Below are 55,657 nucleotides of genomic sequence, written 5' to 3' on the forward strand. Positions count from 1 at the left end.
CACGCGCTGATGAAGCCCACCAGTGCGCCATGCGAGTAGCGGGCGTAGCGGACCATACCGCCCGACTCCGGGAACATCGCACCGAGTTCGGCATAGGTGAGCGCGATGGCCAGAATGACCACAGCGCCGATGATCCAGGCGCAAACGGCCGCCGGACCTGCAATTTTCGCCGCCTTCCACGCGCCGAACAGCCAGCCCGAACCGATGATCGACCCGAGGCCGGTGAACATCAGCGCGAACGGGCCGATGTTCCGTTGAATAGAACTTTTCACGTCTTCTCCTGTTTCAAGAGCAGCTCGACACCGCGTTTATCCCGTCTGTTGTGCGGGCGGGTTTTCTGCGGTTGTCGTACCTCCACACGAAAGATTGCGCCTGTAGGCGCAACTCCTGCGCGGCGCGTAGTTTAACCGGTTGCACCACGGAAGGGCGTCAAAAACGTCCTCCTAATACAAAAAAGTCATTTACTTATCAAGCTTTGTAAGGGTTCGTTTCGACCCTGTCGCAAAAAAATACGCACTTTCCCGGGGCCCTAGTTGACCTTCCACGCATTTAGCCGTATAAAGTTCGGGCAGGATTTCAAGCGGCGAGTGTGAATAGGTCTTTCGTAGTTCGCCCATCAACGGTACTCCGGCTGGTCCCATACCCCTTCCTTGATTTTCGTGCACCTCTCGGGCTTCGGCCTTCATTCATTTTTAGGAAAGTAATATGGAAACCGGTACCGTCAAGTGGTTCAATGACGCAAAGGGCTTTGGCTTCATCACTCCGGACGGCGGCGGCGAAGACCTGTTCGCGCACTTCTCGGAAATCAAGGTTGACGGCTTCAAGACGCTGCAAGAGAACCAAAAGGTTCAATTCGAAGTCCGCACGGGCCCGAAGGGCAAGCAAGCTGCCAACATCAAGCCGGTCTAAGCACTGCGCTTATTGGTCTGCTACGGCTTTTAGGATCTGGACGCCGCTTCTGCGCGGTCCTGACTAGCAAGCTTGCCGAAAAACCCCACGCTTCTTCTGGAAGGTGGGGTTTTTTCTTGCCTGACGCTTTAGAGCGGAGTTTAGGCGCCCCGCGCGTTTAGCCGAAAAGGCGCTGTGCGTGAATGCCGAGACCCGTCGCCACGCTGGCAAGACGGTCGCCGAACACGGCATGCGACTGCGGAAATGCCTCGGCCAGCGCCTGCGTCAGGAACAAGAGGCCGGTCGAGCCACCCGTGAAGTAAAGCGCGCTCACCTGCCCCGGCGCGACACCCGCGGCCTGCACCGTTTCACGCGCGGCCTGCACGATGCGCCGCGTCTCCTCGCGCCCCGCCTCGACGAGTTGCGTATCGCCGAACGCCAGACGCAAGTCCGCCTCGACGGCTTCGAGGTCGATCATCGTCTCCCCGCCCGCCGAAACGCCGATCTTCGCCTCCTCGGCGCGCGCCGTGAGCGCGTGCCCCAGACGCTCTTCGACCACCCGCATCAGCCGGTCGTGGTGGCGCGTGTCGGGGTAAAGATGGCGCATTAGCTTCAACTCGGTTGCGCGCTTGGGCGTGTAGATCGTGTTGATGAGGTGCCACGTCGCCAGATCGAAATAGATGCGGTTCGGCACCTCGCGGCCTTCGGGGTCGAGCGACTGGTAGCCCAGTTCGCGCAGGATGGTCGCGAGTTCGACGCGGCGGTCGAAGTCGGTGCCAGCCACGTGCACGCCGTGGTGCGCGAGCACGTCGTCCTTGCGTTCGAGCCGTGACATGCGATTTGGCCCCACACGCACGAGCGAGAAGTCCGATGTACCACCGCCAATGTCGGCGACGAGCACGAGTCCTTCTTGCGCGAGGCGCGACTCGTAGTCGAACGCCGCCGCGATCGGCTCGTACTGGAACTCGATCTCGCGAAAGCCCACCCGGCGCGCCGCGGCTTCGAGCTGGTCCTGGGCGAGCTGATCGGCGCGCGGGTCTTCATCGACGAAGAACACCGGACGGCCCAGCACCGCGCGCGTGATCGGCGTTCCGGAGCAACGCTCGGCGCTGCGCTTCAGGTGCTCCAGAAAGACCGTGATGATCTCGGTATAGGGCATCGCGCTGCCGTCGCCGAGGTCGGTCGTGCTTTCGGCGAGCGGCGAGCCGAGGATGCTCTTCATCGAGCGCATCAGCCGGCCGTCGAAGCCGTCGATATAGGACGCGAGCGCCGCACGGCCGAATTCGCGCGTGTGCTCGTCGACGTTGAAGAACACCGCCGTGGGCAACGTGGTGTGTGCGCCTTCCACCGGCGCGAGGCGCATCGCGCCGTCGGCCGCTGCCGGGAGCGCCACCGCCGAATTGGAGGTTCCGAAGTCAATCGCGCAGAAGCTGGTCATGGCAAGAGCGCGCCGCAGCGAATGCGCGCGCAAGAGAGGAAAGGTCGGGGGGATCGGCTTTGTAGCACGAAAGCGCCGCGCGGGGCAACCGCAGGCCCACGATGCGACCCCGCAAGAGAAAAACGCGCGGGCCATGCCGCGCGTTTTCGCTAAAGCTCGCTACCCCTCATGGGCGCGGGACTTCTCCCGACTCAGCCCTTGAACGGCTGCTTCCAGGCGTTCGCGTAGGCGATCTCGCCCATCGCCGAGCGCGTGCGCTCCGCCTTTTCACGGTCGCGCAGCACGGGCTCCAGCTTCTCGGCTTCGCCATAGTGGCCGAGCGAGATGATCGAGAGCGGCTCCACGTCGTTCGGCAACGCGAATTCCGTGCGGAACGCCTGCACGTCGAAACCGCTCATCTGGTGCGCCGCGAGGCCCAGCGCATGCGCCTGGAGCACCAGCGACATGGCCGCGGCGCCCGCATCGTATTGCGCCGTGCGATTCACCTCGCCCTTTGCGTTGAGCGTTTGTGCGGTCACCGCGATCAGCACCGACGCCGGTGCGTTCCACTGCTGGTTGAACGGCACGAGCGTCGCGAACGCGCGCTTGAACGCGATTTCGTCGGTGCTGCGGTCGAACACGATAAAGCGCCACGGCTGCAGGTTGTAGCCTGAGGGCGCCCAGCGCGCCGCCTCGATCACCGCGTGCAGCGCCTCGCGGCTCACCGGCTCGCTCGAATAGGCGCGCGGGCTCCAGCGGCCGGCGATGAGTTCGTGAATGGGCACGGCTGTCGGTGCGGGTTTGTGCTTCGTCATGCCTTGTGTGTCCTTGGGTGGCGGGCGGCTTGCCCGGGGGTCACTAGAATAACCGCAGCGTGTGAAATACGCTCAAACGCAACGGGCGACGCTCTTGCGTCGCCCGTCGGGGTGCGCCGAAGTGCGAACCGGCGCCGTGAAGTCGCGGTAGACGAGCGCGTCGTCAGGCCGTTTGCACGCCCACGGCGCGCGGCCCGCGGTTGATGCGCAGCACGAGGAACGATGCCACGAGGCACAGGCCACCCGAAATCATCGATGCCACCGTATAAGTGCCGAGGCTCGAGCGCAGCAAGCCCGCGCCGAACGCCGCGAATGCCGCGCCGAGCTGATGGCCCGCCACGACCCAGCCGAATACGATCGGCGCGCGCTCCTTGCCGAAGACATCGGTGGCGAGCCGCACGGTCGGCGGCACCGTCGCGATCCAGTCGAGGCCGTAGAACACCGCGAAAATCGGCAGCCCGAAGAAGTCGATGCCGAACGCGTGCGGCAAATAGATCAGCGAAAGTCCGCGCAGCCCGTAGTACCAGAACAGCAGCAAGCGGCTGTTGAAGCGGTCCGAGAGCCAGCCCGAGAGCGTCGTGCCGAACAGGTCGAAAATGCCCATCGTCGCGAGCAGCGAGGCGCCCTGCACTTCGGTCATGCCGTAGTCGCCGCACATGGCGATGAGGTGCGTGCCCACATAGCCGTTCGTGCTCGCGCCGCAAATGAAAAAGCTGAAGAAGAGCAGCCAGAAGTCGCGCGTACGGCTCGCCATGAAGAGCGCGTCGAACGCGATCTTCAGCGGATTTTGATGAGGCGCCGGCGGCGCGACGGGGGTGCTCTCGTCCTCGCCGAACGGACGCAGATTCACGCTCGCGGGCCGCTCGGGCAGCAGGAACAGCACGAGCGGCAGCACCGCGGCAGCGGCCACCGCGACCACGAGCACCACCGACTGCCAGCCGTGCTTCTCCACGATTGCCGCAAGCAGCGGCAGGAACACGAGCTGGCCCGTGGCCGAACTCGCGGTGAGGACGCCCATGGCAAGCCCGCGATGCGAGTGGAACCAGCGCGTGACGACGGTGGCCGAGAGCGAGAGCGCCGCGACGCCGGTGGCACCGCCCACCATCACGCCCCAGATCAGGATCATCTGCCACGGATGCGTCATCAGCGCGGAAAGCGCCACGCCCGCCGCCATGGTGCCGAGCGCCGCGAGCAGCGTGGGCCGCACGCCGAAGCGCTGCATGGCCGCCGCCGCAAACGGGCCCATGAGGCCATAGAGCGCGATGTTCACTGAGATGGCGAGCGAGATCGTCGCCCGGCTCCAGCCGAACTGATGTTCGAGCGGCACCATCATCACGCTGGGCGTCGCCCGCGTGCCGGCCGCCGCCAGCAGCACCAGAAACACCACCGCCACGACGAGCCATCCGTAGTGGAAACGCCCGACTATTCGCCTCGCTGCCCAGTTCATTGGTGCTCCTGTCACGCCGCGCCGGGTTCGACACGCCGATGTTTTCGTTGGTATGACCGCTCGCCGCGACGACTCCACCCTCGCTCGATTGTTACCGATCGGTCACAAGTGTGTTGCAATAGTAGTTACCGCTCGGTAACATGTCAAGCAATCACCCTGATCGCGAGATGCCCTCATGAAACACGAAGGCCACGACGAAACCGCTACCGCCGCTGCCCGCACGCGCCGCCCCCGCGCGCAGACGGCTGGCGCGCGCGCACACGAGCACTTGCTGCGCGCCGCCGACGAGCTGTTCTACCGCGAGGGCGTGCGCGCGGTCGGCGTCGAGGCCGTGGTCGAGCGCGCTGGCGTCAACAAGATGAGCCTGTACCGCCAGTTTTCGTCGAAGGACGATCTCGTCGTCGCCTACCTGCAGCGCTGCGATGTGCGCTTTTTCGAGCGCTTCGACGAAAGTCTCGCGAAGCATCCCGGTGAACCGGCGAAGCAACTGGTGCAGTATTTCGAGGACCTCGCGCGCCGCGCCTCAGTGCCGGACTATCGCGGCTGTCCGTTCGTCAACGTCGCGACCGAATTTCCCGACGCCACGCACCCCGCACGGCGCAGCGTCGACAACAACAAGACGCGGCTCATGGCGCGGCTCACCGCGCTCGCGCAGGAAGCGGGAGCCAGAGACCCGGTCGGGCTCGCCGAGGAACTCGCGCTGCTCGTCGAAGGCGTCTATGCCGCAAGCCAGACTTACGGCCCCGGGTGCGGCGCGATTCTCGCGGCGCCGCGCATGGCAAAGCTGTTGATCGAGGCGGCATGTCCCGGGCGCTAGCCGCCCGTAAAATGACACGATGAACCAAACCGCTGCTCTGTCCCCCGACCACGCCGCCATTCTCGAAGCAACCCGCCACTGGCTCACGCGCGCCGTGATTGGCCTGAACCTCTGCCCGTTCGCGAAAAGCGTGCACGTGAAGAACCAGATTCGCTACGTGATCAGCGAGGCGACCAGTCTGGAAGGTGTCCTCACCGATCTCGAACGCGAATTGCAAACGCTGGCTCAGGCAGATGCCGCTCAGATCGACACGACGCTCCTGATCCTTCCCCACGCGCTGGCCGACTTCGCCGATTTCAATGACGTGATCTGGTTTGCCGAGCGCCTCGTGCAGCAGTTGCGGCTGGAAGGCACGCTCCAGGCTGCGAGCTTTCACCCGGATTTCCAGTTCGAGGGCACCGAGCCCGACGACATCGAGAACTACACGAACCGCGCACCGTATCCGATCCTGCATCTGCTGCGCGAAGCGAGCATCGAGCGCGCAGTCGAGGCATTCCCCGACGCCGCCGACATCTACGAACGCAACCAGGAAACGCTGCGCAAGCTCGGCTTCGATGGTTGGCAAGACTGGATGAGCAAGCGCGACTAACGTCGCGCTGCCCACAAGTTCAGCTTTCGGTTGCCGCTTCGGAGGCGGCCTCGCCCTCGTCGGCGAAAAAGCGCTCGCGCAGGTCCGCCAGCCCGAAAGTTTCGAGAATCTCGTTGAGCCGCTCCGCCGCACGGCGTCGCGGCAAATCCTTGTACTGGGCGATGATGAGTTCGTTTTTCATCGAGTGTTCCCAGCCCACCAGTTCCGTCACGCTCACCTGATAGCCGTGCGCCTCGAGTTGCAGACAGCGCAGCACGTTGGTGATCTGGCTCCCGAATTCGCGCGTATGCAGCGGGTGGCGCCAGATCTCCGCGAGCGCCTGGCCGAGCGACTTGCCCTTGTTGCGGCGCAGCACGCCCGCCACCTCGGCCTGGCAGCACGGCACGACCACGATGTAGCGCGCGTGTTTCTTGAGTGCGAAGCGCAAGGCATCGTCGGTGGCGGTATCGCAGGCATGCAGCGCAGTCACGATATCGACCGTTGGCGGCAGTTGCGGCGAGGTGATCGAATCGGCTACCGAAAGGTTCAGGAACGACATCCCGCCAAAGCCCAGCCGTTTGGCCAGTTCCTGTGAGTGCTGCACAAGCTCGTCGCGCGTCTCGATGCCATAAATGTGTGACCTGTCGCGCTGATCCTTGAAGAACAGGTCGTAGAGAATAAAGCCCAGATAGGACTTGCCCGCACCGTGATCGACGAGGGTCACGTCGCGGCCATCCTGCTTGAGGTCCTTGAGCAGCGGCTCGATGAACTGGAACAGGTGATAGACCTGCTTCAGCTTGCGGCGGCTGTCCTGGTTCATCTTGCCGTCGCGCGTCAGGATGTGGAGCTCCTTGAGGAGTTCGACGGACTGGTTCGGACGGACTTCGTAAGTCTTGCTGGACATCGGCGTGGTCAGGTGAAAGGCGTGGTATGTCGCGAAACGTGCGACAGGCGACAGAAGGGCTGCCGTGTTTCTGTCATTTTACGAAAAAAGCTAGTCTAAGCTGCCGAACCCATAAGAGCGGCCAGTGTCGTAATAGCGTCCAGGCACGCTGACCCACGTGCGGACAGGAGGGAGGGGTTGAATAGAAGAGACACGAGGATTTTCGTCCCCGATGCCCAAAAAAGGACCAAAACGTAGCGCGACCGGGCGGCAACGAATCGACAGGCGCGCATTGGGAGGTCGCACCGGGAGTGCCGGTTGCGATGAATCAGGCTGGCGCAGTCCTCGCTGCGCGAAGAGCGCACGACGCTGTACGGCCTTGCATGGGGCATGCAATGAATACGATTCCTGACGGAAACGCAGAGCAAAAATTCCAGGAACTGCTTACGAAACTCGTCACGGTTCCCGACTGGACGGAAAAGCAGCAACTGGAGCTGGAAATGGCGCGCGACATCTCGGTGGAGATGCTGCGGGTCGCGGAAAGCATGCGCGACGGCCCTTCGGATCTCGAGACCTGCCTGATTTTGCTGAAGTACGCGAAGGTGCTCGATTTCGTGATGTCGGCGCTGGCGTCGCGCCGCGATATCAAGCCACAAACGCTGCGCGTGATTTTCAAGCTGGCAGGCCTCAAGGTCGACGAGGCCTATCCGGGGTGAAGCCGATGTGAACCCGACGCATATCCGGTGCGGCAGCTACGCCGCCGACGCCGATGCTCGACACCCACGCGGGCCGTTAGCGGCCCGGCTCCTTCTTTATTGCCAACGCTTTTGCCCGCCGCCGGCTCACTGCGCGCGCACCTTGAGGCGCCACAGCGATGTCAGTTCGGCCGCGCGCGCACGATAGAGCGGATCGCCGGGATCCGAAGCTTTCGGGTGTCGCGGGCGAATGTCCTCCCGGCCCGCCACTTCGAGTCCCGCCTGCACGATCATCTCGACGAGCGATTCGCGCGTGCGCAGACCGAGATGCTCCGCGAAGTCGGACAGAATCAACCACCCCTCGCCACCCGGCTCGAGATGATCCTTGAGGCCGCCGAGAAAGCCGCGCAGCATGCGGCTCTCAGGATCGAAAACGGCGTACTCGATGGGCGACGCGGGGCGCGCCGGCACCCACGGTGGGTTGCAGACAATGAGCGGCGCGCGCCCCGGCGGGAACAGATCCGCCTCGACGACCTCGACCTGCGCGGCGTAGCCGAGGCGGGCAAGGTTCTCGTTCGCGCAGGCGAGCGCGCGGGCGTCCTGATCGGTAGCGACCACGCGCTTCACGCCGCGCGAGGCGAGCACGGCGGCGAGCACGCCCGTGCCCGTGCCGATGTCGAAGGCCTTTTCGAGCGACGGCAGCGCCGTGCGCGCGACGAGATCGACGTATTCGCCGCGCACCGGTGAGAACACGCCGTAGTACGGATGGATGCGCGCGCCGTTCAGCGCCGCGATCTCGACGCCCTTCTTGCGCCATTCGTGCGCGCCGACCAGGCCAAGAATTTCCCGCAGCGACACCGCAGAAGCTTCGCCATCGGCCGCGCCCCATGCCTCTTCGCACGCGAGCCGGACGTCGGGTGAGCGGCGCAGGTTGATGCCGTAATCGCCTTCGAGCGGGATCAGCACCATGCCGAGCGTACGGGCGCGCTGCGCCTGCGCCTGGCGATGCAGATGAAACGCTTCGAGCGGAGAAGCGGGCGCCTTGGGCTGGGCGGAATTGCGCGGCTTGCGCTCGGCACGGCGCGCCATGGCCTGCAACAGTTGACGCGCGTTCTGATAGTCGCCGCGCCACAGCAGCGCGGTGCCTTCGCAGGCAAGGCGGTACGCGGTGTCCGCGGTCGTGCGATCGTCGGCGATGACCACGCGTTTGGGCGCCGGCACGCCAGCCTCGGAGCGCCATCGCACGGTGCGCGGGCCATCGGTGTCGGGCCAGGTGAGAGTGGGATGTTCGGTCATAGGTCGGATATTCGATGCGGCGGGCCAGTTCGTCGATTCGTACCCGGCCCGCGGGTTGGCGCCGCGGGGCGCCTCGAGCGGCGCCATCATATAGCAGAGCGATGCCGTGCGTTCCGCCGCATCGCCTTTGCAACGATGATCGCTCAGACGGGCGGGCGCGTCGACACGGCCAAACGGCGTAGGACGAAACGCGCGCGGGCGGAAGTAAAATGTGCGCCGACCGCCCCCCGCCAGGCCATGCTCATCCGAACGAAACCATGCCAGAAACCACCCAGCAGACACGCCGCGCGCACAAACCGCGTACGCGCCGCGCTAGCGCCGGAGGGGGGCTCGACGAAGGCTTTTATGCCGAACTGTTGCATATCGTAGGGTTGCGGGAGAGCGTTTCCGGCGTAAGGCGTACCGTCGCACGACTCGCGCCGCACGAGCGCTTGCGCGGCGCACTGATCGAACTCGCGCTGTCGCGCCTCGCCGCCCGCGAGGGCGAGAGCAAGAGCGAGTGGCCGGAGGCCGACCACTTCGAGCTCGCGCTGCGGCTTAGCATCGCATGGATCAGCCGCCTCGTTTTTCTCAAGGTGCTCGAAACGCGTCTGCTGACGCTCCATGGCGGCGATTCGACCTACGCGTTTCTGAATGCCCAGAACATCGGCTCGTTCAGCGATTTCGACGCGCTGTGTGACGCCGTACTAGGCGCCGGTGATGACACGCCACCGGCTCGCTTCGCTCACCTTCCCCGCTTCGACGGTTCGCTTTTCCGGCCGCAAGACCTGGACCGAAGCCTGCTCGGCATGAGCGCGCTCGACGATCGCGCCACGCTGCCGCCCTTCAGGGCGACCCTTCTCCCCCATGCGAGCGGCGAGCGGCACACGCTTGCGTATCTGCTCGATTTTCTCGCCGCGTTCGACTTCTCCGCCGGTTTGGTCGCGCGAGCGCCAACCGTGGCGAACAGGCGTTGCCTCGGCGCCTCCGCGCTCGGGCTCGTCTTAGAAAAGCTCAACGGTTACCGCGACGGCGCCTGGTACACGCCGGGCAGCGTCGCGATGCAGCTTGCCCGTCCCGCCATCACGCATGCGGCGATCAATCGCTTGAATCGCGCCAAGGGGTGGCGCTGCACGAATGTCGATCAGCTATCCGAATTGATCGGCGAATCGATCGAAACCCGCGACGAAGCTCGCGCGATTCTGGACTCGCTGCGCATCTGCGATCCCGCCGTGGGCTCAGGGCATCTGCTCGTTTCAGCGCTCAACGAGTTGCTGGCGCTGAAAGTGCGCCTCGGCTTGCTGAGTGCGCGCGACCGCGAAGCGCTCAGCGCTTGCCGCATCGACGTCACCGCGGACCGGCTTTGCGTCACGCACGCGAATGGCGAACCGCTCAGCCGCGAGCGCGATGGCACGACCATCTGCATGATCGAAGCCGCGCTCTTTCGCGTAAAGCGAGACATCGTCGAGCATTCGCTTTTCGGTGTGGATATCCATGCGGATTCGGTCGGCATGGCGCGCCTGCGGCTGTGGATCGAACTGCTCGAACACGCGGATTTCACCGTTTCGCTGCCGAACCTCGAGACCAACCTCAAAGCAGGCAACGCGACGCTCAGCCGTTTTGACTTCCATACGCCCCTGCGCGACTACGCTGAGCTAGTGGCGAACTATCGCGCGAGCGCGGCAAGATTGCGGGCGACAGCCACACCCGCCACACGGCGCGCCGAAATCGCTCGCTTCGCACAACTGCGCGACGCGTTGCTCAACGCCCTCGCGAACAACCAGGCCGAAACGCCACCCGAAGACGCCACGGCGTTCGAATGGCGCATCGAATTCGCCGACCTCCTCACCGACGAAGGCGACTTCGAGCGCTTCGACGCCGTCATCGCGAACCCGCCCTATATCGACTCCGAACGCATGATCAACCAGGGCCAGCGCGCGCTGCGCGAGCGGCTGGCGCGGCGCTGGCCGAGCGCGCGGGGCAACTGGGACCTCTACATCGTGTTCATGGAGCTGGGCCTCGCGCTCCTGAGGCCCGGCGGCGCGATGGCGTATCTCACGCCCGACAAGTGGCTCTCGAAGCCCTTCGGCGATGCCTTGCGCGCCCGGCATCTGGGCAAGATCGAACGCATCGTCAGGCTCGGGCGCGACGTGTTCGAGCAGGCGCGTGTGGATTCGATCGTCACGCTCTTTCGCGAGTCCGGCACGCCCGCCATCGCAACCGCGCGCATCGACGGCGAGACGCTCACCGAGCTTGCGCAAACCGACAAGCGCACGCTCGAGACGCCATGGCCGCTCGACGCGTTGCTCTCGCCGCACGCCGCGTTCGTGCAGCGGTTCGCCCGTGCCCACGCGACACTCGGTTCGCTGCTGCCCTGCGAAAACGCTTGCGCGACGTCGGACGCCTACCGGCTCGCACCGCTCGTCGATATGGCCGAAGGCCGCTTCCAGCCGGACCATCACTACCGCGTGGTGAACACCGGTACGCTCGGGCGCTACGTCTCGCGCTGGGGCAGCAAGCCGATGACCTATCTCGGGCGACGCTACGAGGCACCCGTGGTCGAGCGCGAGCGCTTTGCGTCGACGTTCGCGAACGGCTACGGCGCGAAAGCACGGGCAAAAAAGGTGATCGTGAAAGGCCTCACACGGCTCGACGCGACACTCGATCTCGCAGGCGACACGATCCCTGGCAAGACCACGCTGATCCTGCGCTCCAACGACGAGCCTCTGCTGAAGTTCGCGGCGGCGTTGCTCAATTGCCCGCTCTCGGTGTTCCTGATCCGCGCGAAGTACGGCGCGTCGAGCTACAACGGCGGCGTGGCGTTCACGACCGCGATGATCGACGCCCTGCCCGTGCCGGGCGGCGCTCCGGTGCGCAGCGAGGTCGCCGACTGCGTGACCCGTTTACTGTGCGCCCAGCAGTCCGGATGCGACGCCGCTGAAGTGGACAACATCGCGCGCGAGATCGATCGACGCCTCTACGCGGCATTTGGCTTGTCGCCACAGGAGATCGACCTCGTGGAAGGACGTGCCGGCTCGATGGCGCGCGAGGCAAGCTGAGCGCGCAGCGCGGCGACGGCGTCCCGGCGAGTCGGCTAGTCTTGCTCATCCTCGCGCAGAGCAGACATCATGGAACGGCTTCGATTCTTTAGTGCTTCCGACGAGAGCAGCGTGCTGACGCTATCGATCGCCACGACGTTGGTGATCGCCCTCATCGGCATTCTGTTCGGCCTGATCTCCGGCTCGTTTTCGATTGTGTTCGACGGCGTTTATTCGCTCGTCGACGCGAGCATGAGCGCGCTCGCACTCGCCGTTGTACGCCTGATCACCTCCTACGCGGTCAACGTCGACCTGCCGCGCAAATGGCGCGAGCGCTTCACCATGGGCTTCTGGCATCTCGAACCCATGGTGCTCGGGCTCAACAGCACGCTGCTCGTAGGCGTGGCCGTCTACGCGCTGATCAACGGCGTCACCAACCTGCTCTCCGGCGGCCACGAGCTGCACTTCGGTCCTGCCCTTGTCTACGCCGTGCTCACCGTCAGTGCCTGCGTGGCGATGGCGGTGTTCGAATCGCGCGCGAACCGCCGGATCCACTCGGATTTCGTGCGCCTCGACATCAAGTCGTGGATCATGTCCGCGGGCATCACGGCAGCGCTGCTCGTGGCCTTCAGCGTCGGCTATGCGATTCAGGGAACGGCGTGGGAGCCCCTCACGCCCTACGTCGACCCAGCGGCGCTCGTGGTGGTGTGCGTCGTGATCATTCCGATTCCGCTCGCGGAAATCCGCCAGGCCCTGTTGGACGTGTTGCTCGTGGCGCCCGCGGATCTCAAGCAGCATGTCGATGCCGTTGCGAAGCGCTTTGTCGAGCGCTACGCCTTTGAGTATTACCGCGCCTATGTCGCGAAAGTGGGCCGCTCCCGCGAGATCGAGCTGTATTTCGTCGTGCCGCCCGACATGCCGCCGAAACGCATCGCCGAATGGGACGCGATCCGCGACGAAATTGGCCGGGCCATCGGCGGGGACGAGTCGCACCGCTGGCTCACGATCATGTTCACGAGCGATCCGCAATGGGCGGAGTGAGGAATCTGGCGCGCGCGCAGAAAGCACAAAGGGTTACGTGAAGTTCACGTAACCCTTTGTCTTGAATGTGGTGCCGGCTGCAGGACTCGAACCCGCCACCTGATGATTACAAATCAACTGCTCTACCAGATGAGCTAAGCCGGCGTAGCCCGCTATTCTACTTCATTTCACGATCTTGAGGTGGCCCTTGCCGCCCTTGTTGCCGCCTTCGTCGTCTTTGTCGGCGGCGCGCGTCGCAACCGGCGCGAGCGGCGCAGCGGGTTCCTCGGCAGGCTCGTCGCGCACTGCGTGCGCCTCGTGCGCTTCGGCTTCTTCGTGGTCCTCCGAGGACAGCACATCGTCGGCATCGCCGGGCGGCGACTCGACCGGGAACGCCATGCCCTGACCGTTCTCGCGCGCGTAGATCGCGAGCACGTTCGACACCGGCACCTCGATCTTGTGCGACTTGCCCGAGAAGCGCGCGTGGAACTCGATCGTCTCGTTGCCCATCTGCAACTGGCTCGTCGCCTCGAAGCTGATGTTCAGCACGATCTCACCGTCACGCACGAACTGGCGCGGCACGCGCGTGCGGTTGTCGACCCGCACCGCGATATGCGGCGTGAAGCCGTTGTCGGTGCACCACTCGTACAGCGCGCGCAGCAAATACGGCTTGGTGGAAATCTCTTGCATCAACAATCCTTTCGCGAGGCGGCATCCACACCCACGCTGTGCACGCCGCCTCTGTTACCTGCAACCACCAGGATACTGCTTAACGGCGCATAACCTTTTCAGACGGCGTCAGCGCTTCGATGTACGCAGGACGGCTGAAAATGCGCTCGGCATACTTCATGAGCGGCGCGGCATTCTTCGACAGCTCGATGCCGTAGTGGTCGAGGCGCCACAGCAGCGGCGCGATTGCGACGTCGAGCATCGAGAACTCTTCGCCCAGCATGTACTTGTTCTTCAGGAAGATCGGCGCGAGCTGCGTGAGGCGGTCGCGGATCGCGAGGCGCGCCTTCTCGTGGTTCTTCTCGGCGGCCTTGCCCTTCTCGTTTTCGAGCGTGCTCACGTGCACGAACAGTTCCTTCTCGAAGTTGAGCAGGAACAGACGCGCGCGGGCGCGCTGGACCGGGTCGGCCGGCATCAGCTGCGGATGCGGGAAGCGCTCGTCGATGTACTCGTTGATGATGTTCGACTCGTACAGAATCAGGTCGCGCTCGACCAGAATCGGCACCTGACCGTACGGATTCATCACGGCGATGTCTTCCGGTTTGTTGAACAGGTCGACGTCGCGGATTTCGAAGTCCATGCCCTTTTCGAACAACACCAGCCGGCAGCGCTGGGAGAACGGGCAGGTAGTGCCTGAGTACAGAACCATCATGATTTACATTTCCTCAATAAACCCAAAAGGCCAGCGGGCGAAAAAACCGTCTGACGGTCCCTGAACCGTCAGACGGCTTCTCGTCGCACCGGCCCCACGTCGGTCAGGACGTGCCTATTTGATATCTTTCCAGTACGCGGCGTTCAATCGCCACGCGAAAAAGCTCAAGACGCCGAGGAACAGGAGCACCCACACGCCAAGCTGCCTGCGGGTTTTCTGCTCGGGTTCGGCCATCCAGCCGAGGTAGGCCACCAGGTCGGCCACGTCGGCATCATAATCCACCGGCGATAGCGTTCCAGGCGTGACCTGCTGGAACCCGGCAAAGCGACGGACTTTTTCCCCGGTTTCCTCATCCGTCGTGTCCTCGAACTTCGCCGTGCGGATGCCCTGCAACTGCCACAGCACGTGCGGCATGCTCACGTTTTCGAACACCAGATTGTTCCAGCCGGTCGGCCGCGTGTCGTCGCGGTAGAAGCTGCGCAGGTACGTGTACAGCCAGTCGCGCCCTTTCGCCCGCGCTTCCACGGAGAGGTCCGGCGGCGCCACGCCGAACCACGACTTCGCGTCGTCCGGACGCATCGCGATGGACATCGTGTTGCCGACCTTGTCGGTCGTAAACAACAGATTATCTTCGATTTGCTTCTGCGGAATGCCGAGAACCTGCAATCGGCTGTAGCGCATCAAGTTCGCACTATGGCAATTCAGACAATAGTTTACAAACAATTTGGCGCCGTGTTGCAGCGAAGCAAGATTTTCGCCGTTATCGGGAGCGCGGTCGAGCGGAATGTTTTCCTGCGCTACGACAGATCCGACCCCAAAGGCACATGAGAGCGCCAGCGCGGCCAAGCCGGCCCGGACGCCGGCAGCCCGTATGCTCACCTTCGCGAGCGTCGAAAAAAGAGAACGTTTCGTCATATCTTCCTCGCTCGTCAATTAATGGGGCTTGAACCGCACGCGTTCGGGCGGCTGCTTGAAAGTGCCAAGCGGCGTCCAGAACGGCATGCCGAGGAAGAAAGCGAAATAGACGAGCGCGCAGATCTGGGCGATCAGCGTGGCCGCCGGCGATGGCGGCTTCGTGCCGAGGAATGCGAGCGTCAGGAACGCCAGCACGAAGATGCCGAGAAATACCTTGTGAAAGAACGGCCGGTAGCGGATCGACTTCACTGGCGAGCGGTCGAGCCATGGCAGGAAGAAGAGCGAGATCACCGCCGTGCCCATCACCACCACGCCCCAGAACTTCGACTCAGTGAAGTACATGGCGAGGATCACGAGCACCGCCAGCACCGGTAGCCCGGCGCGCCATTTGCCGCGGGCGCGCACGAGCGCGAGCAGCCCCAGCAGCGCGATCACGATCATCAGCACGATCTTGAACGGGTCGGTCGTGGCGCGCAGCATCGCGTAGAACGCCGTGAAGTACCAGACCGGCGCGATTTCGGGCGGCGTTTGCAGCGGGTTGGCCGGCACGAAGTTGTTCGACTCCAGGAAGTAGCCGCCCATCTCCGGCGCGAAGAACACGATCGCCGCGAAGATCATCAGGAAGATGCACACGCCCATGAAGTCGTGCACCGAGTAGTACGGATGGAACGGGATACCGTCGAGCGGCACGCCGTTCGCGTCCTTCTTCGCCTTGATCTCGATGCCGTCCGGGTTGTTCGAGCCCACTTCGTGCAGCGCGATGATGTGACAGATCACGAGCCCGACCAGCACCAGCGGAATGGCGATCACGTGGAACGCGAAGAAGCGGTTCAGCGTGACGTCCGACACCACGTAGTCGCCGCGAATCCACAGCGAGAGGTCCGGGCCGATGAAGGGAATCGCGGAGAACAGGTTCACGATCACCTGCGCGCCCCAGAACGACATCTGGCCCCATGGCAGCAGGTAACCGAAGAACGCCTCGGCCATCAGGCACAGGAAGATCGCGCAGCCGAAGATCCACACGAGCTCGCGTGGCTTGCGGTACGAGCCGTACAGCAGCCCGCGGAACATGTGCAGATACACGACCACGAAGAACATCGAAGCGCCCGTGGAGTGCATGTAGCGAATCAGCCAGCCCCACGGCACCTCGCGCATGATGTACTCGACCGACGCGAACGCGAGCGTCGCATCGGGCTTGTAGTTCATGGTGAGGAAAATGCCGGTGATGATCTGGTTGACCAGCACGAGCAGCGCGAGCGAACCGAAGAAGTACCAGAAGTTGAAGTTCTTCGGCGCGTAGTACTCGGAAGCGTGAGCGCGCCAGCTCGCGGTCATCGGAAAGCGCTTGTCGATCCAGCCTTGCAGGCCGGCCGTCTCCACCACATCCTTTTCGGTTCCCGTCGCCATCACGCTTCTCCTTTTTCGTCCTTGCCGATCACGATCTGCGTCGGGGACGCGAACATGTAGCGGGGAATGTCGAGGTTTTGCGGCGCCGGCTTGTTCTTGAATACGCGGCCGGAGAGATCGTAGGTGGAGCCGTGGCACGGGCACAGGAAGCCGCCTGGCCAGCTGTCGGGCAGGTTCGGCTGCGGGCCTTCCTGAAAGCGCGGCGTCGGCGTGCAGCCCAGATGGGTGCAGACGGCCACGGCCACGAGAATGTTCTGATGCTCGGCGCGCGAACGGAATTCGTTCATGCAGTACTCGGGCATCGGCATCGAGAACGGATGTTCGGAGTTCGGGTCGGCCAGCTCGGGATCGGCCTTCTTGACGTCGGCCATCATGCGATCCGTGCGGTTCAGGATCCACACGGGCTTGCCGCGCCAGGCCACGGTCATCATGGAGCCGGGCTGCAGATTCGTGATATCGGCTTCGACGGGCGCGCCGGCGGCGCGGGCTTTTTCGGATGGTGCAAAGGAACCTACGAAAGGTACGACAGTGGCCACGCCTCCAATGCCACCTGCTACGGACGTCGCAATCAGCCAGGTTCGGCGGCTGCCATCGACGCGGTCATTCTCTTTGTCTCGCATCACATCGCCCCACTTCTGAGTTGGATTTTTCCGTCACGCCAGCTTACCCGCGGTGCTGCCGAACGCTAGTTTGCTCGAATGGAGTTGGCATTTACAAGGGGCGTTCTCGAAAAAGCCTCGGAAGTCCTTGATATCTCGGGGTTTTCCCGCAGAAAAGAGGGCCACTTTCTTTTCAGCTTGTAAATGCCTTATGAATAAAACGATGCTGCGCCACGGCAATTTGCGCCGAATGCGCAATCAAACGGGATTGTCGATATCGATGAAAAGATGCTCGATGTCGAAGGCTTCCGAGAGGTGCGCGCCCACTGCCTGCACACCGAACCGCTCGGTTGCGTGGTGGCCCGCGGCGAGGAACGCCACGCCGCTTTCCGCCGAGGTGTGCGTGATCGGCTCGGAGATTTCGCCGGTGAGGAAGACGTCGGCGCCGGCGTCGATCGCCGCGTCGAAGAGACTTTGCGCCGCGCCCGTGCACCAGGCCACGCGGCGCAGTTGCCAGTCGGGGTCGCCGAGCACGAGCGGCGAGCGGCCGAGCGTCTGCTCGACCTCGGCGGTAAAGTGCGCGAGCGTGATCGGCATGGGCAGCGTGGCCATCCAGCCAAGATCCTGGTCGCCGAAGCGTTGTTCGCCGATCCAGCCGAATCGGGCGCCCAACTGCGCGTTATTGCCCAGTTCGGGATGGCAGTCCAGCGGCAGATGGTAGGCGAACAGGTTGATATCGTTCGCGAGCAGCGTCTTCAAACGCCGGTACTTGCGGCCCGTAATTTGCGGCGCTTCGTTCTTCCAGAAGTAACCGTGGTGCACGAGCACGGCATCGGCGCCCCACTCGAGCGCCGCTTCGAGGAAGGCGAGCGAAGCGGTCACGCCCGTGGCGATCTTCTGTACGCGCCGCCGCCCTTCGACCTGCAAGCCATTGGGGCAGTAGTCCTTGAACCGCGCGGATTCCAGAAGATTGTTCAGATACAATTCCAGTTCGATCCGATCCATATAATCCTCTAATCTTCAGATGCTTAGACGCTTTTGGCTGTTCTTCGCCCAGGCGGTGACGGTCCTGCTGGCGTTGATGTTCATCATCGCCACGCTCAAACCGCAGTGGCTGCAGCACCAGGGGCAGTTCGGCAAGCAGCTTGCCGAACCGATCGTCGCACTGCGGGAAGTGGCGCCAGGTATTGGTGGAGGCGCCGCCCAGGGCTCCTATGCGGACGCCGCCCAGAAGGCCATGCCCGCGGTCGTCAACGTGTTCTCGAGCAAGGATGGGTCGCTGCCGCCCGATCCCCGCCAGAACGACCCGCTATTTCGCTACTTCTTCGGCGAACGCAACAAAAACCAGAAGCAGCAGGAGCAGCCTGCCGCCAACCTCGGTTCGGGCGTCATTGTCAGTCCGGACGGTTACATTCTAACGAACCAGCACGTAATCGACGGCGCGGACCAGATCGAAATCGCGCTTTCCGACGGCCGCACCACCAACGCCAAAGTGATCGGCATCGACCCGGAAACCGATCTCGCGGTGCTCAAGATCAATCTGCCAAACCTGCCCACCATCACGCTCGGCCGCATGGACCAGACGCGCGTGGGCGACGTCGTGCTCGCCATCGGCAACCCGTTCGGCGTGGGCCAGACGGTCACGATGGGCATCATCAGCGCGCTGGGCCGCAATCACCTCGGCATCAACACGTTCGAAAACTTCATTCAGACGGACGCGCCGATCAATCCGGGCAACTCGGGCGGCGCGCTCGTCGACGTGAACGGCAACCTGCTCGGCATCAACACGGCCATCTACTCGCGCTCGGGCGGCTCGCTCGGCATCGGCTTCGCGATTCCCGTTTCCACGGCGCGCAGCGTGCTGGAGAGCATCATCACCTCGGGTTCGGTCACGCGCGGCTGGATCGGCGTGGAGCCACAGGACGTGACGCCTGAGATTGCCGACTCTTTCGGGCTCAAGGAGAAGTCGGGCGCGATCGTCGCAGGCGTGCTGCAGGGCGGCCCCGCCGACAAGGCCGGCATCAAGCCGGGCGACGTCCTGACCTCGGTGAACGGTGAGGCCATCACCGACACCACGCGCCTCCTGAACGTCATCGCGCAGATCAAGCCGGGCTCGGACGCGAAGATCCACCTCGTGCGCAAGAACAAGGACATGGATCTCGACGTTCTGATCGGCAAGCGCCCGCCGCCGCCGAAGCAGCCGGCCCAGGAAGACGGCGAAGGCGACGACGGAGGTTGATGTCACACCGCAGGTGGGGCGTCGCGCCCTGCCCGCAAGCAGAAAACGAAAAGGCCGCGAACGTGGGTTCGCGGCCTTTTGCTTTCCTGCGGCTTTTTCTCCGCTAAGCCAGCGGGGCTAGCTCGCCGCCTGACTCTCGTCCGCGGGCTTCTTCTCGCCAGTGCCGACGAAGATACGCGCCGCGATAATGCCCAGCTCGTACAGGATGATGAGTGGCAGCGCGAGAATGAGCTGCGAGAACACGTCCGGCGGCGTTACCACTGCCGCGACGATGAACGCGCCAACGATCACGTAGGGCCGGACCTGCTTGAGCTTCTTCACGGTGACCACGCCCATGCGCACGAGCAACACGACGATGATCGGCACCTCGAAGGTCACACCGAACGCGATGAACATGGTGAGCACGAAGCTCAGGTAATTGTTGATATCGGTCGTCATCTCCGCGCCGAGGGGCGCGTTGTAGTGCGCCATCACGCGGAAGATGGTCGGGAACACCACGAAATACGCGAACGCCATGCCGCACAGGAAGAGCGTGTAGCTACTCGCCACGAGCGGCACGACGAGCTTCTTTTCGTGCTGGTATAGGCCGGGGGCGACGAACGCCCAGATCTGGTAGAGCACGACCGGCAGTGCGATCACGAAGGCCACGAGCATCGTGACCTTCATGGGCACGAAGAACGAGCCGGTCACGTCGGTGACGATCATCTTGCCGTCGCGCGGCAGGTTCTGCATGAGCGGACGCGCAAGCAGCCGGAATATGTCGGGCGCCCAGTAGACGAGCCCGACGAACACGACGATCACGGCAACGCCTGCGCGAATGATGCGGTCGCGCAGTTCGACGAGATGGGAAATGAAGGTCTCTTCGGAGCCTTCTTCCAGTTTTTGCTGGGGGTCGCTCACACCGGCCCTCGGTTGGAAATGGTCGTGCGCAAAGGCGGATCCGCGTCAGAAGAACCGCGTGGGCCGGCGCAGGCTCGCCGGGGTATGCTGCGCCACGCGCGCAGCGCCCGATTGCACCCGCGTGCGGCGCAGCGTGGCGCGTTTGTACCAGGCCGGCGCGGCGCTTTGCTTCACACGCCAGTTCTTGCGCTTCGCACCGCTCGCGCCTGCGTTGCCGGAGCGCCATCCTGATTGCGTGGCGACGCCGTCCAACACGTTGGCGGCGCCTTCCACGCTGGCAGGATCCGCGCCGCCTGCGATGCTCGGCGACACCGACGTGCCCGCGTTCCACGCGTCGTTCAACTCGCTTTCATGCTTGCGCAGATTGTCCTGAACGTTCTTCTCGACGTTCTGCGCCGCCGCCTCGAACTCGGTCTTCATGCGGCGCAACTCGTCGAGTTCGATCTCGCGCGTGACTTCCGCCTTGACGTCGTTGATATAGCGCTGCGCGCGCCCGAACAGCGCGCCGGCCGTGCGTGCGACCCGCGGCAGCCGCTCCGGCCCGAGAACGACCAGCGCGACCACGCCGATCAGCGCCATCTTGGTTAAACCGAGATCGAGCATGAATGGAGTTTTCCGTCAGCCTTGGCTGCCTTAATGGAAACAAGCGGGAAACAAGCGAGAAACAAGCGGAAAAACCAGTGGCGGCAAAAAATCAGCCGCCACACGTTTTAGCGGTAGTCGTTCGAGCGCTGCGTCTTGTCCTTGGCTTCGACGTCGACCGCACCGCCGTCGGCCGGGAGTTCGCGCTTTTGCGCGTCCGCACCGGCGCCTTCGTTCTCGCGCATGCCTTCCTTGAAACCCTTCACCGCACCGCCCAGATCGCTACCGATATTGCGCAGTTTCTTGGTGCCGAAGACGAGCGCAACGATCAACAAGACGATCAGCCAGTGCCAAATGCTCAACGAACCCATGATTGACTCTCTCCTTAACCCCGCCGCCGCGCGAACTGCGCAACGCGATAAATTGTGCCTGTTCGATGTTGCATGGACGTGGCGTGCGACCCTTTAGCGCGACGCTTCAGTGAGACCCACGCCATCCGTCATTTATACCGACTTTCAGCGCCGCCGGCACTCAGCCCATGCGGTGCCACGGACGCGGCCCAGCGAGCAAATGCGCGTGCAGATGGTAGACCTCCTGCCCGCCGCCCGGCCCCGTATTCACCACCGTCCGAAACCCGGTTTCGCCGCCCGTGTACGAGACGCCCAATTCCCTTGCGAGCCGCGCGACCAATACAAACATTCTACCAAGCAGCGGTGCGTCGTTTTCACCGCAATCGGCGAGGGTGGAAATATGCTGGCGCGGAATCACGAGGACGTGTGTCTCGGCTGCAGGCCGGATGTCGCGGAAGGCGACGAACTCGTCGTCCTCGTACACCCGTGTGCTGGGAATATGGCCGTCGGCAATCTTGCAGAAGAGACAGGTGCTGCGGTCGTGACTCATGGTGCTCCTGGTGAGCAAAGCCGCACGCGCCCCCGGAGCCTTCAGAACCAGGCGCGCGGGTTGTGCAGCGGCTTGTTGTCGTACAAGTACAGCCAGCCTTTGATGATACGGTACAACGTCCAGATTGCGACAGCCCACAAAATTGGAATGCCGACCAGCACGAAGATGAGCACGCCGCCGATCAGATGGCCGGCCAGACCGAGCCAGAACGTGCGGATTTGCCACGTGAAGTGCTGCTCATAGGGCGTGCCGAGCGCTTCGTCGCGTTTGAGGTAATTCAGGATGATCGCCACCAGCACCGAAATGCCGCCGGTCAGCCAGTACACCGCATAGAGCGCGTACAGCACATGCGTGAAAGTACGCAGGCTGCGCAAACGGTCCGCGTCAACGCCGTTGCGGTACGAAGGGGGCGGATAGTCGCCGGACGTGGACATGTTGTTCATCTCCTGTCGATCCGGACTTAGGGCTTTAGCCCTTACTCCGGTTCCATGCAAAGCCATCGTTCTGTTAGTGGGTGCGCTGCACGGCAACCTTCACTCGCCGCTCTCTTCGCGCTCGCGGCTCTTGCGCAGCGCCTTTTCCTCGAGACCCGAAAGGCCTTCGCGACGTTCCAGTTCCGCGAGCACGTCGGCGGGACTCAGATCAAAGTGCGAGAGCGTAACGAGGCAGTGGAACCACAGGTCGGCCATCTCGCCGACCAGCGCCTTCGGTGCGCCGCCCTGACGCACGTCTTTCGCGGCCAGCACGACTTCGGTCGCCTCTTCGCCGACCTTCTTGAGCACCGCGTCGTCGCCCTTGTGAAACAGGCGCGCGACGTAGGAGGCGTCCGGATCGCCGCCCTTGCGGCTGTCGATCACCGCCGCGAGGCGCAGCAGGGTGTCGTTGGTGTTCAGTTGCGTCATTTGTAGATGTGTTCGGGGTCTTTCAGCACCGGGTCGACGGCGACCCAGCGGCCTTCGTCGACGGTGCCTTCGAATTGCTGGAAAAAGCACGAGTGGCGGCCCGTGTGGCACGCAATGCCCGAGACCTGCTCGATCTTGAGCAGGACGACGTCTTCGTCGCAGTCGAGGCGGATGTCGCTCACGTGCTGCACGTGGCCCGACTCCTCGCCCTTGAACCACAGGCGCTGGCGCGAGCGCGAGAAGTACACCGCACGGCGCAGCTCGACCGTCTTGGCGAGCGCTTCGCGGTTCATCCACGCGAACATCAGGACGTCGCCCGTGGCGGCTTCCTGCGCGATCACGGGCACGAGGCCGTTGGCGTCCCAGTTGACCTTGTCGAGCCAGTTGGCATTGGCAAGGTCGTTATCGGATTTGCCGGTTTGAGTGTTGCTCATCGCGTTACATCCTCACCGAAATGCCCTGGTCGGCCATGAAGCGCTTCGCCTCGCCCACCGTGTGCTCGCCATAGTGGAAGATGCTCGCCGCCAGCACGGCGTCGGCATGGCCCTTGACGATGCCGTCCGCGAGATCCTGCAGGCCGCCCACGCCGCCCGAGGCGATCACGGGAATCGGCACCGCGTCGGACACCGCGCACGTGAGCGCGAGGTCGAAGCCGCTCTTCGTGCCGTCGCGGTCCATGCTCGTGAGCAGGATTTCGCCCGCGCCCAGCTCGGCCATCTTGCGCGCCCATTCCACGGCGTCGATGCCCGTGGCCTTGCGCCCGCCGTGCGTAAACACTTCCCAGCGCGCGGGTTCGCCCGGCGCCGATGTCCGCTTCGCGTCGATGGCGACGACGATGCATTGCGAGCCGTATTTGTCGGCGGAATCGCGCACGAGCTGCGGATTGGCGACCGCCGACGAGTTCATGCTGACCTTGTCGGCACCGGCGTTGAGCAGGCGCCGCACGTCCGCCACGGCGCGCACGCCGCCGCCCACGGTGAGCGGAATAAAGACCTGCGAAGCCACCGCCTCGATGATCGGCAGGATCAGGTCGCGCTGGTCGGAGGTCGCGGTGATGTCGAGGAACGTGAGTTCGTCGGCGCCCTGGTCGTCGTAGCGGCGTGCGATTTCGACGGGGTCGCCCGCGTCGCGCAGTTCGACGAAATTGACGCCCTTGACGACGCGCCCGGCGGTCACGTCGAGGCAGGGGATAATGCGTTTGGGTAGAGCCATGATCTTGCCGAAGTTGCCAGTCGGTGTGTGTGCGGCGAGCACCTTTCGCGAGAAGGCTGCCGGGCCCGGTTCGGGCGTGGCGCGCAGCCCATTGTCGCGCGCTTTGCGCCTTGCCTTGCGCCTCGAGGCGAAATTATCCCGCGCGAGCGCCAGTCCCCATGGAGATGGCGGCGCAGCGCCAAAAACAAAAGGCCTCCAGTGACGGAGGCCGGCATACGACGCTTTACGCGTCGTCCGATTCGCGCAGGCTGTCTGCGCGCGTTTGCGCGGCGTTGAAATCGAGGTCGCCCGAGTAGATCGCGCGGCCGCAGATCACGCCTTCCACGCCTTCGTCCTCGACCTCGCACAGTGCGTCGATATCGGCGAGGTTGGAAAGACCGCCGCTCGCGATGATCGGAATCTTCACCGCGCGCGCGAGGCGCACCGTCGCTTCGATGTTGATGCCCTGAAGCATGCCGTCCCGGCCGATGTCGGTGTAGATGATCGACTCGGCGCCGTAGTCCTCGAACTTGCGCGCGAGGTCCACGACTTCGTGGCCCGTGAGCTTGCTCCAGCCGTCCGTCGCAACTTTGCCGTCTTTCGCGTCGAGGCCGACGATGATATGGCCCCCGAATGCGGTGCATGCTTCCTGGAGGAAGCCCGGATTCTTCACGGCGGCGGTGCCGATGATCACATACGACAGGCCGTCGTCGAGATAACGCTCGATGGTGTCGAGGTCGCGGATGCCGCCGCCAAGCTGCACGGGGATCTCGTCGCCGACTGCGCGGATGATCTCGCGAATCGCGTCTTCGTTCTTCGGCTTGCCGGCGAACGCGCCGTTGAGGTCGACCAGGTGCAGGCGCCGCGCGCCGCGCTCGACCCAGTGTCGGGCCATAGCCGCCGGTTCCTCGGAGAAAATCGTCGCCTGGTCCATATCGCCTTGTTTGAGGCGCACGCAGTGACCGTCTTTGAGATCGATGGCCGGAATCAGCAGCATAGCTTCGGGTGTGTCTGGGAATGAGGTTGAAGTCTGCAGCGCCGGCGGAAAAAAGGCCCGATCCGACGCCGTTTCGCTAGTTTAGTACAACTCTTTCGGCGGCCTTGCCCACGCAAATCGAATGCCGCTGCGCTCGTGCGCAAAGGCGGCTGCGAGCGTCAGCGCCGCAGGAAATCAGGGGTTCCAGTGGACGAAGTTGCGATAGACGCGCAAGCCTGCAGCGGCGCTCTTTTCCGGGTGGAATTGGGTGGCGAAGATGTTATCCCGCGCCACTGCCGAGGTAAAGGCCGCGCCGTACGGCGTTTCGCCCACGGTGTGCGCCGCATCCGCCGGAACCACATAGTAGCTGTGCACGAAGTAGAAGAAGCTTTCGTCGGGCACACCGTCCCACAGGGCGTGCGCGCGCGCCTGGCGCACGCGGTTCCAGCCCATTTGCGGGACCTTGAAGCGCGAGCCGTCATCCTGCAACTGGCCTTGCAGATCGAAGCGCACGACCTTGCCGGGCAGCAGGCCCAAGCCCTTCGTGTCGCCTTCCGCGCTCCAGTCGAACAGCATTTGCTCGCCCACGCACACGCCCATGAGCGGCTTCGTGCGCGAGGCTTCGAGCACGGCATCCTGCAGGCCCGACTCGGCGAGGCTGCGCATGCAGTCGGGCATCGCGCCCTGCCCCGGCAGCACCACGCGGTCGGCAGCACGGATCGCCTCGGGACGCTCGACGATGGCCACGTCGGCTTCCGGCGCGGCCTGCCTCAGCGCCTGGGCCACCGAACGCAGGTTGCCCATTCCATAATCAACAATCGCAATTGAAGTTTTCATCTCGAATCCGGCCTGCTCAAAAGGCCTTGCCCCTGGCTGTGTGGGCGCATGTGCGCCGCGATGTGCCCTGATCTGCCTTCGAAGCCGTCAATGTACGCCAGTCGGCGCGTGCAAGCCCATAAGCCGAACGGCTAATGTGGCGCGCATGCCGCATGTGGGCGACGGCCCCGGCGCGCCGGGGCCGAAGTCCTGCTCAGGCACGCCCCGGCACAGTGCGCGCAGCGCGGCCCGCCTCCCGGTCGGTGAAAGGCGTCGCTTAGAGGCTGCCCTTCGTCGACGGAATCTTGCCCGCCTGACGTTCGTCCAGTTCGGCGGCCTGGCGCAGCGCGCGGCCGAATGCCTTGAACACGGTTTCCATCTGATGGTGCGCGTTGAGGCCGCGCAGATTGTCGATGTGCAGCGTCACGCCGGCGTGGTTCACGAAGCCGCGGAAGAACTCGATCGACAGGTCGACGTCGAACGTGCCGATGCGCGCGCGCGTGAACGGCACGTGGAATTCGAGGCCCGGACGGCCCGAGAAGTCGATCACGACGCGCGAGAGCGCTTCGTCGAGCGGCACATAGGCGTGGCCGTAACGGCGAATGCCCTTCTTGTCGCCAATGGCCTGCGCCACCGCCTGGCCGAGCGTGATGCCGACGTCTTCCACCGTATGGTGGTCGTCGATATGCGTGTCGCCATGCGCCTCGATGTCCAGATCGATCAGACCGTGTCGTGCGATCTGGTCGAGCATGTGGTCGAGAAACGGCACGCCGGTCGCGAGCTTTTGCTCGCCGGTGCCGTCCAGATTGAGTTTCACGCGGATTTGCGTTTCGCTGGTGTTGCGAACGACTTGCGCGACGCGCATGGCAATTTCCTTCAAACAGCCCGTAACAGGAGAGTGGGAGAACGAAGCTTCGACTTAACGGAGCACGAGCTTCAGGGCAGCGAGCAATTGCGCGTTTTCGTCGGGGGTGCCAACGGTCAGGCGCACACAGTTCGCAAGCAATGGGTGCATTTTACCCACGTTTTTGATCAGAATCCGGGCAGACAGCAGCGTGTCAAAAACCGCCGCCGCGTCGGGCACGCGCACGAGCAGGAAATTGCCCGCGCTTTCGAACACCTGGGCGCCCGGCAGCTTCGCCACTTCGCCGGCCAGCGTCGCACGTTGCGCGCGCAGCTGCGCGGCCTGCGCATCGAGCACATCGATATGGTCGAGCAGCAGATCCGCCGCCGCCTGCGTGAGCACGTTCACGTTGTAGGGCGGGCGCACCTTGTCGAATTCGTTGAGCCACGACGCACGCCCGGCCAGATAGCCGAGGCGGATGCCCGCGAGCCCGAGCTTCGACATCGTGCGCATCACGACGACGTTGTCGAACTCGCCCGCGCGCGGCATCCAGCTTTGCATCGCGAACGGCTGGTAAGCCTCGTCGATCACCACGAGGCTCTTCGCCTCTTCAGCCGCCGCGATCACGCGCTCGATGTCGGCGTCGTCGAACAGCGTGCCCGTGGGGTTGTTCGGGTATGCCAGCCAGATCACGGCGGGCGTGTGCTGAGCGATCGCCGCGAGCGTCGCTTCGAGGTCGAGCGTGAAGTCGCTCTTGAGCGGCACACCGACGAACTCCAGCTGCGCAAACTTCGCCGACATCGCGTACATGACGAAGCCCGGCACCGGCGCGAGCACCTTCGCGCCCGGCTTCGCGCACGCCATGGTGATCATGCTGATGATCTCGTCCGAGCCGTTGCCGAGCAGCACGTCGCAGTCGGCCGGCACGCGCATCGTCTGCTTGAGCTTCGCGATCAGCGCCTCGGGGCGCGGCGCGGGATAGCGGTTGAGCGCGACCGCCGCGAGGCGTTCGCCCAATTGCGCGGCAAGGTCGGCGGGCAGGGCAAACGGGTTCTCCATGGCGTCGAGCTTCACGAAACCGGAAGCGTCGGGCACGGGGTAACTCGTCATCGCGAGCACGTCGCGACGGATGATGTCTTGTGGTGTCGTCATGTCGAAAGGCGGCTCGCGAAAAGCGGGGCCGCCGGCACGGGCAGCTCGGCGAGCCGGCTGCCCTGGTTATCGTCGTGGTCTCTGCTGCGTGCGGGTCAAACTGAAGGTCTAACTGCTGCGCCCCGCGCACTCGCGGGGCTTGCCGCCGCACAGCGTCTCCATGCTGCGCGACGGCTCACTCAACCGGTCTCTGCGAGTCGCGAGGCGTGCCTTATACCTGCTTCATGCGGAATTCGGCGCTGCGCGCGTGGGCTTGCAGGCCTTCGCCGTAGGCCAGCTCGGCTGCGATCTCGCCGAGCGTTTGCGCGCCTTCCGCGCTCACCTCGATGAGGCTCGAGCGCTTGATGAAATCATAGACGCCAAGCGGCGACGAGAAACGTGCGGTACGAGACGTAGGAAGCACGTGATTCGGCCCCGCGCAGTAGTCGCCGAGGCTTTCGCTCGTGTAGCGGCCAAGGAAGATCGCGCCCGCGTGGCGGATTTCGGCGCCCCACTTCTGCGGCTCCAGCGCCGAGATTTCGAGGTGCTCCGGCGCGATCTCGTTGGCGATGGCGCAGGCCTCGGCCATGTCGCGCACCTTCACGAGCGCGCCGCGGTTCGTGAGGGACGTGGCGATGACTTCGGCGCGCGGCATCGCGGGCAGCAACTCGTCGATGGCGTCTTCCACGCGCTTGATGAAGCCCGGGTCCGGGCACAGCAAGATGGACTGCGCGAGCTCGTCGTGCTCGGCCTGCGAGAACAGGTCCATGGCCACCCAGCGCGGATCGGTCGTGCCGTCGCAGATCACGAGGATTTCCGAGGGGCCCGCGATCATGTCGATGCCGACCGTGCCGAACACGCGGCGTTTGGCCGAAGCGACATAGGCATTGCCCGGTCCGCAAATCTTGTCGACGGCCGGGATCGTATTCGTGCCGTACGCGAGCGCCGCCACGGCCTGCGCACCGCCGATCGTGAACACGCGATCGACGCCGCCGAGCAGCGCCGCCGCCAGCACGAGCGGGTTCTTCACGCCATCGGGCGTGGGCACGACCATGATGATTTCGCGCACACCCGCGACCCGCGCGGGAATGGCGTTCATCAGCACGGACGACGGGTACGCGGCCTTGCCGCCGGGCACATAGAGGCCCACGCGGTCGAGCGGTGTGACCTTTTGGCCGAGCACCGTGCCGTCGGATTCAGTGTATTGCCAGCTATGCGAGCCGCACTCGATGCGCTGCTTCTCGTGGTAGCCGCGCACGCGGGCCGCCGCCGCTTCGAGCGCCGCGCGCTGCTTGGGCTCGAGGCTTTCCAGCGCCGCTTCGAGTTCGCTGAACGGCAGTTCGAGCGCCGCGACGCTCGGGGCGGCAAGGCGATCGAAGCGGTTCGTGTAGTCGAGCACGGCGGCGTCGCCGCGCGCCTTCACGTCGGCGAGAATCTGCGCGACGGAGCGCTCGATGGCCTCGTCCTCGCTCGCCTCGAAGGCGAGCACCGCGTGCAGCGCCTTCTTGAAGCCTTCGGCGCTGGAATCGAGTTTGCGCATCGTGATAGCCATGCTGGTATCCATCCGTTACGTTGTGCGCGCGGCGCCTTTTGAGACGCACTGCGCGCGAGGCGGCGCGTGATTGCGCCTGCCCTTCGCTTCTACTCTGTCAGCTCGCCTGCGCGCCGCGGGACGCGCGTTCGAACGCGTCGATGATGGGCCGCAGCGCGGCGCGCTTGAGCTTGAGCGCTGCCTGATTCACAACGAGGCGCGACGAGATCTCCATGATCTCCTCGACCTCGACCAGATTGTTCGCACGCAGCGTGCCGCCCGTGCTGACGAGGTCGACGATCGCGTCGGCGAGGCCGACGAGCGGTGCGAGCTCCATCGAGCCGTACAGCTTGATGAGGTCGACGTGCACGCCCTTGGCTGCGAAGTGCTGGCGCGCGGCTTCCGTGTACTTGGTCGCCACGCGCAGGCGCGCGCCCTGGCGCACCGCATTCGCGTAATCAAAGCCGCCCTTCACGGCCACCGAAAGACGGCAGCGCGCGATGTCGAGATCGATCGGCTGATACAGGCCGCCGCCGCCGTGCTCGATAAGCACGTCCTTGCCCGCCACGCCGAAGTCGGCCGCGCCGTACTCCACGTAGGTGGGCACGTCGGTCGCGCGCACGATGATCACGCGCAGGTTCGGGTCGGTGGTCGGCAGGATGAGCTTGCGCGAGGTTTCCGGGTCTTCGGTCACATGCACGCCAGCCGCGGCGAGCAGCGGCATCGTCTCCTCGAAGATGCGGCCCTTCGAGAGCGCGAGCGTGAGCGGCGCGCTGGCCGCGGCCGCCGGCGTGGGCCTGGACTCGACCGTGCTCATTGCGCGCTCCCCTTGATCCGCTTCACGTTCGCGCCGATCTTCGTGAGCTTCTCTTCCATGCGGTCGTAGCCGCGGTCGAGGTGATAGATGCGATCGATCAGCGTTTCGCCGTCCGCGCACAGGCCCGCGATCACGAGGCTCGCCGAGGCGCGCAGGTCGGTTGCCATCACCTTCGCGCCCGAGAGCTTCTCGACACCGGCGACGAGCGCCGTCTTGCCGTCGATCGTGATGTGCGCGCCCAGGCGATTCAGTTCCTGCACGTGCATGAAGCGGTTTTCGAAGATGTTTTCGACCACTTGCGAGGTGCCGTCCGCGATCGTGTTGAGCGCCATGAACTGCGCCTGCATGTCGGTCGGGAACGCCGGGTATTCGGAGGTGCGCACGTTCACGGCGCGCGCGCGCTCGTGCATGCGCACGCGCATCCAGTCGTCGCCCTCTTCGATCGTCACGCCCGCTTCGCGCAGTTTGTCGGTGACGGCGTCGAGGATGTGCGGACGCACGTGGCGCAGCGTGACGTCGCCGCCCGCGGCCGCGACTGCGCACAGGAACGTGCCCGCTTCGATACGGTCCGGAATGACGGTGTGGTGCGCGCCGTGGAGCTTGTCCACGCCCTGGATCACGAGGCGGTCGGTGCCGATGCCTTCGATCTTCGCGCCCATCGCCACGAGCAGGTGCGCGAGGTCGCCCACTTCGGGCTCGCGCGCGGCGTTCTCGATCACCGTCTCGCCCTCGGCGAGCACGGCGGCCATCAGCAGGTTTTCCGTGCCGGTGACCGTGATCATGTCGGTGACGATGCGCGCGCCTTTCAGGCGCTTCGCGCGCGCCTCGATGAAGCCGTGCTCGATGTTGATCTCGGCGCCCATCGCCTGCAGGCCCTTGATGTGCTGATCCACGGGGCGCGCGCCGATCGCGCAGCCGCCCGGCAGCGACACCTTCGCCTCGCCAAAGCGCGCGACGAGCGGCCCGAGCACGAGGATCGACGCGCGCATGGTCTTCACGAGCTCATACGGCGCGACGAGATTGTTCACCTTCGAGGCGTCGAGCTGCACGCGCGCGCCGTGCTGCTCGGTACGCACGCCCATCTGGCCAAGCAGCTTGAGCGTGGTGCGCACGTCCTGGAGGTCGGGCACGTTGTCGAGATGAACGGGTTCCGCGCTCAGAAGGCCTGCGCAGAGAATGGGCAGCGCCGCATTCTTTGCACCGGAAACAGCCACTTCCCCTGCGAGCTTCTGCCCGCCGACGATGACGAGTTTATCCATGCCTGAGGTTTCCTGATCGGTGCGGCCGGCTTGCGGGGTCGCTTGATGTTGAGCTGCGCCGCTCGCGGCGGCGTCTTTGTCCTGGGTAATTCGCACTGAGATTCCAGATTATGCGTTCTGCCATTCGGCGGGCGTGAGCGTCTTCATGCTGAGCGCGTGGATTTCCTCGCGCATGCGGTCGCCGAGCGCCGCGTAGACGAGCTGATGGCGCTGGATCAAGCGCTTGCCGTCGAATGCTGAGGAGACGATGGTCGCGAAGAAGTGCTGGCCATCGCCTTCGACTTCGAGGTGCTCGCACGCGAGCCCTGCCGAGATGTACTGCTTGATCTGTTCCGGAGTCGGCAACATGAGTATGGCTCCTGCTTAGTGACGCAGCTTGTACCCGCTCGCGAGCAAACGCATGGCGAGCGTGGCCAGCGCCACGAAAAACACGAAAACGATCGACAGGCTCACGAGCGGGTTGATGTCGGACAGGCCGAAGAACCCGAAGCGGAAACCATCGATCATGTAGAAGAACGGATTGAGCCGCGACACTTCGCGCCACAGGGGCGGCAGCGTATGCGTCGAATAAAACACGCCCGAAAGGAACGTGAGCGGCATGATGAGAAAGTTCTGAAACGCCGCGAGCTGGTCGAACTTCTCCGCCCAGATCCCGGCGATCAGGCCGAGCGTACCGAGGATCGCCGAGCCGAGCACCGCGAAAGCGAGGATGTAGAACGGCGCGGCGAAGCTCATCGGAATGAACCAGATCGTCACGACGAACACGCCCGCGCCAACGGCGAGGCCGCGCACGATCGAGGCGAGCACATAGGCACCAAACATCTCCCATGCAGCGAGCGGCGGCAAGAGCACGAATACGAGATTGCCAGTGATCTTCGACTGGATCAACGACGACGAGCTGTTGGCAAAGGCGTTCTGCAGCACGCTCATCATCACGAGGCCGGGAATCAGGAAGCTCGTGTACTCCACGCCCGGATACACCTCGACGTGGCCGCGCAGCGCATGGCCGAAGATCGTGAGATAGAGCAGCGCGGTAATGACGGGCGCGAGCACGGTCTGGAAAGCGACCTTCCAGAACCGCAGCACTTCCTTGTAGAACAGCGTACGGAAACCGCTCATGCGAGACCCTCGACCACTTCAGGACCGTTCATCACCTGCACGAAGACATCCTCCAGATCGGCCTTGCGCACTTCCACTTCTTCGAGCTTGCAGCCGTTCGCGCGGCACTTGGCCAGAATACGCTCCACGTCATCGTAGCTCGCGAGGCGCAGCAGATGCTGGTGTGCGCTGGCGCCCGCCGGATCGACTTCGAGCGCGCGCAGATCGCTCGGCAGCACGCCTTCCGAGAAGCGCAGGAACAGCTGCGTGCCGGCGAAGCGCTGCAGCAGCGCACTCGTGCGCTCGAGCGCGACCATCTCGCCGCGCCGGAGCATGGCGATGCGGTCGCATAACTGCTCGGCTTCTTCGAGATAGTGCGTGGTGAGCACGATGGTGTGCCCTTCGCGGTTCAGGCGCGCGATGAACTTCCAGAGCGTCTGGCGCAGTTCCACGTCCACGCCGGCGGTGGGTTCGTCGAGCACGATCACGGGCGGCCGGTGCACGAGCGCCTGCGCCACGAGCACGCGGCGCTTCATGCCGCCGGACAGCGCGCGCATGTTCACGTCGGCTTTCTCGGTGAGATCGAGATTGGCCATGACTTCGTCGATCCACGCGTCGTTGTTGCGCAGACCGAAGTAGCCGGACTGGATGCGCAGTGTCTCGCGCACGGTAAAGAACGGATCGAACACCAGTTCCTGCGGCACGACGCCCAGGCTGCGGCGGGCGTTGCGGTAGTCGGCGACGACATCGTGGCCGCGGACGGCGATCGAGCCCTCGTCCGCGCGCGCGAGTCCGGCAAGAATGCTGATGAGCGTCGTCTTGCCCGCGCCGTTCGGGCCGAGCAGCCCGAAGAACTCGCCGTCTTCGACCGTGAAGCTGACGCCCTTGAGCGCCTGAAGCGACTGGTAGCGCTTCTTGACGTTGCGGATTTCTATGGCTGGCATGACTAATACGCCGCCCGTTTGCGAACGGTGCGGCTCAAGAGTGCATCAATGCTGCGGGGAAGACCGGAATTGGGGACGGCTTACGAGGCCGGCTTTGCTGTCTCAGTGCACGCTTATTACATACCAAGCGGTGCTTTTTGCGCCGAGGCAGCGCCCAAAAAACGGTTGATTATAGGCCAAGTCGGAAAGCGCGGCCTGGCCCTGGAGGGGAATGGCGTCGGCCCGGCAGTGCGGCGTTACACCGCTCGAACGCTAGCGTCCGGCCAGGCGACGCGGGTCAATGTCGCTCGTTGAGAAGCGAATCGACGCCGTAGGCGCGCGCGAGAGAGGCGAGCGCGGGGGGCATGTTGAGCACGGCGAGGGAAGCGCCGCGCTCACGCGCGGCACGCTGCCAGGCGATCAGCACGGCGAGAGCCGATGAATCGAACTGGGTGAGCGCCGCGCAGTCCACGGCGGTTGCGCCCGCCGAGATCTGCGCGTACCCGGCCGAAAGCGCTGCTTTTGCGCTCTCGTGGGTCAGGTTGGCGCCGGTAGCGAAACGCTCGCTCACGAGGTCGCCTTGCCCGATGCGAGTTGCTGGTTACGCTGCGTGAGGAACTGGATCAGGCCGTCCACGCCGCCTTGCTGGATCTTTTCCTGGAACTGCTGCTGGTACGCCTGGATGAGCCACGCGCCGAGCACGTTGATGTCATACACGCGCCAGCCTTGCGGCGTCTTGTAGAGGCGATAGTCGAGCTCGATCGGCTGGCCGCCGTTCATGACCGTCGAACGGACCACGACGTCGGTGTCGTCCGGGTTCGCGCGGAACGGCTTGTACTGGATCTGCTGGTCGCGCACCTGGGCGAGCGCGCCCGAGTACGTACGGATGAGCAGCGTCTTGAACTGCTCGATGACCTGTTGCTGCTGCTCCGGCGTGGCCGTGCGCCAGTTGCGGCCCATCGCGAGCTGCGTGGTGCGGCGGAAGTCGGTGTACGGCAGGATCTTTTCGTTCACGAGCAGCGTGATTTTGCTGATGTCGCCGGACTGGATGGTCTTGTCACCCTTGATCTGGCTCATGACCTGCTGCGTGACCGTCTGAACCATTGCGTCGGGATTGCTGGTGTCTACCGTCTGGGCGAACGCACCGCCGGCAAACGAAAGAAACATGGCGAAAAACGGGTACAGAAAGAATTTTTTCATATCGAGTCCTGCTAGTAGGGGGACATCGCCCCGTTGGAGCCAACGATATCACGCGAGATCTATCTCGCTATGTCAAAAACTGCCAGCAAAGTGCGACAAGCGTTTCTGCTTGTTACGTCAGACGTATATGTCAGACGAACGCTCCGGCGAGGCGTCGCGCCACGCCGGAGCGCAGCGCTCAGTGCAGACGCAGCATGCTCGGGAAGCCGATGCGCGCGGGCGGGATCATCTGGTCGCCCGGCACCGTGGTTTCCGACGCGCCCACGGGCGCCGCGGCGCCAGCCGGGCCTTCCAGCGTGGCCGGGGCGGTGGTTGCGCCGTTGGGGTTGGCGGGCACCATGCTGGCCGCAGTCGGCGCGGCCGCAGGCGCAGTGCCCGAAGCAGGGACCGCCGCACCGGCCGCCGCGCCCTCGTCGGTGTCGTCGTACTTCGGCAGCGGCGCGCCATCGCCGTAATCCGGCAGGTTGCTGTCAGACGACGCGCGGCCGTCCGAAAGCAGATAGCGGCGGCGCTGCAGATAGGCGTTGCGGATGAACGAGTACTTGTCGATCGCCGCGCCTTCGAGCAGGTCGCTCGCGCCAAGCAGGTTGGCGCGCGTGCTCACCACGTTCAGGCCGTAAAGGCCCCACGACAGCGCGGCCGGATCCACATAGGTGAGCGGGTTGATGAAGTAGTTGGGCACGAGGCCGACGCCGTCACGCACCGTGCTCGGACCGAACAGCGGCAGCACGAGGTACGGGCCGGGCGGCACGCCATAGTGACCAAGCGTGAGACCGAAGTCCTGGTTGTGCTTGGGCAGCTTCGCGAGCGTCGCGACGTCGAACAGGCCACCGAGGCCGAAGACCGTGTTGATCACGATCCGCATGATGTCCTCGACACCATCGGTGATCTTCAGCTGCAGGAAGTTGTTCGCGGCGTTGTACACGTCGCCGATGTTCGCGAAGAAGTTCGTTACGCTGTCGCGCACGGGCTGCGGCGTCACCTTCACGTAGCCCTGCGCCACCGGCTTGAGCGCGTACGTGTCAACCTTGTCGTTGAACGTGTACACCGTGCGGTTGAACCCTTCCCATGGATCTTCCTTCGACGGCGTCTGCACCGTCGAACAGCCCCCGAGTGCAAGCGCTGCGACGCCAATCGTAATGGCGCGCATGCGTATGGTCGTCATTCTTTTTCTCCTTCTTATTGGGCCGCCGAAGCCGCCGGTGCCGCCGAAGCAGCCGGGGCCGGGGCCGGAGCCGGTACAGGTGCGGCAGCAGGCGCCGCGTCCGTGCTCGCGCCGCTGGACGGCTTCGCGGCGCCCGAATCGGCCGCCTTGCTATAGAGGAACTGGCCGATCAGGTTCTCGAGCACGATGGCCGACTGCGTCATCGAAATGGTGTCGCCGGCCTTGAGCATCTCCGAATCGCCGCCCGGCTCGAGGCCGATGTACTGCTCGCCGAGCAGGCCCGACGTCAGGATCTTCGCCGACGTGTCCTTCGGAAACTGGTACTGCTGGTCGAGGTTGATCGTCACCAGCGCCTGATAGGTGTTGGAGTCGAAGCCGATCGACGCCACCCGGCCCACGGTCACGCCCGCGCTCTTCACCGGCGCGCGCGGCTTGAGGCCGCCAATATTGTCGAACTTGAGCTTCACCGGGTAGGTGGACTGGAACGACAGCGAACTCATGTTGCCGGCCTTCAGCGCAAGAAACAGCAGCGCGATAAAGCCCAGCACCACAAACAGACCGACCCAGAAGTCGAGAGCATTCTTTTTCATCGTCATCCCAATGAGAATCCATTGCGGCGTCGCTCCTGTGCGCGCCGCGCGGCCGGGTCGCTGCCCGGCGTCTTTAGCTGAACATCAGCGCGGTGAGCAGGAAGTCGAGGCCGAGCACCGCGAGCGACGCGTACACGACCGTTTTGGTGGTCGCGCGCGACACGCCCTCGGGCGTGGGCTTCGCCTCATAGCCCTGATAGAGCGCGGTGAACGTCACGGCGAAGCCGAACACGATGCTCTTCACCACGCCGTTGCCCACATCGGTCCAGACGTCCACGCCGCCCTGCATTTGCGACCAGAACGCGCCGGCGTCCACGCCGATCAGCAGCACGCCCACCACGTAGCCGCCCAGAATGCCGACTGCGCTGAAAATAGCCGCGAGGATCGGCATGGCGATCACGCCTGCCCACATGCGCGGCGCGACCACCACGCGCACGGGGTCCACCGCCATCATCTCCATGGCCGTGAGTTGCTCGCCCGCCTTCATGAGGCCGATCTCGGCCGTGAGCGAGGTGCCCGCGCGGCCCGCAAACAGCAGCGCGGTGACGACGGGCCCGAGCTCGCGCACGAGCGAGAGCGCGACCAGCAGCCCGAGCGCCTGCTCGGAGCCGTAGCGGTTGAGCGTGTAATAGCCCTGCAGCCCGAGCACGAAGCCCACGAACAGGCCCGACACGGCAATGATCAAGAGCGAATAATTACCGACGAAGTGGATCTGCTTCGTGACAAGACGCGGCCGGCGCAGCAACGGGAAGAATTCGAGGACGAGGCGCACGAAAAAGCGCGTGGCATGCCCCGCGCGCGCGATCGTTTCGAGCACGGTGCGCCCGATCGAGCTGATGGCGCCGATCATGAGCGGCCTCCGCCAATGCCGAAGTCCGCTTCGAGCGGCAGGTTCGACGGGTAATGGAACCGGAACGGGCCGTCCGGCGCGCCGTCGATGAACTGGCGCACGATCGGGTCGGTCGAGGCGCGCAGCTCGGCGGGCGTGCCCTGCGCCTGCACCCGGCCGTTCGCCATGAAATACACGTAGTCGGCGATCGCGAACGACTCGGGCACGTCGTGGCTGACGAGGATCGAAGTTGCGCCGAGTGCGTCGTTGAGCGTGCGGATGAGGTTCGCGGTAATGCCGAGCGAAATCGGGTCGAGACCCGCGAACGGCTCGTCATACATCATCAGTTCGGGGTCGAGCGCGATGGCGCGCGCGAGCGCCACGCGCCGCGCCATGCCGCCGGAAATTTCCGAAGGCGCGAGGTCGCGCGCGCCACGCAGGCCGACGGCGTTGAGCTTCATGAGCACGAGGTCGCGGATCAGCTCTTCGGGCAGGTCGGTGTGCTCGCGCAGGGCGAAGGCGACGTTCTCGAACACCGACATGTCGGTGAAGAGCGCGCCGAACTGGAAGAGCATGCCCATCTTGCGGCGCAGGGCGTAGAGGCCGTCGCGCGATTGCGCGCCGACGTCCTGGCCGCCGAACAGCACCTGGCCGCGCTGGGCGCGAACGAGGCCGCCGATCAGACGCAGCACTGTTGTTTTTCCGCCACCGGAACCGCCCATGACTGCCACCACCCGACCGCGCGGGAAGCGCATGTTCAGGCCGGACAGGACGAGCCGGTCGCCGTAGCCGAAGTCGACGTCGCGCAGCTCCAGTAGGGTCTCAGAGGTTGAGGGCACGTGGCTGACAGTCCATTTACACGAAGGCGGGATTATAGGGCCATCGTGGAAAACCTGCCGTGACGCCCCTAGTCCCGCCGATGTAAGCCGCAATCGCCCGCTGTTGCGGGTTGCGGCCCCCTCGGCCTCGGGTCGCGCACGCGGCGCAGCCCGAAGCCAGGGCGGACCATTATTGCGTAAACGCGTTGCGCAATGCAGCAACCGCGGCAGCCGGGTCGGCCGCCTCGGTCACGGCGCGCACTACCGCTGCGCTGCCAGCGCCCGTGGCGAGCACCTCGGGCAGCACATTGCCGTCGATGCCGCCGATCGCCACCATCGGCACGACGCCGTCCAGCAGCTTCACGTAGCGGGCGAGACGCGCGAGGCCCTGGGGCGCCGTGGGCATCGCCTTGGTCGTGGTGGCGAAGACGGCGCCGCACGCGAGGTAGCTCGGACGGAAATGAAGCGCCGTGAGCATCTCGAAGTAGCCGTGCGTCGAGAGGCCAAGACGCACGCCGGCCGCCGCGATCGCGCCGAGGTCGGCTTCGCGCAGATCTTCCTGGCCGAGGTGCACGCCATAAGCGCCGGCCGCGACGGCCTCCTGCCAGTGATCGTTGATGAAGAGCTGCGCGTCGTGCTTGCGGGCCGCCGCGACGCAGCGCTCGATTTCGCGCGTGAGCGCCGCAGACTTCGGCTGCTTGCTGCGCAGCTGCGCCGTCTTGACGCCGTAGTCGAGCACGCGTTCGACCCAGTCGGCCGTGGGCAGCACCGGATACAAGCCGAGCTTCGCGGGACACGGCGCGAACGGCAGCGCGGGCGCGGCGGGCAAGCCCAGCACGCGCGGAAAACGCTTGATGTCGACGGGCCAGGCGTCGCTCTGCTGCTCGTCGCCGTCGCGCCAGGCGAGCGCGAGCACGAGCGCGTCGTGCGGATCGAAGCCGCAGTCGAGGAACGCCGCCAGCGCCGGAATCCAGTCTTCCGCCAGTTCGCCCTCGAGCGCGTAACGCTCGCCGCCCAGATGCAGCGTGGCGCGCGCCGCCTTCGGGTTTTCGCCCGCGGCTTCGATCACGCCCGCGCCGTCGGTCATCCAGCGCGCGATATTGGCCAGATGCGGCGCCGCGTCGGTCACGATGATCAGATCGCCGCCGTTGGGGGCGTCGGGCGGCGTGAGACAGATGCGCCACGGTGCGTGCGTGGGCGGCCAGTCGCCCAGGCGCGCGCGGATGCGCTCCGCCGTTTCGGTGAGTTCGTCGGCGGGCGGCCAGAACAGTTCGCGGTTCTGCAGGCGCAGCGTTTCAGTCATCGCTTGTCTCCATCCTGGTGCCAGAAAGGCATGCCGACCACGGGCGTGCTGGCGACCGCCGCTTCGCGCTCGGCCATCGGTCCGGCGAGAAATGCGGCGCGCCCCGCCTCGACGCCCAGCGCGAACGCGCGCGCCATCGCCGCGGGGTGCGTGGCCTGCGAAACGGCTGTGTTGAGCAGCACGCCGTCGAAACCCCACTCCATCACCTGGCACGCGTGCGAAGGTACGCCCAGGCCCGCATCGACGATCAGCGGCACATCGGGCAAGCGCTCGCGCAGCACGCGCAAGCCGTAGGGGTTGATCACGCCCTTGCCGGTGCCGATCGGCGCGCCCCACGGCATGAGCGCCTCGCAGCCCGCGTCGAGCAGACGCCGGCCGATCACGAGATCCTCGGTGCAATACGGCAGCACCTTGAAGCCGTCCTTCACGAGGCGCGACGCGGCCTCGATCAGGCCGACCGGGTCGGGCTGCAGCGTGTAGTCGTCGCCGATCAGTTCGAGCTTGATCCAGTCGGTTTCGAAGACTTCGCGCGCCATGTGCGCCGTCGTTACCGCCTCGTTGACGGTGAGACAGCCGGCCGTATTCGGCAGGAGCGGCACACCGTGGCGCTTGAGCAGGTCGAAGAAGCCGGCTTCGGCGGTGCCCTCGTTCATCTGGCGGCGCAGCGCGACGGTGATCATGCCGGGGCGCGCGGCGGCCATCGAGTCGGCGAGCGACTGCAGCGAAGGATAACGCGACGTGCCGAGCAGCACGCGGCTCGCGAAGGTTTCGCCGTAGAGCGTGAGCGCGTCGGCGGTGGATGTGGTGGTCATGGGTAGGAATCCTTGGCGGTGTCGTGAACGCGCTCGCGATACATGCGATGCGCGCAACCGGTGGCTTGGGCGAGCGAGGCTCAGCCGCCGGCCACGGGGCTCACGACGTCGAGGCGGTCCCCCGCCTGGAGCGAGCGCGCGCCATGCTGGGTGCGCGCCACGAAATCGCCGTTCAGGGCGACGGCGAACGGCGGACGCGCGCCGAATGCGGCGAGCGCATCGGCGACAGTCGCGCCCTCGGGCAGCGTGATCGGCTTCTGGTTGATATGAATGTCCATGGCAAATACGTTCTCAAACTGCGGATTGTTTCTGGTGCGGCGTCAGGCCGGCTCGTGCGCGCCCTGCGCGTGCAGCATGTCGCCCCAGCGCGACGCGCGGCGCAGCGCCTCGAAGGAATCGGCATCGCTCACGCGGGCGTCGAGCAGCGCCTCGGCGAAGCGCGCGGCTTCGTCGGCGACTTCCGGCGCGATCATGAAGCCGTGCCGATAGAGGCCGTTCACGCGCAGCGTGGTCTTGCCGTCCCAGATAAGCGCCGGGCGATGGTCGGGCAGCGTCGGGCGGCACTGTGTGTTCAACTCGAGGATGCGCGCCTCGCCGAACGCCGGATGCACCGCAAACGCCGCGCTCAGCAGTTCGAGCGCCGAGCGCACGCTCACGGGCGAACGGTCCTCGCCTTCGATCTCGGTCGCGCCGATCACGAAGACATCGTGTTCCTTGGGCGCGATATAGAGCGGATAGCGCGGATGCAGGAGCCGCACCGGGCGCGTGAGCGTGATGCCCGGCGCGTGCACGCGCGCGACTTCGCCGCGAATGCCGCGCAAACCCGGCAGCGCAGGTTTGGCGCCCAGCCCGCGGCAGTCGATCGTCACGCGCGCAGGCGGCGGATTGGCCTCGTCGACCGTGGTGTGCCAGTGGGTTTGCACGCCGCGCGTGGCGAGCCCCGCCGCCAGTGCGGCCAGGGCCTGGCGATTGTCGAGCTGGCCTTCGCCTTCGAGCAGCCAGCCGTGCGCGAAGCGCCCGGCGAGCGCCGGTTCGGCGGCGTCGAGCTGCGCACCGGCGAGCGCGACGAAGTTTGCATCGGCGAGCGAACGCGGCGCGTTGGCGCGCACGCGGCGCTCGAAGAGCGGCGCTTCGGTGCGATCGGCGCTATGCCAGACCACGAGCGTGCCGTTGCGCTGGAAGAACACGGGCTCCGGCAGCTCGGCCAGGATGCGCGGCCAGGATTCGAGCGACGCGACGCCAAGCTCGGTGATGAGCAGTTCGGCGACGGCGGCCTCCGCGAGCGGCGCAAGCATGGCCGCCGCGACCCAGGCCGCGGCTTCGCCGCCTTCGGGGCCGCCGCGCTCGTAAAGCGCGACGCGATGGCCCTCGCCGGCCAGACGCCATGCGACGAGCCGGCCGCTCAGGCCGCCGCCGAGCACGGCGAAGTCGGGCACGCTGCCCACGTTAGGGTTGCGGGCGCGGCTCATGACGACGCTCCGTCACGCAAGGCGAACGCGATAAGAATCGGGGAACAAAGAGAATAGGCGGTCATCGTATCCTTTCCGTACGGCAGCAGCAGACGTACCCAAGGACGAAACCGGCTGGCAAGGCCGACCGTGGAGGCTATGCGGCGTAGACGGCCCTGTACAAAATTCGCGGAATTCGTACGAACCCATGCGCCCAAAGCGCAGCCCGGCGGGAAACCTGGCGCCCCCTCCTTGAAAAAACCAGGCTGGGCGCCGGCCAAGACTTTCTGGAAACTTCCCGCGCCGGTATTACCCGGATCGGGTGCAAAGGGTTTCTCTCAGCCTCACTGGCGGCATGCCCGGCATACCGGTGAAGCACCCCTGTTTCGTCAACGACGATTAGACCACAAAACGCGCGCGGCCCGCAAACCTCGGCGGAGCCGGGGGTGCTGGTCTGGCACAATGCCCTGAACCCGCCTCTTTCGCCTCGCAGGCCCGCGCGGTGAGACAATGGGCGCCACGCTACGGCGGCGCCGGCGTGCGCTTTTGCCTCCACGCCAGGCGCCAGTTTTGACTCCGCCTGTGCCCCGTTAAGACTCACTTAAGCGCCCGACGACAGAATCGCTGCAAAAATCGCTGCAACGCTGCCGCCGTGCGGCGCGCAGCGCATGCCCCCAGCGGGCCGCCACACCTTCAGGACGCACATGACCAACCAACCTGCCCGCGCCACGCCCGATCAGAACGAGCATCAGAAGATCACCGCGTGGAGCCTGATCAAGCCCTACTGGGTCTCCGAGGAACGCTGGATCGCCTGGGGCCTGCTCGTCGCGATCATCGTGATGAACCTGCTCGTCGTGTGGATCAACGTGCGCCTGAACGGCTGGAGCGCGGAGTTCTACAACGCGTTGCAGGCCAAGGACGTCAAGCGCTTCCCGCCGCTGTTGATGACCTTCACCGAACTGGCGTTCGGCTTCATCATCCTCGCGGTGTATGGCCGCTATCTGCGTCAGATGCTCGGCTTTCGCTGGCGTCAGTGGCTCACCACCCGCTTCCTGAGCGAGTGGCTCGGCAAGGGCGCGTTCTACCGCATCGAGCGCGACCGCCTCGCCGACAACCCCGACCAGCGGATCAGCGACGACCTCCAGTCGTTCGCCACGACCACGCTCTCGCTCACGCTCGACCTGCTCTCCACGGTCGTCACGCTGATCTCGTTCATCACGATCCTGTGGACGCTCGCGGGCGCGCTCACGGTCACGCTGGGCGGCCAGCCGCTCGCGATTCCGGGCTACATGGTCTGGGCTGCCGCGCTCTATGCGGTGTTCGGCTCGCTCGTGATCCAGAAGGTCGGCCACCCGCTCGTGTCGATCAACTACCAGCAACAAAAGGTGGAAGCGGACTTCCGCTTCGGCCTGATCCGCCTGCGCGAAAACGCCGAGCAGATCGCCCTCTACGACGGCATGGACACCGAGCGCGGCAACGCGCAAGGCCTCTTCGCGCACATCAAGGACAACTGGTGGCGCGTGATGAAGTACACGAAGCGCCTCACCTTCGTGCTGAGCTTCTACGGCCAGATCGCCATCATCTTCCCGCTCGTGGTGGCCGCGCCGCGCTACTTCGCGGGCGCCTTCACGTTCGGCGTGCTGATGCAGATCTCGCAGGCGTTCGGCACCGTGAGCGACTCGTTCTCGTGGTTCATCAACAGTTACTCCACGCTGGTCGAATGGCGCGCTACCGTGAATCGTCTGCGCGAATTCGTGCGTGTCGTGCACTCGCCGCGCCTGAAGGAATCGGTCTCGCCCGCCACCGAGCATGGCGGCATCAACCTGCACTTCATCGACAACAACGAACTCGCCACCGAACATCTCAAGCTCTCGCTGCCCAACGGCACGCCGCTCTCCGAAGTGCGCGACATCGCCATCAAGCCGGGCTCGCGCTGGCTCGTGCGCGGCCCCTCGGGCGCGGGCAAGAGCACGCTGATACGCGCGCTCGCGGGCCTCTGGCCATTCGGCGAGGGCTCGATCGACGCGCCTGTGGATGCGCGCATGATGTTCATCCCGCAGCAGAGCTATCTGCCCATCGGCACGCTCAAGGCGGCGCTCACCTACCCTTCGCCCGCCGACGACTACAGCGACGAAGACTGCCGCGAAGCGCTGCGCGCCTGCCGCCTCGAAGAGTACATGGATCGTCTCGCCGAATCGGCGCACTGGTCGCGCGTGCTCTCGCCGGGCGAGCAGCAACGCCTCGCGGGCGCGCGCGTACTGCTGCACAAGCCCGACTATCTGTTCCTCGACGAAGCGACGAGCGCGCTCGATCCCGACAACGAAAGCCGGCTCTACAAGCTGTTCATGGAGCGCCTGCCGAAAGCGGCGATCGTGAGCGTCGCCCACCGCGAGTCGCTCGCGGCGTACCACCACGACACGCTCGAGATCGAGCGCATGCCCGAAGAGCGGGTTGCCGCGTGAGCGCAAGCGCGGCGCGCGTCGTGCTGATCACGGGCGCGGGCTCGGGTATCGGCGCAGCGCTCGCGCGGCGCATCGCGGCGCCTCGCACGGCGTTGATGCTGCACGCACGCGGCGCGGATGACGCGTCGCGCGCCCGGCTCGCCGCCGTCGCCGCCGAGTGCGAGCAGCACGGCTCGACCTGCGCCACCGCGTGCGGCGATCTCGTGCAGGCCGGCCAGGCGAGCGCACTCGTGGACGCCACGCTCGCGCACTTCGGCACGCTCGACCAGCTGGTCGCCAACGCCGGGCATGCGCAGCGCCAGACGCTCGCCGCGCTCGACGCCGCGTCGCTCGAAGGCGCATTCGCGGCCATGCCCGCCGCGTTCGCGGCGCTTGTGCAACGCGCGCAGCCGGCGCTGGAACGCTCGGCGCGCGCCCGCGTGGTCGCGCTGAGTTCGCTCGTCGCGCACCGCTACCGCGTCGGCGCGCCGTTCGCCGCCACCGCCGCCGCGAAGGCCGCGCTCGAATCGCTGGCGAAAACCGCCGCGGCGGAGCTGGCGCCGCACGGCGTGACCGTGAACTGCGTCGCGCCCGGCTATACGCGCAAGGATAAGGGTCCCACGCCGGAAAACGCGCCGGTGTGGGAGCGCGCGGCGCAGGAAACGCCGCTCGGCCACGTGGCGGATCCCGCCGATGTCGCCGAACTCATCGCCTTCCTGCTCTCGGACGCCGCGCGCCACATCACCGGCCAGGTGATTCATGTCGATGGCGGGCTCACGCTCTAGCGCCGTGCGGTTCCCACGCGCCATCGTTCGCTCGCTAGCGAACTAAATATCGGAATACAACGATAGCGGGCGCCAAAAATTGCCCCTCGCCTCAGCACGGTTTCGCACCGTAAAATACCCCTCCAGCACACCGGAGACGGGCGGCGTCGCACCGCGCAGCCCGCCAGCGTCAAGCGCACACGCCACCCAACGCGTCTGCGCGAGCCGGGTCGCAAGCGCCGCACGCGCCGCTCACCCGGTTCGTTGCGCGCACAACAAATATGGGGGAAGACACGCGATGGGCTACTTTCACTGGTTCACCGAGTTGAACGCGCGCGAGCGGCGCACGCTCTACGCGGGATTCGGCGGCTACGCCGTCGACGCGTTCGACTTCATGATCTACTCGTTCCTGATCCCGACGCTCATCGCGACCTGGGGCATGACCAAGGGCGAGGCCGGCATGATCGCGACCAGCTCGCTGATCTCGTCGGCGATCGGCGGCTGGCTCGCCGGCATCCTCGCCGACCGCTACGGCCGCGTGCGCGTGCTGCAGTGGACCATCGCCACCTTCGCGCTCTTCACCTGCCTCTCCGGCTTCACGCATTCGTTCTGGCAACTGCTCGCCACGCGCACGCTGCAGGGCATCGGCTTTGGCGGCGAATGGACGGTCGTCACGATGATGATGGCCGAAACGATCCGCTCGCCGCAGCATCGCGCCAAGGCCGTGGGCACGGTGCAGAGCAGCTGGTCGTTCGGCTGGGGCGCGGCCGCCATCCTGTACTGGGCCTTCTTCGCCCTGCTACCCGAGGAATACGCGTGGCGCGCGTGCTTCTGGATCGGCATCGTGCCTGCGCTCTGGATTCTCTATGTGCGCCGCAACGTGAGCGACCCCGACGTGTTCGTCGCCACGCGCCGCGCGCGCGATAGCGGCGCGATGCAAAGCCACTTCATGCAGATCTTCGCACCCGCGCATCTGGCCACCACGCTGCTCGGCAGCGCGCTGTGCACCGGCATGCTCGGCGGCTACTACGCGATCACCACCTGGCTGCCCACCTACCTGAAGACGGTGCGCCACCTTTCGGTGTTCAACACGAGCGGCTACCTGATCGTGCTGATCGTCGGCTCGTTCACGGGCTATATCGTCGGCGCGATCCTGTGCGACAAGATCGGCCGGCGCGCCTCGTTCATCCTGTTCGCCATCGGCTCGTTTGCGCTCGGCATGGCCTACACGATGCTGCCGATCACCGACACCGCCATGCTCCTGCTCGGCTTTCCGCTCGGCATCGTCGTGCAAGGCATTTTCGCGGGCGTCGGCGCGTATCTCTCGGAGCTCTACCCGAACGCGATCCGCGGCTCGGGCCAGGGCTTCTGCTACAACCTCGGGCGCGGGCTCGGCTCGTTTTTCCCCATTCTCGTGGGCACGTTCGCGCAGACCATCTCGCTCGTGAAGGCGATCGGCATGGTGGCCGGCGCGGGCTATCTGCTCGTGATCGTCGCGGCGCTGTGCCTGCCGGAGACGAAGGGCAAGGTGCTGAGCGAGGAAGCGCCTGCTGCCGGAAGCGAGCGAGCGTCTGCGGAGTCCACTGCACGATGAGCGCGAACATGCTGCAATACCGAGCGTCCCTCCCTGTTGTGCGACCGGCATGAAAACGATCGTCCTCGGCGCCGGTGTGATCGGCGTCGCTACTGCGTACTATCTGAGCGAACGAGGCTGCGACGTCACGGTCGTCGAACGGGAACCGGGCGTCGCGCTCGGCACGAGCTTCGGCAACGCCGGTGTCATCGCGCCCGGCTATGTCACGCCGTGGGCCGCGCCCGGCATGCCCGCGAAGCTCATCAAATATCTGTTCAAGCCCACCTCGCCGCTCATCTTCCGGCCCACGCTCGACGCTGCGCAGTGGCACTGGATCGCGCGCTGGCTGCGCGAATGCGATCTCGCGCGCTTTCGCGTGAACAAGCAGCGCATGCAGCGCATCGCCTATTACAGCCGCGAATGCCTGCACGCGTTTCGCGCCACGCACGCGTTCGAGTACGGGCGCAGCCAGGGCTATCTCCAGCTCTTTCGCAGCGACTACGACCTCGAACTCGCGCAACCGGCGCTCGGCGTGCTGCGCGATGCGGGCATCGTCTATCGCGAACTCGATGCCGGCGACTGCGCACGCTTCACGCGCGAACTGCGCTCCGTATGCGAAGCACGCGGCGTCACGTTTCTGTTCGATACCGAAGTGCTCGCGCTCGAAGCCGCGGGCGGCAAGGTGAACGGCGTGCGCGTACGCGCGGTGCCCGGCCGGCGCACGGCGAACAACCGCCGCGAGCTGCGGGTGCAGCGACGCGAGGAACGCCGCGCGCCCGCCCAGGTGCTGCGCCCCGCCGACCTGAACGAGGTGGCCGATAGCGAACCGCACACGCTCGCCGCCGACGCCGTGGTGGTCGCACTGGGCGTGGAGAGCGCGGCGCTCGTCGCGCCGCTTGGCGTGCGCGTGCCGCTGTATCCGGTGAAAGGCTATTCGGCCACGCTGCCCGTGGTCGACGAGCAGAAGGCCCCGCGCGCCGCGCTCATGGACGAGTCGCTCAAGACGGCGATCACGCGCTTCGGCCCGTATCTGCGTGTGGCGGGGACGGCGGAGCTGGGCGACCACCGCGCGACGCTGCGCGAGCAGGCGCTGCAAACGCTCATGAAGGTGCTCGACGACTGGTTCCCGCACGCCGCGACGCCTTCGTCGGCGCAATTCTGGGTGGGGCGCCGCCCGATGGTGCCGGACGGCGCGCCGCTGCTCGGCACGTCGGGCGTGGATGGCCTGTGGCTGAACGTCGGGCACGGCTCGACGGGCTGGGCGATGTCGATGGGTTCGGGCCGCGTGCTCGCGGACCTCGTCACGCAGCGCTCGCCGGAAATCGATCTCGATGGATTGACGCTGGCGCGGTATCGCCACTAAGCGTCGGTCAAGACTGCAACGCGCGACGACGCCTCAAGCGAGCGCGACGCTCGCCAACGCCTCGTAGCGCGCGCCCTGCCTCGCCAGCGTGCTCGAATACAGCACCAGCGACTCGAAGCGCAACGGCGGCAGCGCTTCCCCGCCGCTTGCCGCCGGTGCGCCGACGGCGTCGCGCGCGAACCGCGCGAGCGTCACGTGCGGGCGGAACGCTCGCGCGTCGAGCGGCAATCCCACGTCTCCCATGAGTGAGCGCACGCGCCAGTCGAGCGCCGTGAAGGCATCCGACATCGCGAGCACGGCCACCATCAGGCGCGGATGCGCGCGTCCCGGCCAGCATTCGATATGCGTGACCTGCGCGGGCGGGAGGAGCGGCGCGTGCTCGGCGAGCCGCCGCGAGAGCGCGTGCCCCTGGTCGAACGACATCGCGCCGATGAACGTCACTGTCAGATGGAGTTGCGCATAGGGCACGCGCCGCGCATTGGGCGGCACGTCCAGCGCGGCGAGCGCATCGCGCGACGCCGCAGTGGGCGAAAGCGCGATGAAGCAGCGCCGCCATTGCTGCGTGTCACGATCGGTCTCGCGGGCTTCGGACATGATCGGCGGGCCTCGTTCGGTCGGGCAATCGCGTCATGGTAATCCTCTCACGCGAGGCGCGCGCCCATGCAAACCCGCAGCACGGACGTAAAAAAGCCGGGTCACCCTCGCGGTGCCCGGCTTCGGTCGTTGCGTCTCCTGCCGTCTCCCGTGCGTCCCGTCGAATTCGGGGCACACTGGATTTAACGCGGCAGCTCCGAGCCGCCCATCAGGTACGCATCGACGGAGCGCGCGCACTGACGGCCCTCACGGATCGCCCACACCACGAGCGACTGGCCGCGGCGCATGTCGCCAGCGGTGAAGACCTTATCGACCGACGTGTAGTACGCCTTCTCGCCTTCGGTCGAGGCACGCACGTTGCCGCGCGCATCCTTCTCGACGCCGAATGCTTCGAGCACCGGCGAAAGCGGCTGCGTGAAGCCCATGGCGAGCAGCACGAGATCGGCCTTCATCTCGAATTCCGAGCCCGGCACTTCGACCATCTTGCCGTCCTTCCACTCCACGCGCGCGGCGATCAGCTTCTCGATCTTGCCGTTCTTGCCTTCGAGGCGCTTGGTCGCCACCGCCCAGTCGCGCGAACAGCCTTCGTCGTGCGATGACGACGTGCGCAGCTTGATCGGCCAGTACGGCCACACGAGCGGCTTGTTCTCTTCCTCGGGCGGCTGCGGCAGCAGTTCGAACTGCGTGACGCTCTTCGCGCCATGACGGTTCGAGGTGCCCACGCAGTCGGAACCGGTATCGCCGCCGCCGATCACGACCACGTGCTTGCCCTTGGCGAGCAGCTGGTTCGGCAGCTTGTCGCCGGCGTTGACCTTGTTCTGCTGCGGCAGGAACTCCATGGCGTAGTAGATGCCTTCGAGTTCGCGGCCCGGCACAGGCAGATCACGCGGCGTTTCCGAGCCGCCTGCGATCACCACGGCGTCGAACTGCTCTTTCAGTTCGTCCGGCGAGAGGGTTTCCTTCGCCGTGTTGCCGATGTACGCAGGCAGCTCGCCACGGCCGATGAACACGTTGGTGCGGAACGTCACGCCTTCGGCTTCCATCTGGCGCATGCGGCGGTCGATCAGCCACTTCTCCAGCTTGAAGTCGGGGATGCCGTAGCGCAGCAGGCCGCCGACGCGGTCGTTCTTCTCGAACACCGTCACGTCGTGACCGGCGCGTGCAAGCTGTTGTGCGGCGGCGAGGCCCGCGGGGCCCGAACCGACCACGGCAACCTTCTTGCCCGTCTTGTGCTTCGCGACTTGCGGCGCGACCCAGCCTTCGGCCCAGGCCTTGTCGATGATCGCGTGCTCGATCGACTTGATGCCTACGGGATCGTCGTTGATGCCGAGGGTGCACGCCGCTTCGCACGGCGCCGGGCAGATACGGCCCGTGAACTCGGGGAAATTGTTCGTGGAATGCAGGACGTCGATCGCGCTCTTCCAGTCCTGGCGGAACACGAGGTCGTTGAAGTCCGGAATGATGTTGTTGACCGGGCAGCCGTTGTTGCAGAACGGGATGCCGCAGTCCATGCAGCGTGCGCCCTGGATCTTCGCGTCGGCGTCGGAGAGCGCCGCCACGAATTCCTTGTAGTGCTTCACGCGCGTAAGCGGTGCTTCGTACGCCTCATGCTGGCGCTCGAACTCGAGAAAACCGGTTGCCTTACCCATAGGGTTCTCGTCTATCTCTATCTATTCGGTGAGGGGACCGCGCCCGCCGCCGCTTCAGTGAGCGCGGCGGGCGCTTCGTCTTCGTTCAGTCGTCGTCGCGGGAATCAGGCGGCCAGTTCTTCCTGGCTCGCCTTCTTCGCGCCGAGTTCGGTCAGTGCGCGCTTGTATTCCGTCGGGAACACCTTCACGAACTGGCGGCGCGCCGCATCCCAGTTTTCGAGCAGCGCCTTGGCGCGCGTCGAGCCCGTGAACTGGAAGTGACGCTCGACGAGTCCCTTGAGCAGCGCTTCGTCGGTCTGACCCGTGTGCCACAGCGCGCGGTCCACGGTGCGCTCCTGTTCGGCCTGTTGCAGAACCGGGTCGAGCGCAACCATCGACCTGTTGCACTTGTTGGCAAAGGAGCCGTCCGGGTCGTACACGTAGGCGATACCGCCCGACATGCCCGCCGCGAAGTTACGGCCCGTTTCGCCGAGCACGAGCACCGTGCCGCCCGTCATGTATTCGCAGCCGTGGTCGCCCGTGCCTTCGACAACCGCCGTCGCGCCCGAGTTACGCACCGCGAAACGCTCGCCCGCCACACCGCGCAGGAAGGCTTCGCCTTCGAGTGCGCCGTACATCACCGTGTTGCCGCAGATGATGTTTTCTTCGGACTTGCCGCGGAAGTCGTTGGTCGGACGGATGATGATGCGGCCGCCCGAGAGGCCCTTGCCGACATAGTCGTTGCCGTCGCCCACGAGGTCCAGCGTGATGCCGCGTGCGAGGAACGCGCCGAAGCTCTGCCCCGCTGTGCCCTTCAACTGGATGTGGATCGTGTCTTCCGGCAGACCGTCGTGGCCGTACTTCTTCGCGACGACGCCCGAGAGCATCGCGCCGACCGTGCGGTTCACGTTGCGCACCGGCTGGATGAACGAGACGTGCTCGCCCGTTTCGATCGCGGCCTTTGCCTTCTCGATCAGCGTGTGATCGAGCGCGCGGTCCAGACCGTGGTCTTGCGACTCCACGTGCATACGCGCGACTTCGGCGCCCACTTGCGGCTGGTAGAACACGCGCGAGAAGTCGAGACCCTTCGCCTTCCAGTGCTCCACACCACGGCGCGTATCGAGCAGATCCGCGCGGCCGACCAGATCGTCGAACTTGCGGATACCCAGTTGCGCCATGATTTCGCGCACTTCTTCAGCGATGAAGAAGAAGAAGTTGACGACGTGCTCAGGCTGGCCCGAGAACTTCGCGCGCAGCACCGGATCTTGCGTCGCCACGCCAACCGGGCAGGTGTTCAGGTGGCACTTGCGCATCATGATGCAGCCCTGGACGACGAGCGGCGCCGTCGCAAAGCCGAATTCATCCGCGCCGAGCAGCGCGCCGATCACCACGTCGCGGCCCGTCTTCATCTGGCCGTCGGCCTGCACGCGGATACGGCCGCGCAACTGGTTCAGCACCAGGGTCTGCTGCGTTTCCGCCAGACCGAGTTCCCACGGCGTGCCGGCGTGCTTGAGCGACGAGAGCGGCGAGGCGCCCGTGCCGCCATCGTGACCGGCGATCACGACGTGGTCGGCCTTGGCCTTCGCCACGCCGGCTGCCACCGTGCCCACGCCCACTTCCGACACCAGCTTCACCGAGATCGACGAAACCGGGTTCACGTTCTTCAGATCGTGAATGAGCTGCGCCAGGTCTTCGATCGAGTAGATGTCGTGGTGCGGCGGCGGGGAGATGAGGCCTACGCCCGGCACCGAGTAACGCAGCTTGCCGATGTACTCGGAAACCTTGTGGCCCGGCAGCTGACCGCCTTCGCCCGGCTTCGCGCCCTGCGCCATCTTGATCTGGATCTGGTCCGCCGACGACAGGTACTCCGCCGACACGCCGAAGCGGCCCGACGCCACCTGCTTGATCTTCGAACGCAGCGAGTCGCCATCCTTGAGCGGGATGTCCTTCACGACTTCCGGTCCGATGATCGACTGCATCGTGTCGCCGTTCTTGATCGGAATGCCGCGCAGTTCGTTGCGGTAGCGCTTCTCGTCTTCGCCGCCTTCACCCGTGTTCGACTTGCCGCCGATGCGGTTCATCGCGACGGCGAGCGTGGCGTGCGCTTCCGTGCTGATCGAGCCGAGCGACATCGCGCCCGTGGCGAAACGCTTGACGATTTCCTTGGCGGCCTCGACGTCGTCGATCGAGATCGCGCGCGCCGGGTCGAGGCGGAATTCGAACAGACCGCGGAACGTCATGTGGCGCTTCGTCTGATCGTTGATCAGGTGCGCGTATTCCTTGTACGTCTGGTACGAGTTGCTGCGTGCCGAGTGCTGGAGCTTGGCGATCGCGTCCGGCGTCCACATGTGGTCTTCGCCGCGCACGCGGTAGGCGTATTCGCCGCCCGCGTCGAGCATGTTGGCGAGAACCGGGTTATCGCCGAATGCGTCGCGGTGCAGACGGATCGCTTCTTCAGCCACTTCGAACAGGCCAATGCCGCCCACCTTCGAGGCCGTCCCCTTGAAGTACTTGGCGATGAGATCGTCAGCCAGACCGACGGCTTCGAAAATCTGCGCGCCCGTGTACGACATGTACGTGGAGATGCCCATTTTCGACATCACCTTGAGCAGGCCCTTGCCCACTGCCTTGGTGAAGTTGTAGACGGCCTTCTCGCCCGACAGGTCGCCCTTCAGGCCCTGCGCCATTTGCGCGAGCGTTTCCATCGCGAGGTACGGGTGCACGGCTTCCGCGCCGAAACCGGCGAGCAGCGCGAAGTGGTGCGTTTCACGCGCCGAACCCGTTTCCACGACGAGACCCGTGCTCGTGCGCAGACCGTGCTGCACGAGGTGCGAGTGGATCGCCGAGGTGGCGAGCAGCGCCGGAATCGCGACGTTGTCGCGGTCCGCGCGGCGGTCCGACACGATCAGGATGTTGTAGCCCGACCTGACCGCATCGACGGCTTCCGCGCACAGCGACGCGAGACGCGCTTCGATGCCTTCCTTGCCCCAGGCCACCGGGTAGCAGATGTTCAGCTCGTAGCTGCTGAACTTGCCGCCCGTGTACTGCTCGATCGCGCGGATCTTCGCGATGTCCTTGAAGTCGAGCACCGGCTGCGACACTTCGAGGCGCATCGGCGGGTTGATGTTGTTGGTGTCGAGCAGGTTCGGCTTCGGGCCGATGAACGACACGAGCGACATCACCATGTTTTCGCGGATGGGGTCGATCGGCGGGTTCGTGACCTGCGCGAACAGCTGCTTGAAGTAGTTGTAGAGCGTCTTGTTCTTGTTGGACATGACCGCCAGCGGCGAGTCGTTGCCCATCGAACCGACCGCCTCTTCACCCGACATCGCCATCGGCGCCATCAGGAACTTGAGGTCTTCCTGCGTGTAGCCGAACGCCTGCTGACGGTCGAGCAGCGCAGCGGCTTCGGCGCGCGCGGTCGCGACGTCTTCCGCCTTCGGCTCGATCTCGTCGAGCTTGATGCGCACGGCGTCGATCCAGCTCTTGTACGGCTTGGCGTTGGCGAGGTTGTCCTTGAGTTCCTTGTCGTCGATGATGCGGCCGTGTTCCATGTCGATCAGGAACATCTTGCCCGGCTGCAGACGCCACTTCTTGACGATCTTCGACTCGGGGATCGGCAACGTGCCGGCTTCCGACGCCATGATGACCAGGTCGTCGTCCGTGACGATATAGCGCGCCGGACGCAGACCGTTACGGTCGAGCGTCGCGCCGATCTGGCGGCCGTCGGTGAACGCGATCGCCGCGGGGCCGTCCCACGGCTCCATCATCGCGGCGTGGTATTCGTAGAACGCCTTGCGGTTCTCGTCCATCAGCGTGTGCTGTTCCCAGGCTTCCGGGATCATCATCATCATCGCGTGGACGAGCGGGTAGCCCGCCATCACCAGCAGTTCGAGACAGTTGTCGAACGATGCCGTGTCGGACTGGCCCGGATAGATCAGCGGCCAGAGCTTCGGCAGGTCGTCGCCGAGCATGTGCGAGGCGATCGCGCCGGTACGGGCGTTCAGCCAGTTCACGTTGCCCTTCACGGTGTTGATTTCACCGTTGTGGGCGATCATGCGGTACGGGTGAGCCAGCTCCCACGCCGGGAACGTGTTGGTCGAGAAGCGCTGGTGCACGAGCGCCAGTGCCGAGACCACGCGCTCGTCCTGCAGGTCGCGGTAGTACACGCCAACCTGGCCGGCGAGCAGCAGGCCCTTGTAGACGACCGTGCGCGCCGAGCACGACGGCACGAAGTATTCCTTGCCGTGCTTGAGCTTGAGCGCCTGAATGCGGTGGCTCGCGGTCTTGCGGATGATGTACAGCTTGCGCTCGAGCGCGTCCGTGACCATCACGTCCTTGCCGCGGCCGATGAAGATCTGGCGGATCAGCGGCTCGCTCGCCTTCACCGTGGGCGAGATCGGCATGGCGTGATCGACCGGCACGTCGCGCCAGCCCAGCACGACCTGGCCTTCGGCGCGCACCGTGCGCTCGAGCTCCTGCTCGCATGCGAGACGCGAGGCGTGTTCCTTCGGCAGGAAGATCATGCCGACGCCGTATTCGCCGAACGGCGGCAGCGTCACGCCCTGCTTGGCCATCTCTTCGCGGTAGAACGCGTCCGGAATCTGGATCAGGATGCCCGCGCCGTCGCCCATCAGCGGATCGGCGCCCACGGCGCCCCGGTGGTCGAGGTTCTCGAGAATCTTCAGGCCTTGCTGAATGATTTCGTGGCTCTTCTTGCCCTTGATGTGGGCGACGAAGCCGACGCCACAGGCGTCGTGTTCGTTTTGCGGGTCATAGAGACCTTGCGCGGCGGGCACCGCGGCGCGCTGCTGGTGATCGTTCATGGGGACACCGTCAGAGTGGGGCTGTTGCCAGCCGTTGAATCCATTTTCTTGATTTACGCCGCTTGCGTGACCGCTGTACGGCGTTGCGCGGGGTATTACATGCTTCCCGCGTTATGCGCCCAGGAGAGCCGAAAGGCGAATATACGCGACGAATCAAGGGGATGCAAATAAAACGTGATGTTCGAACCCCAATTATCGAGTTGGTGCATCCGCACATTTTTTTATTGGGGTCATATTCAATTTGAGCAAAAGAAAACGGCATCCGGAGATGCCGTTTATTTCGTAAACATTTGATCCGAAAGCAATCAGTGGGTGCCAGTGCCCGGCTTGCGCTCCTCGTGTTCCGAACTCGAACCGGAGGAGCCACCGCTGCCGGAGCCCTGCGAACCACCGGATTGGCCACTTGAGCTACCCGGATTTCCACCCGATGTTGTAGCGGAACCACTACCCGCGGGGCCTCCTCCATGCGCCGGGGTCGAGCCGGCCGGAGTGGCGCCAGAGTGCGGAGCTGAATGAGGGCTGGATTGAGCGGCGCCATGGCCTGCCGACTGACCGCCGGCTCCGCCTGATCCGGCCGCAGGCGTCGAAGCCGCGCTCGCGGTGGCCGCCGCGCCAATGGGGCCCGGCGTTGCCGCGGGCGTGCCCGGCGCTTCGCGCACCTTGCGCGGGCGCCCGCGCGGCAGCGGCGAGACGCGCCGGTTCGCCGTGCGCGACGCCCAATCGCGATAAGTGTCGCTGCCGAGCACCCAGCCCTTGAGCGTGGCCTGCATGAGCTGCGTCGTTTCGCGCTCGTCGAGCACCTGCTCGCAGAGTTCGCGATACGCGCGCTGACGCTCGAACGGCGTATTGCCGAGCGCCCAGTAGAGCGGATGGTCGGTGATCAGGCTGTCGACGGTCAGGCCGATGTGATGCCGGTAGCTCGACCATCGATAGTCTTCGGGCGCCGTCACGAGGTGGCTGCGCACCGGTGCGAGCTCGACGACGCGGCTCGCCAGCAGGAAGAAGCGCTCGCCCTCGATGACCGTCGCG

At 65.3% G+C, this 55,657-nt stretch carries 54 protein-coding genes, 1 tRNA gene, 1 pseudogene and 1 riboswitch (1 of these 57 cut by a window edge); of the genes and pseudogenes, 11 read left to right on the forward strand and 45 right to left on the reverse strand.

Annotated features, from left to right (window positions below):
• A partial coding sequence (locus M3I56_RS24700) for an amino acid permease (RefSeq protein ID WP_254356192.1) occupies positions 1 to 272 on the reverse strand: 272 nt, incomplete at its 3' end.
• 433 nt (positions 273 to 705) lie between these two features.
• On the opposite strand from M3I56_RS24700, the gene M3I56_RS24705 reads away from it, so the two are divergent.
• Entirely contained in the window at positions 706 to 909 is a 204-nt protein-coding gene (locus M3I56_RS24705) for a cold-shock protein (RefSeq protein WP_027797379.1), read from the forward strand.
• Positions 910 to 1,066: 157 nt separating this feature from the next.
• Here the strand turns inward: M3I56_RS24705 and M3I56_RS24710 are convergent, their stop codons facing one another.
• The 3 genes from M3I56_RS24710 to M3I56_RS24720 form a co-directional block, all read right to left on the reverse strand.
• Complete coding sequence (locus M3I56_RS24710) at positions 1,067 to 2,326, reverse strand: Hsp70 family protein (protein WP_254356193.1); 1,260 nt, start codon at positions 2,324 to 2,326, stop codon at positions 1,067 to 1,069.
• 191 nt (positions 2,327 to 2,517) lie between these two features.
• Positions 2,518 to 3,120: a nitroreductase family protein gene (locus M3I56_RS24715; RefSeq protein ID WP_254356194.1), complete on the reverse strand. Its 603-nt coding sequence runs from the start codon at positions 3,118 to 3,120 to the stop codon at positions 2,518 to 2,520.
• Between the two features lie 163 nt (positions 3,121 to 3,283).
• Positions 3,284 to 4,567, reverse strand: coding sequence for an MFS transporter (locus M3I56_RS24720; RefSeq protein WP_028206637.1), 1,284 nt, complete (start codon positions 4,565 to 4,567; stop codon positions 3,284 to 3,286).
• 175 nt (positions 4,568 to 4,742) lie between these two features.
• Between M3I56_RS24720 and M3I56_RS24725 the strand changes: the two genes are divergently transcribed.
• Complete coding sequence (locus M3I56_RS24725; RefSeq protein WP_254356195.1) at positions 4,743 to 5,384, forward strand: TetR/AcrR family transcriptional regulator; 642 nt, start codon at positions 4,743 to 4,745, stop codon at positions 5,382 to 5,384.
• A 19-nt stretch (positions 5,385 to 5,403) separates the two neighbouring features.
• Positions 5,404 to 5,973, forward strand: a complete 570-nt coding sequence (locus tag M3I56_RS24730) for a DUF1415 domain-containing protein (protein WP_254356196.1) — start codon at positions 5,404 to 5,406, stop codon at positions 5,971 to 5,973.
• Between the two features lie 19 nt (positions 5,974 to 5,992).
• Here the strand turns inward: M3I56_RS24730 and M3I56_RS24735 are convergent, their stop codons facing one another.
• Positions 5,993 to 6,856 carry an SAM-dependent methyltransferase gene (locus M3I56_RS24735; RefSeq protein WP_254356197.1) on the reverse strand — a complete coding sequence of 288 codons (864 nt, stop codon included), beginning with the start codon at positions 6,854 to 6,856 and terminating at the stop codon, positions 5,993 to 5,995.
• A 374-nt stretch (positions 6,857 to 7,230) separates the two neighbouring features.
• Here M3I56_RS24735 and M3I56_RS24740 point away from each other — a divergent pair, with 374 nt between their 5' ends.
• Positions 7,231 to 7,551 (forward strand): hypothetical protein, encoded by a 321-nt coding sequence (locus tag M3I56_RS24740; RefSeq protein WP_028206633.1) that lies wholly within the window; start codon positions 7,231 to 7,233, stop codon positions 7,549 to 7,551.
• Positions 7,552 to 7,677: 126 nt separating this feature from the next.
• Here the strand turns inward: M3I56_RS24740 and M3I56_RS24745 are convergent, their stop codons facing one another.
• Complete coding sequence (locus tag M3I56_RS24745; RefSeq protein ID WP_254356198.1) at positions 7,678 to 8,826, reverse strand: class I SAM-dependent methyltransferase; 1,149 nt, start codon at positions 8,824 to 8,826, stop codon at positions 7,678 to 7,680.
• Between the two features lie 257 nt (positions 8,827 to 9,083).
• Between M3I56_RS24745 and M3I56_RS24750 the strand changes: the two genes are divergently transcribed.
• Together M3I56_RS24750 and M3I56_RS24755 are read left to right on the forward strand one after the other, a co-directional pair.
• Positions 9,084 to 11,864: an Eco57I restriction-modification methylase domain-containing protein gene (locus tag M3I56_RS24750; RefSeq protein ID WP_254356199.1), complete on the forward strand. Its 2,781-nt coding sequence runs from the start codon at positions 9,084 to 9,086 to the stop codon at positions 11,862 to 11,864.
• Positions 11,865 to 11,933: 69 nt separating this feature from the next.
• Positions 11,934 to 12,884: a cation diffusion facilitator family transporter gene (locus M3I56_RS24755; RefSeq protein WP_254356200.1), complete on the forward strand. Its 951-nt coding sequence runs from the start codon at positions 11,934 to 11,936 to the stop codon at positions 12,882 to 12,884.
• Positions 12,885 to 12,952: 68 nt separating this feature from the next.
• On the opposite strand, the gene M3I56_RS24760 is transcribed toward M3I56_RS24755, so the two are convergent.
• The 7 genes from M3I56_RS24760 to M3I56_RS24790 all read right to left on the reverse strand — a co-directional run bounded on the left by M3I56_RS24760 (position 12,953) and on the right by M3I56_RS24790 (position 18,170).
• Positions 12,953 to 13,028 (reverse strand) — tRNA-Thr (locus M3I56_RS24760).
• 18 nt (positions 13,029 to 13,046) lie between these two features.
• Positions 13,047 to 13,553: a ClpXP protease specificity-enhancing factor gene (locus M3I56_RS24765; protein ID WP_254356201.1), complete on the reverse strand. Its 507-nt coding sequence runs from the start codon at positions 13,551 to 13,553 to the stop codon at positions 13,047 to 13,049.
• A gap of 79 nt (positions 13,554 to 13,632) precedes the next feature.
• Positions 13,633 to 14,244 (reverse strand): glutathione S-transferase N-terminal domain-containing protein, encoded by a 612-nt coding sequence (locus M3I56_RS24770; RefSeq protein WP_027797364.1) that lies wholly within the window; start codon positions 14,242 to 14,244, stop codon positions 13,633 to 13,635.
• A 114-nt stretch (positions 14,245 to 14,358) separates the two neighbouring features.
• On the reverse strand, positions 14,359 to 15,159 hold the full coding sequence (locus M3I56_RS24775) for a cytochrome c1 (RefSeq protein WP_254356202.1): 801 nt from the start codon (positions 15,157 to 15,159) through the stop codon (positions 14,359 to 14,361).
• Between the two features lie 18 nt (positions 15,160 to 15,177).
• Positions 15,178 to 16,566: a cytochrome bc complex cytochrome b subunit gene (locus tag M3I56_RS24780; protein ID WP_254317680.1), complete on the reverse strand. Its 1,389-nt coding sequence runs from the start codon at positions 16,564 to 16,566 to the stop codon at positions 15,178 to 15,180.
• Positions 16,566 to 17,186, reverse strand: coding sequence for a ubiquinol-cytochrome c reductase iron-sulfur subunit (gene petA, locus M3I56_RS24785; protein WP_254356203.1), 621 nt, complete (start codon positions 17,184 to 17,186; stop codon positions 16,566 to 16,568). The genes M3I56_RS24780 and petA overlap by 1 nt, the downstream gene beginning before the upstream one ends.
• A gap of 237 nt (positions 17,187 to 17,423) precedes the next feature.
• Positions 17,424 to 18,170: a Nif3-like dinuclear metal center hexameric protein gene (locus tag M3I56_RS24790; protein WP_254356204.1), complete on the reverse strand. Its 747-nt coding sequence runs from the start codon at positions 18,168 to 18,170 to the stop codon at positions 17,424 to 17,426.
• 19 nt (positions 18,171 to 18,189) lie between these two features.
• Between M3I56_RS24790 and M3I56_RS24795 the strand changes: the two genes are divergently transcribed.
• Complete coding sequence (locus tag M3I56_RS24795) at positions 18,190 to 19,404, forward strand: Do family serine endopeptidase (protein ID WP_254356205.1); 1,215 nt, start codon at positions 18,190 to 18,192, stop codon at positions 19,402 to 19,404.
• A 117-nt stretch (positions 19,405 to 19,521) separates the two neighbouring features.
• On the opposite strand, the gene tatC is transcribed toward M3I56_RS24795, so the two are convergent.
• The 28 genes from tatC to M3I56_RS24935 form a co-directional block, all read right to left on the reverse strand.
• On the reverse strand, positions 19,522 to 20,304 hold the full coding sequence (gene tatC / locus M3I56_RS24800; RefSeq protein ID WP_254356206.1) for a twin-arginine translocase subunit TatC: 783 nt from the start codon (positions 20,302 to 20,304) through the stop codon (positions 19,522 to 19,524).
• A 45-nt stretch (positions 20,305 to 20,349) separates the two neighbouring features.
• Positions 20,350 to 20,907: a Sec-independent protein translocase protein TatB gene (gene tatB / locus M3I56_RS24805; RefSeq protein WP_254356207.1), complete on the reverse strand. Its 558-nt coding sequence runs from the start codon at positions 20,905 to 20,907 to the stop codon at positions 20,350 to 20,352.
• A gap of 107 nt (positions 20,908 to 21,014) precedes the next feature.
• Positions 21,015 to 21,257, reverse strand: a complete 243-nt coding sequence (gene tatA, locus M3I56_RS24810) for a Sec-independent protein translocase subunit TatA (RefSeq protein ID WP_254356208.1) — start codon at positions 21,255 to 21,257, stop codon at positions 21,015 to 21,017.
• A 160-nt stretch (positions 21,258 to 21,417) separates the two neighbouring features.
• Complete coding sequence (locus M3I56_RS24815; protein WP_028206580.1) at positions 21,418 to 21,786, reverse strand: histidine triad nucleotide-binding protein; 369 nt, start codon at positions 21,784 to 21,786, stop codon at positions 21,418 to 21,420.
• Positions 21,787 to 21,827: 41 nt separating this feature from the next.
• Entirely contained in the window at positions 21,828 to 22,220 is a 393-nt protein-coding gene (locus M3I56_RS24820) for a membrane protein (RefSeq protein WP_028206579.1), read from the reverse strand.
• A 99-nt stretch (positions 22,221 to 22,319) separates the two neighbouring features.
• A complete protein-coding gene (locus M3I56_RS24825) occupies positions 22,320 to 22,688 on the reverse strand; it encodes a phosphoribosyl-ATP diphosphatase (protein WP_028206578.1) in 369 nt (122 codons plus the stop codon).
• A complete protein-coding gene (gene hisI / locus M3I56_RS24830; protein ID WP_254356209.1) occupies positions 22,685 to 23,122 on the reverse strand; it encodes a phosphoribosyl-AMP cyclohydrolase in 438 nt (145 codons plus the stop codon). The genes M3I56_RS24825 and hisI overlap by 4 nt, the downstream gene beginning before the upstream one ends.
• 4 nt (positions 23,123 to 23,126) lie before the next feature.
• Positions 23,127 to 23,900 (reverse strand): imidazole glycerol phosphate synthase subunit HisF, encoded by a 774-nt coding sequence (gene hisF, locus M3I56_RS24835; protein WP_254336986.1) that lies wholly within the window; start codon positions 23,898 to 23,900, stop codon positions 23,127 to 23,129.
• Between the two features lie 223 nt (positions 23,901 to 24,123).
• Complete coding sequence (hisA, locus tag M3I56_RS24840) at positions 24,124 to 24,876, reverse strand: 1-(5-phosphoribosyl)-5-[(5-phosphoribosylamino)methylideneamino]imidazole-4-carboxamide isomerase (protein WP_254356210.1); 753 nt, start codon at positions 24,874 to 24,876, stop codon at positions 24,124 to 24,126.
• Between the two features lie 174 nt (positions 24,877 to 25,050).
• A complete protein-coding gene (gene hisH / locus M3I56_RS24845) occupies positions 25,051 to 25,692 on the reverse strand; it encodes an imidazole glycerol phosphate synthase subunit HisH (RefSeq protein WP_254356211.1) in 642 nt (213 codons plus the stop codon).
• A 256-nt stretch (positions 25,693 to 25,948) separates the two neighbouring features.
• The gene (gene hisB, locus M3I56_RS24850; RefSeq protein WP_028206573.1) at positions 25,949 to 26,536 is read right to left on the reverse strand and encodes an imidazoleglycerol-phosphate dehydratase HisB; all 588 of its coding nucleotides are present in this window, start codon (positions 26,534 to 26,536) and stop codon (positions 25,949 to 25,951) included.
• 54 nt (positions 26,537 to 26,590) lie between these two features.
• Positions 26,591 to 27,667, reverse strand: a complete 1,077-nt coding sequence (hisC, locus tag M3I56_RS24855) for a histidinol-phosphate transaminase (protein WP_254356212.1) — start codon at positions 27,665 to 27,667, stop codon at positions 26,591 to 26,593.
• 211 nt (positions 27,668 to 27,878) lie between these two features.
• On the reverse strand, positions 27,879 to 29,198 hold the full coding sequence (gene hisD, locus M3I56_RS24860) for a histidinol dehydrogenase (protein WP_254356213.1): 1,320 nt from the start codon (positions 29,196 to 29,198) through the stop codon (positions 27,879 to 27,881).
• A gap of 97 nt (positions 29,199 to 29,295) precedes the next feature.
• Positions 29,296 to 29,994, reverse strand: a complete 699-nt coding sequence (hisG, locus tag M3I56_RS24865) for an ATP phosphoribosyltransferase (RefSeq protein WP_254356214.1) — start codon at positions 29,992 to 29,994, stop codon at positions 29,296 to 29,298.
• On the reverse strand, positions 29,991 to 31,253 hold the full coding sequence (murA, locus tag M3I56_RS24870) for a UDP-N-acetylglucosamine 1-carboxyvinyltransferase (protein WP_133186226.1): 1,263 nt from the start codon (positions 31,251 to 31,253) through the stop codon (positions 29,991 to 29,993). Before murA ends, hisG begins: the two co-directional genes overlap by 4 nt.
• Positions 31,254 to 31,361: 108 nt before the next feature.
• Positions 31,362 to 31,601: a BolA family protein gene (locus M3I56_RS24875; protein WP_028206568.1), complete on the reverse strand. Its 240-nt coding sequence runs from the start codon at positions 31,599 to 31,601 to the stop codon at positions 31,362 to 31,364.
• A 15-nt stretch (positions 31,602 to 31,616) separates the two neighbouring features.
• Positions 31,617 to 32,372 carry an ABC transporter permease gene (locus tag M3I56_RS24880; RefSeq protein WP_042269663.1) on the reverse strand — a complete coding sequence of 252 codons (756 nt, stop codon included), beginning with the start codon at positions 32,370 to 32,372 and terminating at the stop codon, positions 31,617 to 31,619.
• The gene (locus tag M3I56_RS24885; protein ID WP_254356215.1) at positions 32,369 to 33,295 is read right to left on the reverse strand and encodes an ABC transporter ATP-binding protein; all 927 of its coding nucleotides are present in this window, start codon (positions 33,293 to 33,295) and stop codon (positions 32,369 to 32,371) included. The genes M3I56_RS24880 and M3I56_RS24885 overlap by 4 nt, the downstream gene beginning before the upstream one ends.
• 277 nt (positions 33,296 to 33,572) lie before the next feature.
• Positions 33,573 to 33,845, reverse strand: coding sequence for a lipid asymmetry maintenance protein MlaB (locus M3I56_RS24890; protein WP_028206565.1), 273 nt, complete (start codon positions 33,843 to 33,845; stop codon positions 33,573 to 33,575).
• Positions 33,842 to 34,474, reverse strand: a complete 633-nt coding sequence (locus tag M3I56_RS24895) for a phospholipid-binding protein MlaC (RefSeq protein WP_254356216.1) — start codon at positions 34,472 to 34,474, stop codon at positions 33,842 to 33,844. Before M3I56_RS24895 ends, M3I56_RS24890 begins: the two co-directional genes overlap by 4 nt.
• Positions 34,475 to 34,652: 178 nt before the next feature.
• Complete coding sequence (locus M3I56_RS24900) at positions 34,653 to 35,639, reverse strand: VacJ family lipoprotein (protein WP_254356217.1); 987 nt, start codon at positions 35,637 to 35,639, stop codon at positions 34,653 to 34,655.
• Between the two features lie 14 nt (positions 35,640 to 35,653).
• Positions 35,654 to 36,229 (reverse strand): outer membrane lipid asymmetry maintenance protein MlaD, encoded by a 576-nt coding sequence (gene mlaD / locus M3I56_RS24905; protein WP_254356218.1) that lies wholly within the window; start codon positions 36,227 to 36,229, stop codon positions 35,654 to 35,656.
• Between the two features lie 73 nt (positions 36,230 to 36,302).
• Complete coding sequence (gene mlaE / locus M3I56_RS24910; protein ID WP_254356219.1) at positions 36,303 to 37,079, reverse strand: lipid asymmetry maintenance ABC transporter permease subunit MlaE; 777 nt, start codon at positions 37,077 to 37,079, stop codon at positions 36,303 to 36,305.
• Complete coding sequence (locus M3I56_RS24915) at positions 37,076 to 37,897, reverse strand: ABC transporter ATP-binding protein (RefSeq protein WP_254356220.1); 822 nt, start codon at positions 37,895 to 37,897, stop codon at positions 37,076 to 37,078. The genes mlaE and M3I56_RS24915 overlap by 4 nt, the downstream gene beginning before the upstream one ends.
• Before the next feature lie 169 nt (positions 37,898 to 38,066).
• Positions 38,067 to 39,179, reverse strand: coding sequence for a thiamine phosphate synthase (gene thiE / locus M3I56_RS24920; protein WP_254356221.1), 1,113 nt, complete (start codon positions 39,177 to 39,179; stop codon positions 38,067 to 38,069).
• Complete coding sequence (locus tag M3I56_RS24925) at positions 39,176 to 39,991, reverse strand: thiazole synthase (protein ID WP_254356222.1); 816 nt, start codon at positions 39,989 to 39,991, stop codon at positions 39,176 to 39,178. The genes thiE and M3I56_RS24925 overlap by 4 nt, the downstream gene beginning before the upstream one ends.
• Before the next feature lie 80 nt (positions 39,992 to 40,071).
• The gene (gene thiS / locus M3I56_RS24930) at positions 40,072 to 40,269 is read right to left on the reverse strand and encodes a sulfur carrier protein ThiS (RefSeq protein ID WP_028206558.1); all 198 of its coding nucleotides are present in this window, start codon (positions 40,267 to 40,269) and stop codon (positions 40,072 to 40,074) included.
• A gap of 42 nt (positions 40,270 to 40,311) precedes the next feature.
• On the reverse strand, positions 40,312 to 41,460 hold the full coding sequence (locus tag M3I56_RS24935) for an FAD-dependent oxidoreductase (protein ID WP_254356223.1): 1,149 nt from the start codon (positions 41,458 to 41,460) through the stop codon (positions 40,312 to 40,314).
• A gap of 257 nt (positions 41,461 to 41,717) precedes the next feature.
• Positions 41,718 to 41,832: riboswitch (TPP riboswitch) on the reverse strand.
• 311 nt (positions 41,833 to 42,143) lie between these two features.
• Between M3I56_RS24935 and M3I56_RS24940 the strand changes: the two genes are divergently transcribed.
• The 4 genes from M3I56_RS24940 to M3I56_RS24955 all read left to right on the forward strand — a co-directional run bounded on the left by M3I56_RS24940 (position 42,144) and on the right by M3I56_RS24955 (position 47,580).
• Positions 42,144 to 43,901: an ABC transporter ATP-binding protein/permease gene (locus M3I56_RS24940; protein ID WP_028206556.1), complete on the forward strand. Its 1,758-nt coding sequence runs from the start codon at positions 42,144 to 42,146 to the stop codon at positions 43,899 to 43,901.
• The gene (locus M3I56_RS24945; RefSeq protein ID WP_254356224.1) at positions 43,898 to 44,665 is read left to right on the forward strand and encodes an SDR family oxidoreductase; all 768 of its coding nucleotides are present in this window, start codon (positions 43,898 to 43,900) and stop codon (positions 44,663 to 44,665) included. The genes M3I56_RS24940 and M3I56_RS24945 overlap by 4 nt, the downstream gene beginning before the upstream one ends.
• A 277-nt stretch (positions 44,666 to 44,942) precedes the next feature.
• Positions 44,943 to 46,238, forward strand: a complete 1,296-nt coding sequence (locus M3I56_RS24950; RefSeq protein ID WP_254356225.1) for an MFS transporter — start codon at positions 44,943 to 44,945, stop codon at positions 46,236 to 46,238.
• Positions 46,239 to 46,287: 49 nt separating this feature from the next.
• Entirely contained in the window at positions 46,288 to 47,580 is a 1,293-nt protein-coding gene (locus tag M3I56_RS24955) for a D-amino acid dehydrogenase (protein ID WP_254356226.1), read from the forward strand.
• Positions 47,581 to 47,613: 33 nt separating this feature from the next.
• Here the strand turns inward: M3I56_RS24955 and thpR are convergent, their stop codons facing one another.
• The 4 genes and pseudogenes from thpR to M3I56_RS24975 form a co-directional block, all read right to left on the reverse strand.
• Complete coding sequence (thpR, locus tag M3I56_RS24960) at positions 47,614 to 48,174, reverse strand: RNA 2',3'-cyclic phosphodiesterase (protein WP_254356227.1); 561 nt, start codon at positions 48,172 to 48,174, stop codon at positions 47,614 to 47,616.
• A 182-nt stretch (positions 48,175 to 48,356) separates the two neighbouring features.
• Entirely contained in the window at positions 48,357 to 49,823 is a 1,467-nt protein-coding gene (locus tag M3I56_RS24965; protein WP_254356228.1) for a glutamate synthase subunit beta, read from the reverse strand.
• 104 nt (positions 49,824 to 49,927) lie between these two features.
• On the reverse strand, positions 49,928 to 54,628 hold the full coding sequence (locus M3I56_RS24970; protein WP_254356229.1) for a glutamate synthase-related protein: 4,701 nt from the start codon (positions 54,626 to 54,628) through the stop codon (positions 49,928 to 49,930).
• A 650-nt stretch (positions 54,629 to 55,278) separates the two neighbouring features.
• Positions 55,279 to 55,657: pseudogene (locus tag M3I56_RS24975) on the reverse strand (transposase); its annotated part runs 311 nt beyond the window's last position; the annotation flags it as partial.

It is taken from the genome of Paraburkholderia sp. CNPSo 3281, assembly GCF_024206515.1.
Classification (GTDB): Bacteria; Pseudomonadota; Gammaproteobacteria; order Burkholderiales; family Burkholderiaceae; genus Paraburkholderia; species Paraburkholderia nodosa.

Excerpts from the sequence above, each read along its gene's own strand:
- M3I56_RS24705 (WP_027797379.1), top strand. The coding sequence starts at position 706 with ATGGAAACCGGTACCGTCAAGTGGTTCAATGACGCAAAGGGCTTTGGC.
- M3I56_RS24710 (WP_254356193.1), bottom strand. The coding sequence starts at position 2,326 with ATGACCAGCTTCTGCGCGATTGACTTCGGAACCTCCAATTCGGCGGTG.
- M3I56_RS24715 (WP_254356194.1), bottom strand. The coding sequence starts at position 3,120 with ATGACGAAGCACAAACCCGCACCGACAGCCGTGCCCATTCACGAACTC.
- M3I56_RS24720 (WP_028206637.1), bottom strand. The coding sequence starts at position 4,567 with ATGAACTGGGCAGCGAGGCGAATAGTCGGGCGTTTCCACTACGGATGG.
- M3I56_RS24725 (WP_254356195.1), top strand. The coding sequence starts at position 4,743 with ATGAAACACGAAGGCCACGACGAAACCGCTACCGCCGCTGCCCGCACG.
- M3I56_RS24730 (WP_254356196.1), top strand. The coding sequence starts at position 5,404 with ATGAACCAAACCGCTGCTCTGTCCCCCGACCACGCCGCCATTCTCGAA.
- M3I56_RS24735 (WP_254356197.1), bottom strand. The coding sequence starts at position 6,856 with ATGTCCAGCAAGACTTACGAAGTCCGTCCGAACCAGTCCGTCGAACTC.
- M3I56_RS24740 (WP_028206633.1), top strand. The coding sequence starts at position 7,231 with ATGAATACGATTCCTGACGGAAACGCAGAGCAAAAATTCCAGGAACTG.
- M3I56_RS24745 (WP_254356198.1), bottom strand. The coding sequence starts at position 8,826 with ATGACCGAACATCCCACTCTCACCTGGCCCGACACCGATGGCCCGCGC.
- M3I56_RS24750 (WP_254356199.1), top strand. The coding sequence starts at position 9,084 with ATGCCAGAAACCACCCAGCAGACACGCCGCGCGCACAAACCGCGTACG.
- M3I56_RS24755 (WP_254356200.1), top strand. The coding sequence starts at position 11,934 with ATGGAACGGCTTCGATTCTTTAGTGCTTCCGACGAGAGCAGCGTGCTG.
- M3I56_RS24765 (WP_254356201.1), bottom strand. The coding sequence starts at position 13,553 with ATGCAAGAGATTTCCACCAAGCCGTATTTGCTGCGCGCGCTGTACGAG.
- M3I56_RS24770 (WP_027797364.1), bottom strand. The coding sequence starts at position 14,244 with ATGATGGTTCTGTACTCAGGCACTACCTGCCCGTTCTCCCAGCGCTGC.
- M3I56_RS24775 (WP_254356202.1), bottom strand. The coding sequence starts at position 15,159 with ATGACGAAACGTTCTCTTTTTTCGACGCTCGCGAAGGTGAGCATACGG.
- M3I56_RS24780 (WP_254317680.1), bottom strand. The coding sequence starts at position 16,566 with ATGGCGACGGGAACCGAAAAGGATGTGGTGGAGACGGCCGGCCTGCAA.
- petA (WP_254356203.1), bottom strand. The coding sequence starts at position 17,186 with ATGCGAGACAAAGAGAATGACCGCGTCGATGGCAGCCGCCGAACCTGG.
- M3I56_RS24790 (WP_254356204.1), bottom strand. The coding sequence starts at position 18,170 with ATGGATCGGATCGAACTGGAATTGTATCTGAACAATCTTCTGGAATCC.
- M3I56_RS24795 (WP_254356205.1), top strand. The coding sequence starts at position 18,190 with ATGCTTAGACGCTTTTGGCTGTTCTTCGCCCAGGCGGTGACGGTCCTG.
- tatB (WP_254356207.1), bottom strand. The coding sequence starts at position 20,907 with ATGCTCGATCTCGGTTTAACCAAGATGGCGCTGATCGGCGTGGTCGCG.
- tatA (WP_254356208.1), bottom strand. The coding sequence starts at position 21,257 with ATGGGTTCGTTGAGCATTTGGCACTGGCTGATCGTCTTGTTGATCGTT.
- M3I56_RS24815 (WP_028206580.1), bottom strand. The coding sequence starts at position 21,786 with ATGAGTCACGACCGCAGCACCTGTCTCTTCTGCAAGATTGCCGACGGC.
- M3I56_RS24820 (WP_028206579.1), bottom strand. The coding sequence starts at position 22,220 with ATGTCCACGTCCGGCGACTATCCGCCCCCTTCGTACCGCAACGGCGTT.
- M3I56_RS24825 (WP_028206578.1), bottom strand. The coding sequence starts at position 22,688 with ATGACGCAACTGAACACCAACGACACCCTGCTGCGCCTCGCGGCGGTG.
- hisI (WP_254356209.1), bottom strand. The coding sequence starts at position 23,122 with ATGAGCAACACTCAAACCGGCAAATCCGATAACGACCTTGCCAATGCC.
- hisF (WP_254336986.1), bottom strand. The coding sequence starts at position 23,900 with ATGGCTCTACCCAAACGCATTATCCCCTGCCTCGACGTGACCGCCGGG.
- hisA (WP_254356210.1), bottom strand. The coding sequence starts at position 24,876 with ATGCTGCTGATTCCGGCCATCGATCTCAAAGACGGTCACTGCGTGCGC.
- hisH (WP_254356211.1), bottom strand. The coding sequence starts at position 25,692 with ATGAAAACTTCAATTGCGATTGTTGATTATGGAATGGGCAACCTGCGT.
- hisB (WP_028206573.1), bottom strand. The coding sequence starts at position 26,536 with ATGCGCGTCGCGCAAGTCGTTCGCAACACCAGCGAAACGCAAATCCGC.
- hisC (WP_254356212.1), bottom strand. The coding sequence starts at position 27,667 with ATGACGACACCACAAGACATCATCCGTCGCGACGTGCTCGCGATGACG.
- hisD (WP_254356213.1), bottom strand. The coding sequence starts at position 29,198 with ATGGCTATCACGATGCGCAAACTCGATTCCAGCGCCGAAGGCTTCAAG.
- hisG (WP_254356214.1), bottom strand. The coding sequence starts at position 29,994 with ATGAGCACGGTCGAGTCCAGGCCCACGCCGGCGGCCGCGGCCAGCGCG.
- murA (WP_133186226.1), bottom strand. The coding sequence starts at position 31,253 with ATGGATAAACTCGTCATCGTCGGCGGGCAGAAGCTCGCAGGGGAAGTG.
- M3I56_RS24875 (WP_028206568.1), bottom strand. The coding sequence starts at position 31,601 with ATGTTGCCGACTCCGGAACAGATCAAGCAGTACATCTCGGCAGGGCTC.
- M3I56_RS24880 (WP_042269663.1), bottom strand. The coding sequence starts at position 32,372 with ATGAGCGGTTTCCGTACGCTGTTCTACAAGGAAGTGCTGCGGTTCTGG.
- M3I56_RS24885 (WP_254356215.1), bottom strand. The coding sequence starts at position 33,295 with ATGCCAGCCATAGAAATCCGCAACGTCAAGAAGCGCTACCAGTCGCTT.
- M3I56_RS24895 (WP_254356216.1), bottom strand. The coding sequence starts at position 34,474 with ATGAAAAAATTCTTTCTGTACCCGTTTTTCGCCATGTTTCTTTCGTTT.
- M3I56_RS24900 (WP_254356217.1), bottom strand. The coding sequence starts at position 35,639 with ATGACGACCATACGCATGCGCGCCATTACGATTGGCGTCGCAGCGCTT.
- mlaD (WP_254356218.1), bottom strand. The coding sequence starts at position 36,229 with ATGAAAAAGAATGCTCTCGACTTCTGGGTCGGTCTGTTTGTGGTGCTG.
- mlaE (WP_254356219.1), bottom strand. The coding sequence starts at position 37,079 with ATGATCGGCGCCATCAGCTCGATCGGGCGCACCGTGCTCGAAACGATC.
- thiE (WP_254356221.1), bottom strand. The coding sequence starts at position 39,179 with ATGACTGAAACGCTGCGCCTGCAGAACCGCGAACTGTTCTGGCCGCCC.
- M3I56_RS24925 (WP_254356222.1), bottom strand. The coding sequence starts at position 39,991 with ATGACCACCACATCCACCGCCGACGCGCTCACGCTCTACGGCGAAACC.
- thiS (WP_028206558.1), bottom strand. The coding sequence starts at position 40,269 with ATGGACATTCATATCAACCAGAAGCCGATCACGCTGCCCGAGGGCGCG.
- M3I56_RS24935 (WP_254356223.1), bottom strand. The coding sequence starts at position 41,460 with ATGAGCCGCGCCCGCAACCCTAACGTGGGCAGCGTGCCCGACTTCGCC.
- M3I56_RS24940 (WP_028206556.1), top strand. The coding sequence starts at position 42,144 with ATGACCAACCAACCTGCCCGCGCCACGCCCGATCAGAACGAGCATCAG.
- M3I56_RS24950 (WP_254356225.1), top strand. The coding sequence starts at position 44,943 with ATGGGCTACTTTCACTGGTTCACCGAGTTGAACGCGCGCGAGCGGCGC.
- M3I56_RS24955 (WP_254356226.1), top strand. The coding sequence starts at position 46,288 with ATGAAAACGATCGTCCTCGGCGCCGGTGTGATCGGCGTCGCTACTGCG.
- thpR (WP_254356227.1), bottom strand. The coding sequence starts at position 48,174 with ATGTCCGAAGCCCGCGAGACCGATCGTGACACGCAGCAATGGCGGCGC.
- M3I56_RS24965 (WP_254356228.1), bottom strand. The coding sequence starts at position 49,823 with ATGGGTAAGGCAACCGGTTTTCTCGAGTTCGAGCGCCAGCATGAGGCG.
- M3I56_RS24970 (WP_254356229.1), bottom strand. The coding sequence starts at position 54,628 with ATGAACGATCACCAGCAGCGCGCCGCGGTGCCCGCCGCGCAAGGTCTC.